This window comes from Fimbriimonadaceae bacterium, assembly GCA_019638795.1.
Classification (GTDB): Bacteria; Armatimonadota; Fimbriimonadia; order Fimbriimonadales; family Fimbriimonadaceae; genus JAHBTB01.
Genome location: JAHBTB010000008.1, coordinates 1 through 56,236 on the forward strand (window position 1 = coordinate 1; position 56,236 = coordinate 56,236).

Genomic DNA, 56,236 nt, shown 5'->3' on the forward strand with positions numbered 1-56,236 from the left:
AGCATATCTCGCAACACTCACGCGGCGCATCCGATGGTCGCTATGTCCAAGTCATATCATGTTTCCACTTTGGATGACTGACATTGGGAGTCTGAATGGACGAGGCTTCATTGTGTACCCACAGAGCATTGTGGACTCGAAGTACGTGGAGTTACCGCCAATTCTAATTGATAGTGCCAGACTGATCCTGAAGTATCTCCCGGTTCGTGATCTCGACCTTAAAGCAGTAATTGACAACTCAAACGGCTCCAAATGACTTGGTTCTGAGCTTGCCCTGAGGTTGTTACGCAAACAGGCGTAACCGTTGAGCAGTTACGCCCTTCAATAATCCTCTGGCATCAGCACAGTTTTGCCCGGCATCAGTTCGCAATGAGATCGTCGAGTCATGGACACCATGACCTGTGTGCAAGTGGGGGCGAGCTGTGCTCCGATCTGCTGACAAAGCGAACTTCGAAACTCTGCGACGTGCATTTGAGAACGGCGACGTAGCACTCCTGGAGGTACGGCGACTCTCGGCGTGAACTAGACTCGCTCTGCTTCGGCACCTGGGGTCTCAGCATTTCCGACCTGCCCGACGTGTGCTTCAGAGACGCCTACGATGACGGCACCTCAGCCGTGGAACTTTTCCATGGTGAACTTGGGACAGTCGAGGACTTGTCTCGGCTGATCCTTTCCTAACCTGGCTCCAGCTTCCCGCTGGAGCCATTCTCGTATTGATCCGTGTGACTGGGAGGGCTAGGATGAGAGCATGATCCGAAGCTTCATCTTCGCTTGCGCCAAGGCCGTCGCGTACGCATGGCTCACTGTTGCATTTCTCCGGTTCATGTCGTTGGCGACGGGCACTGACTGGCCGTTTCCGCTTGGCTAGCAGCCCAGAAAAGTTCTAAGTGCGTCCACTTCGGTGTACCATCTCAATTTGAACCTACATTTACCTTCACACCGGACGGGCCTTGAACTTTCAGGTTCAAACTACTCCGGTCTGACGAAGCGGTCGTCGCTGCGATCTGCGCCGTTAGCTTCATCGGGGGAGAATATGGTTTCACTCCCTTCGCCGTCATGGTGGAGGGCAACCCATTCGATCTCTTTGACCCGCCTCTCCCTGGCGGCGGATTCCATCATGAGGTTGACGCAGGATGAGTTTTCATGACTGGATGAAGGAGCTGGATCTGATTTGCTAGTCGAACTACGGCATGTCGATCCATGACCTACCGGACATGTTACGAGACGCCTAAGATTGCGGCAACTCACCGCTTGAGTTCTTTCACAGCGAACTCGGCACCCTCGACGACCTTGCGCGATGCATTGTCAGCTGACCGACCCTCGTGCGAACTGGGTTCGGTTCTCTTCGCCTTGGGAAAAATGTTCAGAGCGGAGCGTCCAAGATCCTTCCTGAATGCCCAATCTCGTGCAATGCAACTGAGTCAACCGTTTGAAGCTTGGTTGCTATCGCTGACCAAATGAGGATTTGCAGAGCCTCATTTGGATTCTGAGGATAGTAGGCTGCCCAATCATCCATGGGTTTCGACGCGTCTACCTCCTGCCGAGCAAGCTCGATTTGGTGGAGTTGATCTCCCACGGTGCAAGAGACGGTGAGGTCAACGAGGGCTCTCATCAGTTGGGCCTACCGGAATTTTGGGACAGAGCGATGGATTTCGAGTGAGTACATTCCAAGTTGAATCATTAGACGGGAAGAGAAATCTCATCACCAGCAAGTTCCATCCGCGTGAAGTAAGCAAGGTATGCAACCGCACGGAGAAGCTCAGTCACGGTCCAATGAAACTCGGCTTCAATCATAGGGAACCCAAGGGGATTTCCGCTCCAGAGTGCATACTGCTTCGCTTTTTCAGCGTTCGAATGAGCCAAGTGTCCATACAGAAACACCTCGAAGATTTCGCGATGTGAATATATTTTGCCGTCTATGTTGAGAATTGAGTTTCCATCCAAGAAGGCGTTGAGTTTTTGCCTAACCTCAGTGAATCTGGCTTTCCAACCATCACTTATGTCTGGATCATCAATCAACTTTGAAAGGCTGCCAAATGAGACCTTATCGTTGTTTTGGACAAACATTCGAGCGGTCAACATGAGTGCGTCAATGGCTTCTTCTTCAGGGAAGTTGTGGGAGAATCCGCCACCAACTCCCTTGGTCCAGCTAAATTTGATTTGCGTCCCTTCGTGTTCGACCACTTTCTTGAGGTACGCAGACCGTTCAACGCGATCCGCCTTCTGGACGAACAGCTCTAACTGCTCCTTGGATTCCACTTTCATACAAGCATTTTGGCAGGGAGAGCTAGACGGCTACTAGCTCGGCGAGTTTGGCGGCGACGTCTGCCATCGGCTCTTCGGCAGTGCTGAGGCCACTTCGCGAGCCGAGTAGAGGACTCACATCGCGGAGAGCTTCGTAAGTCGTCTCGTGCACGATGGGAACAAGACGGTCAAGTGCAAGGAGGGCAGAAAGTTCTTTGTCGGCAATGCCCTCCGCCGGAAGGCGGCGTAATAGTGCTGGGGTCACCAGCACGATCCCGATTCGCGAGTTCGCCAATCCCTTGTCGATGGCGCGCATCAACGGCACGCCCAGAGCAACGTCCTTCTCGCTAAACCAGACCGAGACGCCTCGCGATTCGAGTAGATCGTGAAGCTCCTTGGCGGCGCCTTGTCGGTCGTCCCACGCGTGGCAGAGGAAGACGTCCCGTAGTTCAGGCTTCGTCGCTAAGCTCTCGACACTATTGCGGACTGGTGTGAGCGACACCACTTCGGCAGGCGTGTACAACTGAGTCGAACCGCTTCGCGACCAGCGCGGCCTTGTGCTACGGCTCGACCCGCCACTACTTCTGGAGCTTCCACCAGTGCCTCCACCGCTCCCAACCGACGGGTAGGACGGGGATGAGTAAGAGCTGTAACCTCCATATCCGCCGTAACCGGGACCACTGCCGCCGCATGCAGGACAATTAGCTCTACCACTAGCTGTTCGGTGACCGTGTACCGGTGCTGTGCATCTAGCCATCTGTCTACATGATACCAGGGGTTATGCGCCCAGAACAGTTCTAAGCGCGTACACTTCGGTGCACCAGCCCGCTCTTCGCTGAAGGACTCTCGGCACGGTGACCGTCGCGCCCATAATGCTCGTTCGACAGTCACCCGTCGGATCCGAGGAAGCCGCGAAGGACGACCGCCTCGTTATGTTCCTCGTCCCGAGCGCCGAAGAGGAGGGTGACGGTCTGGCCTGACGCCAAATCGCGCAGGCGAGAGACCGCTTCATCATTCGCCTGCAACTCAAGCCGGTAACGCTCCTGAAACTCAGGCCATTTCGCGAGGTCGTGGGCAAACCACCGACGGAGGCCGTCGGACGGGGCGATGTCCTTCAGCCAGAGGTCCAGTGCGGCTCGTTCTTTGGAGACGCCACGTGGCCACAGCCGGTCGACAAGGACCCGAACCCCGTCGTCGGGGCCCGGCGGGTCATACACCCGCTTGAGCTTCAGCACGCTTTCCTCCGCCGTCCCGGAGCACCACCACAAAGAGGAGCACGATCTTCACCGTCTCCAGTAGGATATACGCGACGTGCCAGGGTGGGCCGCTGACGGGCGTCCCCGCCACGACCGCGTCGGTGCGGGCGTTGAGGAGGGGCATCACGCCGACCCACTGGACGGCAAGGACGGCGACGGCCAGCCAGAAGAACGGGCGGCGTTGCCGAAGCCACAGGACCAGGCCGGCGCCGACGACGACCAAGGCAATCTCGGCCATCACCATGGAGCGGAACGTGACCCGGCCCACCTCCAGCGCGGTCGGTAGCGACAACGACGCGGCCTGGAACTTGGCCGGAGTCGCGATGAAGGAACACCCGAGGACGACACCCGCCCAAAGGAGCGCCACACGCTGCACCCAGGGAGCGTTTCTCATGAGAACATCGCCTTGGAGAGCCGCTCTCCCATCACGTCGGCATAGCCCATGAAGTAGTCGACCACCTCTGGGTTAGGGGCGGTCTCTTCCAGGGTCTGGCGGAAGAGGTCGAGCCAGATCGGGAAGTGTCCGGGCTTGGCATTGGTCAGGGCGGTGTGGGCGACCATGGGGTTGCCCCGATAGGTGCCCGTGCGGAGGGCGATCGAGTTCCAGAACAGCTTCATCCGGACCAGGTGCTCCGGCCAGTGGTCCAGGATGACCTCGTCGAAGACGGGGCCAAGCTCGGGGTGCGCGCGCACTTTGTCGTAGAAGGCGTCCACCAAGACCGACACATACTCCTCCGAGATGCCGATGGAACGGGCCTGTTCCTGCAGTTGGGCCCGTGTCTCCAGGGCTTGGTGCGCCGCGACTTCGATCCTCATCGCGCCTCCACCAGCTTGAGGATCTGGGAGTTGCCGCGCATGAGGTCGTCCAGCGTGCTGCCGTCCAGGATGTGGAAGAAGGCGGCGGTCGCCCGGCGGAACAAGCTGGGCAACCGGCACCCGCCGACGAGCGGGCAACCCGAGACCGCTTCGCGCATGCACTCCACCAGGGCGGTCTCGCATTCCAGCGTCCGGACGGCGTCGCCGACGCGGATGTCGTGGGCTGGTTTGGCGAGCCGGAACCCGCCGGAGCGGCCGCGCACGGGCTCTAGGAGCCCGGCCTTGGCGAGGTTCTGGGCGACCTTCATCAGATGGTTTCTCGAGACATTCAACTGGGAGGCGACCGCACTGATCGAGACCGCCTCGGGGCTGGCGTCCGCGCTGAGCATGAGCAGGCGCAGGCCATAGTCGGTGTGGGTGGTCAAACGCATAAACTGGCATTTGATATACCACTTTATGCCACCGCCGGGTGGGCAGGGGTCACGTGCAGAATGGGGGCATGGACACGGAACGGCAGGTCGAGGCCCTTCTCGCCAGCCAAGGCGAGCCCAAACAAAGTGAACTGCGACGGTTGCACGCGCTGTTCCGGGCGGTGGCACCGTCGGCCAAACTCTGGTTTCACGACGGCCGGGACGAATCAGGCAAGGTGGTGGCGAACCCCAGTGTCGGCTATGGTTCCTACCTCATCCGGTACGCCGACGGGAAGACCAAGGAGTTTTATCGGGTGGGCCTGAGCCCCAACAAGACCGGCGTCTCCGTCTACGTCCTCGGTCTTGACGACAAGACGTACCTGGCCCGCACCTACGGCGCGTCGTTGGGCAAGGCGAGCGTCACGGGCTACTGCATCAAGTTCAAATCGACCGAGGATATCGACCTAGACGTCCTTGAGGCGGCCGTCCGGCACGGGCTCAGCCTGCCAAGTCAGCCGACGTAGACCTGTTGGTCGCCCCAGCATGTCTGGAGGTAGTCGATCTGCCCGGTGTGCAGGGTGGCGTGCCATCCCGGCAGTCTGATCAACTGACCCATGGTCATGGTCCAACCTTGACCCGAGTCCAACTCGATGGCGACGTCTTCCGGCGTCAAGTCGTCGAGGGCGGCGATGACTTCGGCGGTACCTGCACGGAACGCCGTCACGACCTGGTCCCGGCTGGTCATGGCGGTCTCCTCCGCCTCACACTGGGCCACCCACTCGTCCATGGTGTCCGGAGCCGGCAGCTTACGGTCACGGATCATTGCGGCAAAACGGCCGGAGAAGAGGGCTGTGTGGGCGGCTACCCTCAAGGGAGACTTCGATGTCGGTGTCGGTCGGTAGTCGAGCTTGTCGTCCGGCACATGAGAGAAGTTGCGGAGGAACATTTCCATGTTGGCCTGGGCTTGCTGTTTGGCCAGTACGATCGCGTCCATGCGGCATTATTGCCTTGGGGCCAAGGCCAATGTTCGGTCAGAATAGGGTGACGATGGCCACCGTAGCCAGTCCGATGCGTTTCAGTGGGCGTGTCCAGGACGCCGCCCCGGGCGAGCCGTTCCGGATACTGAGGCTCCCGCAGGGAGTCAGTGACGCTTTGTCGACCCGGAACCAGGTCGCCGTCAGGGTGCAGGTTGCGGGTGCCGACTTCCTGTCGGTCGCGTGGCCGGACGGCGAGGGAGGGCACTACTTGAAGGTGACCCCTGCCATGGCCGTCGCTGGTGACGCCGTAGACGTCGAGATTGTCCGGTCCAAGGACTGGCCCGAGCCGGACGTCCCCGCCGAGGTGGCCGCCGCCCTCGAAGACAATCCCAAGGCCCTGGAGTTGTGGAAAAGTATCTCAGCCGCGACGAGGACGGACTGGCTCTATTGGCTCGACACCGCCAAGAAGGCGGAGACGCGCCTCAAGCGGATCGAGAACATGTGCGACATGCTGGCCAAGGGGAAAAAGAAGGTGTGTTGCTTCGACCGTTCGGGCATCTACGGCAAGGTCATCACCTGCCCGGTCCGCGAGGAGTAGCCGCCGGACCCTGAGGTCAGGGTTTCTCCGCCAGGGTTGACACCTTGGAGAATGTCCGTATAATTGCGGGCGTTCGAGGAGGATTTCTTGACATATCGTTCTTTGTCCCGTCGTGTCTTCGTGCTTGCCGTCGCCATGTTCGCCGCCTCGTCGGCGCTGGCCCAGCACCCCGTCGCGCCCCAACTGAGCAGCAATCCAGGGGCCCGCTACACCGTCTTTCTTAACTTCACCGGGTTCAACTACAGCGGGACGTGGGCAAACCGGACGCCGGGCAACGTGCCGGCGTACACCCTTGACAGCGACGCCACGACCTTCAGCAATGCGGAGGTTTCGTCCATCAAGGAAGCTTGGGCGCGGGTGGCGACCGCTTACGTCGGGTTCAACATCAACGTCACGACGGTCGACCCGGCCGGGTCGGGCATGACCGACAGCCAGCGGAAGACGTTCTATGACGGGCACCAGTACATGACCCACACGATCTTGGGCGGTACGTACAACTGGTACGGCGCGGCGGGCGGGGTTTCCTACGTGGGCATCGCCCAGCAAGCGACGACGACCAACGGTCGCCGGACAAACTGGGTCTTTCCTGTCAACGGTTCGGGGACTGCGCCCAAGACCATGGCGGCCGCGGCGGTTCACGAGGACGGGCACCACTTGCGCCTTTCCCACCAGCACGACGAGCATAACGGCAACGAATACAGCACCAACAACAACGCCCAAGGCTACGGCAGTTACGCTCCGATCATGGGGGCGAGCTACTACTCCCAGCGTGGGACATGGCGCCGTGGTAAGCCGGGCACCAACGCGAACGACGTCGAAATGCTCCAGGGCAACCTGAACATCGGGCCGCTGCTGGACAGCGGTGTCGGCCACTCGTTTGGGACGGCCTCGGCCCTCGCCGTGCTGGACGACGGCACCGTCGACCCCACTGTCTCGAAGGGGTTCATCATGCCGACCGCCGAGTCCGGATACAGCCCTGACGTCTACACGACGGACTTCTTCAAGTTCAACGCGGCAGGCGGCACGGTGAACCTGACCGCTCACGACGGGTCGCAGTTCCTGGCCCCAGGGGTCGCCGACCCCGGCGCGACGATGCGGTCGGTGTTGAAGATCTACGACGCCAACGGGAACTACATCGGCACATCGACCGAGGACAACACCACCCTCGTCCACCACTGGAGCGGCCAACTCGCCATGGGCACCTACTACGCCCAGGTCCTCAGCTATGGCGCGTACGTTTCCGCATGGGAACCCTCCTCGAAGTACTTCAATATGGGGCCTTACTTCCTGACGGGTTCAGGGTTCGCCCCTGGTGCGGTGCCCGAGCCGGTCTCATTGGCGGTGCTGGCTTGCGGTGCCTTGGCCCTGGTGCGTCGGCGTCGCGTTTTGTGACGGCCCGGCGGGCTATGGGGCTAGACTGAGTCGGCCCCAAGGGCCTCCCACGGGCAAGACGCGATGAGGAGCAAGACCGACCCGACCCTGCCGCCCATGTCCGGCGTCCGGTGGACCGTCGCCGCGTTGCTCTTCTTCGCGACGACGGTCAACTACCTGGACCGCCAGATCTACGCCCTCCTCGTGCCCAAGTTTGAGGGCGACCTCAGGCTTGGCCCCTTGGACCTCGCCTTCATCAACGTCTGCTTCCTCTTGCCCTACGGCTTTGGCATGGTGTTCGTCGGCCGTTTCCTGGACCGCGTCGGGGTCAAGAAAGGTCTTGGCGTCACCTTCATGCTATGGAACCTGGCGTCGATGGCCCATGCTCTGATCGGCAACCTCGGTTCGTTCGCCTTTGTCCGGGCGTTGCTGGGGGTCGGGGAGGCGGGCAATTTTCCCGGGTGCACCAAGGCGGTCAGTGAGTGGTTCCCCAAGAAGGAACGGGCCACCGCCTTCGGCATCTTCAATTCGGGCTCGAACATCGGTTTTGTCCTCGCCTCGGTGGCGACGCCGTTCCTCACCGAGGCCCTGCACTGGGGGTGGCAGGCGTGTTTTGCCGTCCTCGGCGGCATCGGCGTGGTGTGGATCTTCTTTTGGTCAAGGCTCTACCACCGTCCCGCGGAACACAGCAAGGTGTCGGCGGCCGAACTGGCCCATATCGAGAGTGACGACGACCCGCCGGCCGAGACGTTCACCTACGCGCAGGTGTTGGGAATGCGCCCGTTGTGGGGGGTGGCTGTCACCAAGGCGTTGACCGAAGCGCCGTGGTGGCTGTACATCACGTGGCTGCCCAAGTTTCTCACCGACCAGTACCACCTTCCGCCCGCCTTCATGGCCCTGGCGATCCCGCCCGTCTTCTTGCTCGCCGATGTCGGCGCGGTAGGAGGCGGCTGGCTGTCCTCCACCCTCATCAAGCGGGGCTGGTCTGTCGGCCGGGCGCGCAAGACGGCGATGACGGTCTGCGGGGTCTGCGCCCTGCCGATCATGTTCGTCGGGCTCATGCCCGCGAGCATGGTGGGGGTCGCCGTCGCCCTCATCGCGCTGGGGGCTTCGGCCCACCAGGGATGGAGCAGCAATGTGTACACACTGCTCTCCGACACCCTGCCGAAAGGGGCCGTGGGCATGGCGGTCGGCGTCATCACCGCCGTCGGCGTCACCGGGGCGGCCGCCTTCCAGTTCTTCATCGGCGCCTCCGTCCAGGCCGGCTCCTATGCGCCGCCGTTCATCCTCGCGGGCACCCTCTATCTGGTGGGCGTCCTCGTCTTCCATCTGATCGTGCCGAAGGTGGAGCCGGTACGACCCGGCAAGCCGGTGAACATGGCGTGGATCGGCGTCTTGGCCGCGTGTCTTCTCGGCGGGCTGCTCACGATCCAATACGTGACCAGCAAGCCGCCCTACGCGGACATGGCGGCTTACGAGGCGCACCGGGCCGCCGAGATCAAGGTCGACGGAGGCGTCGCCACCCTCGGCCCGAAAGCCAAGGTCGGCTGGATGGACGCCCGCTGGGTTGGTTGGTCCGTGCCGGGTCAGTCAACGCTCGCCAAGGTCGAATTGGTGAAGTTCGACGCCCACGGCCATCCGTTTGTCGAGGGGAAGGGCGACAAGGCGGACAAGTATGTCGGACCCTCCCTCGACGTGGTGCGCCAAGAGCTCGGTCCGCGTCCACCTGACAAGAATTGATCAGAAACCACCACCTACCTGGGAACCTGACGGGGGCGATGTCGGTCGGAAAACTAGCGACACTACGAGGTCGTTGGCCCTATACTAACGAGTCATCTGGAGTTTTTCACCTATGAAGCTTAGGTTCCTGTCTCTTACTCTCGCGGTGGCGACAGCCGCCGTTTCCTGCGCCTTCTTCAAGAACCGCCCCAGCGTCCCCGTCGGGGCCAAGAACGAGATCGTCAGGGGGCAACTCCGGGTCAAGCTCCGGCAGGGGCAAAGCCAGGCCCGGCTGACCGGACTCCCCCGCGGGTCGCACTTCATGAACTGGGTCGGACCGGGCGGATGGAGTGTTTGGCTGATCCCGAAGTCGGTCGATCCCCGCCAGGCCGCGCGCGAGGCGATGCAGGACCCGATGGTCGTCTGCGCCGAACCGGTCAACAAGGTGTACACGCTGATCAACGAGCCGAACGACGCCGACTGGCCGGTCGAGGAGACCGACCCGGAGGTCGTCCTCGACCTAGGCGACGTCAGTCCGTCGTTCCGCCGGATGTGGAACTTGGTGGACACCGACGCCCTGAATGCGTGGGACATTTACCCCGGTACCTACTACACGTCGTTGACGAAGCCGAACGGGCCGATCATCGCGATCATCGACTCCGGCTGCGACCAGAACCACCCCGACTTCATCAACGCCGGCGGGTCGACCACCGACACGGCCGGAGGCGGACAGCTGAACTGGTCGCTGAGCCGCCACTTCAGCTTCGGCGCTCCCGACGGCCTATCCTGGAACGACGACAACGGCCACGGGACCCACGTGGCCGGCTTGGCCTTGGCCGCCGCCAACAACGGTGCGTTCAGCGGCCACGGTGTGCCGGGCCTGGGCTACAACGCCCAGGGGATGATCCTGAAGATCATCGACCAAAGCGGCGGTGGCACCGACACCGACGCGGCCGGCGCGATCTACTACGCCGCCGACAACGGCGCGGACATCATCAACCTGAGCTTGGGAACGGAGAACTTCTCCCAGGCCTTCCAAGACGCCGTCACCTACGCCTGGCAGAAGGGAAGCCTCGTCATCGCGGCAGGCAATGAGAACGGTAACGGGGGCGGCGACCTCGGCCCGATCTATCCGGCCGCCTGCAGCGGAGCCTTGGCGGTCGAGGCGAACGGCCCCGACTATTTCCCCGCGACATCGACCTATGCGGGCTTTGGCCACTATGTCGACATCGCGGCCCCCGGCGGCGACATTGTCCAAGACCCAGACTTCTTCCTGATCCAATTCGTCTGGTCGACGGCGATGCGTGTGCCGGGCGGCCCGGGGAGCCTGTACGACCTGAGCTCCCAAGGCGTTCTCTACCCGCCGTACAACCTGAACTACGCTTACCTTGCGGGGACCTCGATGGCGTGCCCGCAGGTGGCCGGTGCCGCCGCCCTCTACTACGGGCGGTTTGGCCTGCGCCAGAACCAGGGCCACGTCAACATCCGCGCCTATCGCGCCCTCGAAAGGACAGCGTTTGGGGCGATGGGCGCGCCGTTCGGCGCATGGGAGCCCTATCAAGGATACGGGAGTCTGGACGCCTACAGCCTGATGTTCGACGGGAACCCGCGTGGCGCGACCGTCGGGTCGATCGAGGGCATCGTCTACTTTGGCGGGACGCCGGTCTCCAATGTCCAGGTACGGGCCCAGAAGACGACCGGCGGCACGATCTTCTCCACGACGACCCAGGCCGACGGCACGTATCGGTTCGACAGTATGCCGACCGGCACCTACAACGTCACCGCCGCCCCGTTTGGGAACAGCAAGACAAAGAAGGCGTTGGTCAGTGCAGGCAGCGACGCGACGGGACTCGACATTTGGTCGGGTGGTGACCCGTGGGATTCGAACCCGCCGGTCGTCCCGGTCTTCACCGTCAATTCGGTCACGTCGTCTACCGTCGCCCTTTCCCAGTGGGGCTACGACACCGAGAGCAGCATCGACAGCCTTACCTTCCGGATCGGCACGACGCTGGGTGGCCAGGACGTCTATCCCGACACCGAGATGGTCACGGAATCGACCGACGTCAGCCTCACCGGACTCTCGTTGGCCTCGGGGACGACGTACTACCTCCGCGCGACCTACACGAACGGGGCGGGCATGGCGACATCGGTCGACCGCCAGATCTCCTTCGGGTCGCTGACGTCGGTGCCGCCTTCGTCGTACCAGCTGTTCCGCGGGACCCTTGTCTCCGGCGGGCTGAGCGAGTTGCTGAACAGCGACGACCAAAGGCTCGTCGCCAAGCAGGGCCTCGTGCTCACGAAGGCCGAGCCTCCCGTCCAGTTGATTGTCACCGGCACGTCGCCGACCTCGAACCCGACCACGTTCAAGGTGCGGGTGGAGGCCCAGGCGTCGGTGTCAGGGTTGGTCCAGACCATCGAACTGTGGGACTACGTCGCCGGTGCCTATGTCCAGGTCGACTCGCGGAGCCAACCCAAGACGGACACCGTCGTCGAGGTCAGCCCGACCAACCCGGCCCGGTTCATCAAGGCGTCGAACAAGGAAGTGAAGGCAAAGTTCACCTACAAGGCGTCCGGGCCGGTGTCCGAGTTCCCGTGGAAGGTCAGCTTCGACCAGACCACCTGGCTCGTGCAGTGACATAGTGACGGGGCCGGGCGGCCTGCGCCGCCCGGCCCCGCGCAACCGGCGCCTGAACCTGGCCGTGTTACAATGCGGGGCGTAGGGGTGCCCGAGGAATGTTCCTTCTATACGTCACGTCCGCATTAGTGGCCGGCGTCTTGGTCTTGCTCAGCTTTCTGGGCGCAGACCATGGCGCTGACCACGAGGTCGGGGTCGATCATGAGGTCACGGCCGACCATGACTCCGGCACTGACGTCCACGGCGCTTGGTTGCCCTTTTTCAGCCTCCGGTTCTACATCTACTTCTTTGCCGGACTCGGCACGACCGGGCTTCTCTTGACCCTCCTCGCCAAGACCCCTGAACCTTGGGCGGGCATCATCTCCGGCTGCGTGGGACTTGGGACGGGGCTCGCCGTCTCGATGCTCATCCGCGCCCTTCGTGTCTCCGAGTCGACGAGCGGGGCCCGCCAGACCGATATGCTGGGCAAGGAGGCCGAAGTCATGGTCACGATCCGTGGCGGTACGCCGGGGCGGATCCGCTTGTCGGTGAAGGGTGACATCCTCGATGTCCTCGCCGTCACCCAGGACGGCGAGACGATCGACCCGGGAGCCTCCGTCGTGGTGCTGGAGATGGCCGACGACAAGGCCGTGGTGGCACGAAGAGAGAACATACTGGGAGACGACCACGTCGAGGTGACAACAAGCTGATGGGACTTGACCAATTGCAAACACCCAACCTGATGCCGGCGCTGTTTACGGCCGGCGGGATTCTGATCGCCCTGTTGGCGTTCGTCGCCTTGTTCCGCAACATCCTCTACATTTGCCCGCCGAACGAGGTGCTCATATTCTCGGGACGCAAGCGTAAGCTTGCCGACGGCAGCACCCGCGGTTTCCGCGCGATCTTCGGCGGTCGGGGGATCAAGGTCCCCGTGCTGGAGACGGTCTCCCGGATGAGCCTCAACATCATGGAAGTCCCCATCGCCATCCGTGGGGCGTATTCCAAGGGTGGCGTCGCCCTCAACGTCGACGCGATAGCCAACGTCAAGATCAGCAGCGACCCCGTGGTCGTCGGCAACGCGATCGAGCGATTTTTGGGCCGTAACCCCAATGAGATCAGGCGGGTCGCCAAGGAGACGCTGGAAGGGCACCTCCGCGGCGTCCTTGCCAAATTGACTCCGGAAGAGTGCAACGAAGACCGGCTCAAGTTCGCCGAAGAGCTGAGCCAGGAGAGCGAGCAAGACCTCAAGAAGCTCGGCATCCACCTAGACACTTTTAAGATCCAGCACATCAGCGACGACAAGCACTACTTGGACTCTCGGAGTAGGGAAGCGATCGCCAACGTGATCCGTGACGCCGAGATCGCGGAGAGCGACGCCCAGCGGTCGGCCGAGCAAGCCGAGGCGGAGAACCGTGGCCGGGCTAACGTCATCCAGGCCAACGTCGAGGCAAGCATCTCGGCGATGGAGAACGAGCTGCGGCGTGTCAAGGCAGACCTGGAGGCCCAGGTCAAGTCCGAGGAAGAACGGACCCTCGCCGCCGCCCGTGAGGCTCGGGCGATCGCCGAGCAAGAACTCCAGCAGATCCGTACCGAACTTGAGTCCCTACGCCTGCAGGCCGAACAGGTGTTGCCGGCCTCCGCGGCCCAGAGGGCTCAAGAGTACAAGGCGAAGGGTGACGCCGCGATCCTGCGCGAGCGTGGTATCGCCGCGTCCCAGGCCCTAGAGGTGCTGAGCGCGGCTTGGCGCGAGGCGGGGAACAGCGCCCTGACGATCTACTTGATCGAAGACTTTGAGAAGATCCTTGCCAGCGCGTCGGCCGGCGTCGCCAAGGTCAAGGTGGACGGACTTTCGATGATCGACGGCGGTGACGGCAAGACTCTTTCGGGATACGTCAGCAGCTATCCCGCCATGCTCGGTTCGATCTTCGAGGCGGTCAACGTCTCGACCGGTATCAACATCCCGGCCGCGATCTCGGGCCGAGGACAGGCCCAGCAGGAGAAGCAATCGTGAACGTGGCCATCATCGCCCTTGGCGTCCTTGTATTTTTTGTTTTCATCGGCTTCATGGCCATCAAGGGCCTGATCTACATCTGTGCGCCGAACGAGGTGCTGATCTTCTCGGGCGGCAGGCAGCAGGAGGGCGCCCGTAGCTTTGGTTACCGCCTGATCAAGGGGGGCCGGGGCATCCGTGTGCCCTTGCTCGAACGGGTCGACCGCATGGACCTGACCAACATGGGCATTGACATCCAAGCGGTCAACGCCTATGCGAAAGGGGGCATCCCCTTGACCGTCCAGGGCGTGGCCAACGTCAAGATCGCCGGCCACGAGCCGCTCATCCACAATGCCATCGAACGGTTCCTTGGCAAGACGCGCGAAGAGATCATGGCGATCGCCAAGGCGACTCTGGAAGGCTCCTTGCGCGGCATCTTGGCCACGATGACCCCGGAGCAGGTGAACGAAGACAAGCTGCTCTTTGCCGAAAGGCTGGTGCAAGAGGTCGAACAGGACATGACCGCCCTCGGGCTCGTCGTCGACACGATGAAAATCCAGAACGTCCAGGACGAGGTCAAGTACCTGGACAGTCTCGGTCGCAAGCGGAATGCCGAAGTCATTGCCACCGCGCGAATCGCCGAGGCCATCGCCCGGGCCGACTCGGACATCCAGACGGCCGAGAACCTGGAGCGACAGCGCAAGGCCCAGATCGAGGCGGACACGAACATCGCCAAAGCCGACGCCCAACGACGCCTGACCGAGACGCTGACCCGTCGCGAAGCGCTGGTCGCCGAAGAGAAAGCCCAGGTCATGGCCGCTGTCGCGCAGTCAAAGGCCGACCTCGACGTCCAGAAGGCGCGGATCGAACAGGTCCGGCGTAAGTTGGAGGCCGACGTGGTCGTTCCGGCCAAGGCCAGCCAAGAGGCGTCGGAGGCCAGCGCCCGCGCCCAGACCGCCGCGATCATTGAGAACGGCCGGGCCCGCGCCGAAGCCCTGCGCCAACTGGTCGACACCTACGAAAAGGCCGGGCCAAGCGCACGGGAGGTCCTGCTGACCCAAAAGCTCACGTCGGTGATCAACGCCTTGACGGCGACGATCCCCGAGACCACGGTGGACAAGGTGACGATGATCGACCCTCGGGCAGGAGGCGGCGGAGTGACCGCGGCCCTGCCTCTCTTGGAGCAGGTGAAGCAGCTCTTTGGGATCGACGTCGTGCAGAAGTTGAACGATTTCGGCCGAGCCCCCGAACCGGCCAGCCAGCCCGTGACAGTGGTTCCGGTGGAGCCGGTGGAGCCCATACCGCCGCCTAAGTCCAGACCCTGACGCGGGGGGAACTTCTGGCTGAATCGTTGAGGCTGTCTAAGGCGGAGTTGAGGCGTGCGCTCGCCCACCATCACTTTGCCTTGGCTGACTCGGTGGAGGAGGTGTTCGACCGGGTTCGCAGCGTCCAGATCGACCCACTGGCCCCGTGCGGGTGCAACCACGACCTGGCTATCCAGGCGCGCCTGCCGGGCTACAAGGTCGGGGACTGGCAAAAGTACGCCTACGACGACCACTACCTCCACGACGGCTGGGACAAGATGGCGTCGCTCGTCCCCTGGTCCGGTTGGGGTTGGCGGCGCGCCTTTTATCGGTGGAACGCCCGCTACTACGACCGGGTCGCCGCCCAGCACCCCCAAGCCCTGCGCGAGGTGATGGCCGAACTGAAAGACCGGGGGCCCCTGGCCAGTAAGGACTTTGTCTACCAGGAACGGCGCCCCGAGTGGAACGGCAGTTGGGACGGTTCGAGCGTCACCAGGGCGGCGATCAAGGCCCTGTGGTCGACCGGGCAGGTCATGACGTGCCGCCGGAACGGTGGGCAGCATGTCTACGACCTGGCCGAGAGAGTCGTGCCACCGGGTTTCGGGAACGAGCCGGTGCCCGACGACGAGACCGCCGTCCGGGAGTTGGTGATGGAGCGCCACCGGGCCGCCGGACTCTTGCGGCCCCAGGCACCTCCCGAGGTCTGGTCGTACCGCGTGAACGCCAAGCAACGGAAGCAGGTCGTCTTGGAACTCGTCGAAGACGGTCTCCTGACTCCGGTCGACTTGGCCGGGACGACCGGGTACGCCACGGACGAGTTTCTCGCCCTTCTGGACGCCCCCCCTCCCGAACCCCGCGTCGTCTTCGTCGCCCCCCTCGACCCATTTATGTGGGACCGGAAGCTCGTCCACCAACTGTTTGATTTCGAGTACGCCTGGGAAGTGTTTGTGCCCGAAGCCAAGCGACGCTGGGGCTACTATGTCTTGCCTGTCGCCTACGGCGACCGCTTGGTGGCAAGGGTGGAGTTCTGGTCCCGGCATGGCGTCCTTGAAGTGCGCCGTTGGCATTGGGAACCGGGCGACCTTGGGCCTCGTTTCTGGCGCGCGTTCGAAGCCGCCTTGGTCGAGTTCATGGCCTACTGCTCGGCCGGTCGCGCCGTCGCGTCCGACGGCGTGGACGACGAGGTCCGGCGTGTCGTCGCCTCGGTGCGAAGAACCTGACCAGTGCTAGCATCAGGGGATGGATGTCCGATCTGCGCTCAAGGGCCAGTACCACGCCGCATTCAGAATGCTACGCGAGTGCGTCGAGAAGTGTCCCGACGACCTTTGGCTCACTGGGGTGTTTCCTCGGACGTTCTGGCGTATTTCCTACCACGCAGCATTCTACGGTCACTTGTACCTGGGGCAAGGCGAGGCGTCATTCGAGCCTTGGCCCAAACAACGTGACCAGGCCGCCAATTTGTGGGTCGAGGACGCAGAAGAGATCAAGCCATATATGAGGGCCGACGTGGTGGAGTACATCGACCACGTCCGTGGCTTGGTAGACCCCACCGTTGACGCCTTGGATCTCGACACTGACGACAGCGGGTTCCCGTGGTACAAGGAGATCACCAAGCTTGAGCACGAGATCCTCAGCGTCGGCATGTCCAAGGGCATGTCGGCCAGTTGTCCGAGTTGCTGATGGCCCGTGGCATCGAAACCGATTGGATCTCTAGGCGGGTGTGACCGGCCGATGGGTTCTGAGCCGCTTCACCATGCTGAGGACGGTCGGGCCACGGACGAAGCCAAGCCGTCCGTTGACCGTCAACATCGGCTCGTTCAGGGTGTCGTTGTCGGTTAGGACGCGAGAAAAGCCGAGTCTCTGGAGGGCGGTGATGCTCGCCACCTTGAGGGCCAGGGCGATCCCGTGGCGACGGTGGCTCCTCTTGACGCCGGTGAGCCACTGGTGCGCCTCTCCCGCCGTCTCGGTGCGGAAGCACCCGGTGAACCCGACCAGTCCACCATGGTCTATGGCGAAGCACGTCGCCTCGCGGACGAGGTCAGCGTGACCGGCCACCTGTCGGTCGAAGAAGGGAAAGTCGATCGGCGACGGGGGCTGGGCCCGGGGGACGTCCATCCTGACCTCGGAAAACGTCGCGTGCCACGCCCGCCGGAGGTCCGGTGTGTCGACTTGGTCGAAGGGGACGACGGTCACGGGGACCCTTTGGGTGAACTGCACAGGGTCGAACCTAGTCACGTCGAGAGCCGACACAAAGTCCTTCTTGGTTGTCTCAAAGCCCCTTGCCCGGGCAAAGGCCACCGCACCGGCCCTGCTTTCCCTGACTTGGACTCTCAGGCTTTCGAACTGGGACCGGGCCGCGTCGGCGAGTACACGGTCGAACAGCAGGCCCCCGGTCCCTTGGCGGCGTCGGTCGGGGCGGACAAAGAGTTCCACGACGACGTGCCTGGGGTGGTAGCTACCGGCGTCGGCCTGGAGGCCCGACCAACCGACGACCTCACCGGCGTCGTCCGCGACCACGATGTGGGGGACCAGGTGGGGAGGGAGCGTCTGGAGGTCGTCACGGAGTTCCGCCTCGTCAAGCCGGTAGGTGACCGGGTCCAAGTTCTGGACCGCCACGACGGAGCCGATGTCTTCGACCGTGAACGGACGCAAGACGACCATGGCGACGATTCTGGCAGTTAGCCGGGGGAGTTGCGGCAAACTGGCGGGGTGGACCACGAATACCCGACCTACCGGCGTCCGGTGTATGCGCGTAACGTCGTCGCGACGTCTCAGCCCTTGGCGGCCCAGGCCGGGCTGCGTATGCTGGCGCGGGGCGGGAACGCGGCCGACGCAGCGGTGGCGACGGCCATCGCCCTCACCGTGGTCGAACCGACGTCCAACGGCATCGGCAGCGACGCCTTCGCGGTCCTGTGGGACGGCAAGGCGGTGCACGGCCTGAACGCCTCGGGACGGTCACCCGCCGGTTGGACGGCGGACCGGTTCGCCGGTCGCGAGACCATGCCGGTGCGGGGTTGGGACGCCGTCACCGTCCCGGGCGCGGTCTCCGCTTGGGTCGAGGTCTCCAAGCGGTTCGGCAAGCTACCTTTCGAGCAGCTCTTCGAGCCGGCGGTGGGCTACGCCCGGGACGGCTTTGCCGTCTCGCCGGTCATCGGGGCCAGTTGGGCCCGCGGGGCCGAGGTCTTGTCAGGCGAACCAGGCTTTGCCGAAGCGTTCATGCCCGGCGGGGCCGCACCGGCGGTCGGCTCGGTCTTCTGCCTTCCTGCCATGGCCGAGACTCTGGAACAGATCGCGGTGACGGGCGGGGCGGCCTTCTATGAAGGCAGCCTCGCTGAGAAGATCGTCGCGTTCTCCGACCGGTGCGGCGGCGTCATGTCGCGTGACGACCTGGCTTCGCACCGGGCGGACTGGGTCGGGACGGTCACGGGCCGTTTCTGCGGGCACGACATCCACGAGATCCCTCCGAACGGGCAGGGTGTGTCCGCCCTGGTCGCCCTTGGCATACTGGACACCTTCGCCGACCTAAAGGACCTCGACCCCGACAGCCCCGAGGGCACGCACCTCCAGGTCGAGGCGATGAAGCTGGCCTTCGCCGACCTGCACCACCACGTCGCTGACCGCGACCACATGACCGTGGCGACAGAGGACCTCCTGGACAAGGCGTATCTCCGTGACCGGGCCAGACTCGTGGACCGTTCTCGGGCGGGGAGGTTCGAGCACGGCACCCCCGGCCCCGGGGGCACCGTGCTTCTCGCCGCCGCGGACGCCTCGGGCATGATGGTGAGCTTCATCCAGTCGAACTACATGGGCTTCGGCTCCGGGGTCGTCGTGCCGGGGACAGGCATCAGTCTCCAGAACCGGGGCCATGGGTTCCGGGCGGTGCCGGGCCACCCGAACTCGGTGGGGCCCCGCAAGCGTCCGTTCCACACCATCATCCCCGCGTTCGCCACCCGTGGCGGGGAGCCCGTGATGGCCTTCGGCATGATGGGCGGGCCGATGCAGGCGCAAGGGCATGTCCAATTGGCCCTCCGCATCTTGGCCCACGGACAGGCACCGCAGTCGGCGAGCGACGCCCCTCGGTGGCAGGTCATGGACGACGGCACTTTGGCGGTTGAGGAAGCGATGGCTCCGACGACCGTCGCGGGACTGCGCGGGTTGGGCCATGACGTGGTCGTGCATCCCGGAAACGCCAACCAGGCGTTCGGTGGGGCCCAGGTCGTCTTGCGGCGGGACGGTTTCTACGAGGCGGGGTCCGACCATCGGAAGGACGGTGGGGCGGCCGGCTTCTAAGGGATACTTTCCGACGTGAGCGCGGCATTCAAGCGGTTCCGTGACAGCATGGTCATGGACTACGAAAAGTGGCACGACGGGACCGGCTACGACCTGGACGCGATCGCCGAGTTTGACGACCAAGACCGCCGAGACTGCGAGGCGGTGCTCGTCCCGCGGGCCGGCCAGGATTGGCGTGACCTAGAGGCCCTGGAAAGGCTGGGGACGCCGAAGGCGGTCGAAGCGATCCTGAGGGTGCGGCAGTCTCCGGACCCCGAGACTCGCCTTCGGGCCCACGACTACGGCCCGGCCCCGACCCAGGCGGAGTGGGACGCTGTGCTCGCCTACGCCTGGCCTCATGTCGAACCGTTCTCGGGATTGACTGTGGCCCAACGGTGTAGCATCGACCACCCGAGCAAGGCGGTGGTCCAAGCCATTTGGAAACAGGTGCGCCAACCCAGTAAGAACGCCTACCACGCCGCCGAGACCCTCTGCCTCATTGCGGGAGTGATCGCCCACGAGTTTGACTTTACGTACCGCGACACCTTTTTGGCCCTGGAGCACGCCAAGGGGCCGGAGCGAGAGGCGGCCGTGGCCCAGACCGAGGCCTTGTGCCGTGAAGGGCTCCGCGCCTATGAATGAAGGGTCGGGGGCCGACTACAGGGAGGTCAGGTGCATGTCGCGGAACTCGACGGTCATATCCATTCCGCCGTGCAGTTGTAGGGCGACCCGGCCCTCTTTCCGCCCCTGAGGGTCGCGGATGTCGACCGTCGTCACGCCGTTCAGCTTGACCGTGTAGTGGTCGCCCACGGCGCTGACGTCCATCCGCGTCCATTCGCCAGGCTTGAACTTGGTCTTGGCGTGGAGGGTGGCGTCGGGCTTGCTCACCCAGCCCCGCCCCGCGGTCTCCCAGATGCCGCCGACGTCTTCGATGGCGTCGATCTCGGCCTGCATGCCCTTGACCAGCGGTTGCCCTTCGATACGCTCGGTCCGGAAGTAGAACCCACTGTTGCCCCCCGAGATCTTGAACTCCAGGTGGGCTTTGAAGTCCTTGACCGGCTTCTCGTAGACGAGCACGCCCTGTTCGTCGGCCGCGGCACAGGTGCCGCGCAGGACACCCTTTTCAACCGTCCACTTTCCGCCGCCCACGACTTCCCAGCCTTTGAGGGTCTTGCCGTCGAAGATGGCGTCGGAGAGGGCGAGGGCGGCGACGAATGTGAGCACGCCCCCATTGTGGCCGTCTGGCCCCCGGTCTGGCAAACGCGGTGGGCCCCGACCGATCTGACACAATCTTGACCGACCAAATGCCCACCTGTCCAGAAATCTGCAATATCGTTATGGTTTAATCCGCCTATCGCAGGCGATTCTGCCGGATATGCGGGGAACAGGTACCAAACACGACAGTTTTTCATCAAAAATGACGAGCGCCTACAGGCGACGCAAGAGCAAGTGAGCAATCCCCTCTCCCCCGGCGGCCGCAAACCGCCGGGTCTTTTTATCAGTCTTCCCAGCTTGCCTTGGAGCCAAGCTAGCTGCCCCGGCGGTAGCATCGGTCAATCAATCCGGACCAACCGCCCCTGATACCGGCACCTGCCGACCCCGCCATGTGGCCGCAGTGGCGGCAAGACCTGCACCGCTGGCGCGACGAAGCCCGTCGAGCCCAAGGCTATGACGGGAAGCCCTATGACGACCCCGCCTACGAATGGGTGCAACGGGCGTTCTGCGTCGCGAAGGTGATGCTCTTCGACCGGGAGTGGGTCGATCCGGCCCGAAGCGAGTTCAAGGTAGAAGCATGGCTCGACCGGATGGACCGGGACTTTGGCGGCATCGACGCCCTGGTCTTGTGGCAGGCCTACCCGCGCATTGGGGTGGACCAGCGCAACCAGTTCGACCACTACCGCGGCGTGCCGGGTCTGGCCCAGGTGGTCGACCGGATCCACCGACGCGGGATCAAGACGGTCCTGGCCTACAACCCGTGGGACACGGGCACCAGACGCGAAGGTAAGCCCGACGAGGCCGTGCTTGTCGACATGGTCGAAGAGTTCGGGTTCGACGGGGTGTTCCTCGACACGCTCCGCGACGGAGGCCGGACCCTGAGACCGGCGCTGGACCGGGCCAAGCCGGGCGTCGTGCTGGAGAGCGAACTCGACCTGCCTGTCACCGCCATCAAAGACCACCACGCGAGCTGGGCGCAGTGGTTCGGCGACAGCGAGGCCCCCGGAGTCATGCGAAACAAGTGGTTCGAGCCGAGGCACATGATGCACACGGTCCGCCGGTGGGACCGCGACCATACGGGCGAGACCCAGATGGCTTGGATGAACGGGACCGGCCAACTGGTTTGGGAGAACGTCTTCGGCACCTGGAACGGGTGGAGCGAACGCGACAAATCTGTCCTCCGGTCCGTGCGGGAGATTCAAAAGCGCTATTGGAAGCACCTGAGCCGGGGCAAATGGACGCCGCTGGTGGAGACCCACGGCGAAGGCTTTTATGCGTCCCGCTGGGAACTGGACGGTATCAGCCTGTGGACGGCGGTCAACCGTAGTGACAAGCCGGTGGACGGCATTGTCGAGCACGTCGCCAGCGACGGGGCCCGCCGACTGTTCGACCTGGTCCGTGGTGAAGAGGTCGACCATGGACACCTCGCCTTGGCACCGCGCTGGGTCGGCTGCCTGGCGTCGGTCCCGTCGCGCCTGGTCGACGAGGATTTCCGACGGTTCTTGGCGTCACAGGCCGAACGCCACGCCCGGGCGACGTTCGTGCCCCGCCGGGTGGAGCGGTTGCCTTCGCGTGTCCCGGCCCCCGAGTCGCGGCCGGTCCCCCAAGCGCCGCCAGGGTTTGTCCTTGTCGCGGGCGGCGGTCGTGACCTCGAGTCGGTCGTCCGTGTTCGCGAATGCGGCGACTATGAGCCGGGGAGGTTTGCCGACGTCGCTTATCCTGGCCTGCACTCGGACAAGCCGGTGGTGCGGCATGTGCGGCTCCGCCGGTTCGCCCTAGCGGAGCGGGAAGTCACCAACCGCGAATACGACGCCTTTTGTGCCGCCACCGGCCGACCGAATCCGGCTCCGGGGGCCGACCCTTCCGGCGCCATTGTGGGCGTCAGCCTCGCCGACGCCCGGGCCTATGCGGCCTGGAAGGGTTGGCGGTTGCCGACCGAAGACGAATGGCAAGTCGGGGTCCTGGAGCATCGGTTGCCCCATGGCCAGGTGTGGAACTGGACGGAGAGCGAGCACGAGGACGGCCGCACCACTTTCTCGTTCCTGAAAGGCGGGTGTGCTTGGCGGGCGGTCGGTTCGGACTGGTACGTGGAGACGGGGCCGATGGCGCCGCAACGGAGCGTGAAGCTCATCCACTTCTGGCCTGAGATGGACCGGAGCGCGACAATCGGGTTCCGGTGCGCCGTCGACGTGGACTAGTACCGCTCAGCCGGCGAGACTTGTGGACGATTCCGCGTCACCCGGGCCGCACGCTGGGTCGTTGATCGTCGGGTGCAACTGCCGGAGAAGGTCGCATAGACAAGTGGTGGCTTCAGGGTCCAGGGCCGACATGGCCGCTTCGATCCGGGCGATGTGGGCCGGGTAGACGCGGTCAAAGGTGTCGCGACCCGACGGGGTGAGGTCGACGTCCACGACGCGGCGGTCGTCGGTCTGGCGCTTGCGTGTGATCAGTCCGCGCTTTTCCAGATTGTCAAGGACCAGGGTGACGTTTCCGGCCGTCTTCAGCAGGTACGAGGCAATGGCCTTTTGAGGCATGACGCCGTTGAACCTCAGCGCCTTGAGTGCGCTAAATTGGCTCGCCGTCAGGTTCTCGGCGACAAGGCCTCGGCTGACTTGGGCGTGCAACGCCTCGGCCGTACGGACCAACTTGACGTAGGCCTCGACCTGGGGGCTGGGGGAAGACATAAGGGGGACAGTCGGGCCGTCGGGCCGCTCCTCAAACATCTGAATATACCATGTTGAACGGACTCACTCCCGATGACCGGTGCAGTCGGCGGTGGTCAGGACATTGGCGTCAAGACGAGAACACAGGCCACGGCCAGGTTGTATGCTCAACAGCGTATGGAACAGATCATCGAGTTCTTGAAATCGAAGGGGATGAGCGAGGAGCAGGTGCAGGGTGCCCTCGACATGGTGAAACAGCATGTCCCTAATGTCGAAAACCTGGTGGGCGAGCACGGTCCGGAGGGGATCATGAACATGATCCCTGGCGGGCTGGAGGGCGTGACCAACATGCTCGAAGGCTTCGCCGACAAGATCCCCGGACCGGTCGGTGAAATGTTAGGTGGTCTCTTGGGTGGCCACCAAGATCAGCCCACGGAAGAAAGCAGCGACTAGACCGGTCTAGAATCAGGACGATGTTTTCGACACGGACGGGCGGCTTTCCCATTGGGTTCCGACGTGGCTGGAGCCCTTGGCAACAGGATTTGGCCGCGCTGACCGGCTGGGCGACCAGTCATGGCATGGCCTGTGTCGACCTGGGGGCGGACGCCGGCCAAGTCGCTGCCGTCGTGGCGGCCGGGCTGAAGGTCGGCTCTGCCGACCTCAAGGCGTGGCAAGCCCTCCTGAGCGAGGACCAAGGCAAGCAAGCCGCCGCCGTCGAGGAGAACGCCGCCCACGTCGCCGCGTGCGCGGCCCATGGGGTCAAGTGCTTCTTTATTGTCATGCTGCCCGAAGACCCCGACAAACCTCGTCCCGAGAACTTCGCCCACATGGTGAGGGGCATGCAGATGCTCGCCCCTCACCTGGAGCGACATGGCGCGGCTGTTGTGGTGGAAGGCTGGCCGGGGCCAGGCGCCCTGGCGTGCACTCCCGAAGGGTACCGGCGCTTGTTCCAGGAAGTCCCCAGCCCGGCGATGGCGGTGAACTTCGACCCCTCGCACCTGATCCGGATGGGGATTGACGCGACGCGGTTCCTGGAAGAGTTTGCCCCCCGGGTCAAACACGTCCACGGCAAAGACACGGAGTTGATCGCGGAAGGACTGTATGAGTACGGCCACGAGCAACCCCCCACCTTTGGCCGGCCGCACGGCTTCGGCAACATGTCGTGGCGCTACACCATCCCGGGTCACGGATGCTTCCGGTGGGTGCGTGGCTTTGAGATCCTGCGCGACGCCGGATACGGCGGCTTTGTCAGCATCGAACTTGAGGACGAGAACTTCAACACCGACGAGGCGGGCGAGATGGCCGGGCTCCTCGCCGGGGCCCAGTTCCTGTCGACTTGCTGAGGGCCGTCCCGGGCTCGCCGGGCCCGCCATAATGGGCGGATGGCGAGACCGGTCAGTGTCCTGTTTGTCTGCACGGGAAACATTTGCCGGAGCCCGATGGCCGAGGCGGTCTGTCGCCACCTGGCTGCCGCCCGCGGGATGGACGTTGTGGTGGACGGGGCCGGGGTTGCCGCGTACCACATCGGCGAACGCCCCCACCGTCTGACCCTCAAGACCCTTGCCGACCATGGGGTGACGCCCCCGGGGGTGGCGCGACAAGTCCGGTCTCAAGACTTCGAGGACTTCGACCACATCGTCGCGATGGACCGTGGCCACCGGGCGGAGCTCCTCGCTTGGCCAGGAGCCGACCCCGAAAAGGTCACCCTCCTCCATGACTGGTCGCCGGCCGAGGTGCCGGCCGACGTCCCTGACCCCTACTACGGGCCTCCGTCCGAATACGAGACGGTTTACCGGCTGGTCACAGCCGGGAGCAAGGCGATTCTGGATCGGATCGAGTCGGGCGAGTTGCCCGGGCGGAGCCGCTGAGACTGGCCCTCAGACGAGGGTCGAATCCCGTTCGACAAAGCTCATGGGGAACATGTGCAGGCGGTTCTCGTCGGGAGCCTTGCCTTCGATCCGCTCGATCAAGAACTGCCACGCGTGCTGGATGATCGGTGTGATCGGTGCGGAGATCGTGGAGATCGGCACATTGAAGTCCATGGCGGTGGGGTAGTCGCCGACCCCCCAGACAGCGATGTCCTCGGGGATACGGAGCCCTGCTTTCAGGGTCGCCTTGGCCGCGCCGACGGCGCAGGTGTCGGTGAACCCGAAGAATCCGTCCGCCGTGTTGCCCTCGGCAAGCCACCGGGCGACCGCTTCATGGGCACCGGGGCTCGCTTCGTCGTCGCACGGGATGAAGCGAGGTTCAAGTCCGGCCTCCTCCATCGCGGTCGTATAGGCCAGGCGTCGTTGTTCACGGGGGAACCCGTCCATGATCCAGCGGGGCGTGACGTGCACGACACGCGTCCTGCCTCGCTCGATCATCGTCTTGACCGACTGTTCGACGGACGAGCGCAGGTCCCAGCACACGCGGTCGCCGTTCGCGACCTGCTCAAGGCCCAGCACACAGATCGGTGTGGAGAGCGTCGACCCGTCGGAGCGGTAGCGTTCGGCGGCTTTGCCGGAGTCGATGGTCATGATGCCGTCGACGGGCCAGTCGGCGGGAATGGAGCCGTTGGGACGGACCGCCTCCGAACGGTCGAGCCCGACGATCATGAGCTCGTAGCCGGAACTGTTCGCGCACTCGCTGACCGCTTGTAGCATGCGCAGGTAGGTGATGATGGGACGGTTGATCGGCATCCAGATGCCGATGACGTCGGTCTTTCCGCGGCGGATCGCCACGGCGTGGCGGTTGGGACGGTAGTGGAGGGTCGCCGCCGCCGCCCTCACCCGCTCCCTGGTGGACTCCGGAAGGCGGACGGTCATGTTGCCGGCCATGACGTGGCTGGCGGTTTGGACAGACACCCCGGCCAAGGCGGCGACGTCGCGCAATGTCACGCGGCCAGGCTTGTCGTTCCGAGCGTTCATCCCTGTTGATCCGTCCGTTTGGCCAAACTAGGCAGGGCCACCCGTCGTCGGACGGACAAGCCACTTAGGCGATTGTCGTGGCATGGCCGCTCGATAATATGTCTCATCCTACCATGGCGACGATGCGTTTTTGAACAGGTTTGCCGGACACAGTTCCACTTCCTTATTGATTCTCTCTATTCAATGGATAGCATGAAGTTGAACCCTAGAGGCCAGCCTGGGCCGACTCGATGGCACGCAGGCATGCTTTGGCCTTGTTGTGGCATTCCCGCCATTCGTAGTCGGGCTTGGAGTCCCAGACGATCCCCGCCCCCGCCTGGACATAGGCAGTCCCGTCCTTGACCAGCACCGTCCTGAGCGCGATGGCCGTGTCTAGGTCACCGTTCTGGCTGAAGTAGCCGACGGCCCCCCCGTAGAGTCCGCGGCGGGTCCGCTCCAGCTCTTCGATAATCTGCATGGCCCGCACCTTAGGTGCGCCGGTCACGGTGCCTGCAGGGAACGCCGAGCGTAACAAATCCACGGCGTCAAGCCCGTCACGCAAACGACCGTGGACTTGGCTGACAATGTGCATGACGTGGCTATACCGTTCGACGACCATCATGTCGTCGACGACGACCGTACCAAAGTCGCAGACCCTGCCGAGATCGTTACGGCCAAGGTCGATGAGCATGACGTGTTCCGCCCGTTCCTTCTCGTCGGACAGGAGTTCTTCGGCCAGCTTGTTGTCTTCCTCTTGGCTGGCACCGCGCCACCGTGTCCCCGCGATCGGTCGGACCCGGGCGGTCCGGCCTTCCAGACCGACGAGGAGTTCGGGCGAGGCGCCGACGATGTCGAAGTCCCCCATGCGGAACGTGAACATGTAGGGGGAAGGGTTGAGCGACCGCAAGGCCCGGTACAGGGTCAGGGGGTGGGCGTCAAGTTGGGTCTTGAACCGGACGCTCGGCAACATCTGCAGGCCGTCACCGGCCCCGATGTAAGCGATGATCCGCGTGACGTTGGCCTCGAACTCTTCTTGGGTGACATTGGCTTCGACGGTGTGCACGGGGAACTGCCCGCTCGGCAGCTTGGGCAACGGGCCGAGGAGGCGGCTACGAAGTCGCTCCACTTCGGCCACGGCACGGTCATAGCCGTCTGGAGTGCCGTCGGCCAGGGCGATGATCCGATAGAGGTTTTTGGCGTGGTCGAAGGCGACCACCGTGTCGGTGACGAGCATCGCCACGTCGGGCACGTGGAGGTCGTCTTCGGTGGAGCGGTCGAGCTTCTCGATGGTGCGGACGTAGTCGTACGCCACCATGCCGACGGCTCCGCCCAAGAACTTGGGTAGCCCGGCGGTGAGCTCGTCGGCGACCCGGGGCAGGAGGTCGCGGAGCAGGGCCAGGGGGTCTTGGACGTCGTCACGGTTGACGGCGACATGGCCGTCGGCGGTGACGACCGTCGCATGGCCGTCTTTGGCGCGCAGCACCGAACGCGGTCTCGCGCCCATGAAGGAGTAGCGGGCGATCTGTTCGCCACCGGTGACGCTTTCCAGGAAGAAGGAGTACTTCTCGTCGTGCGAAATCTTCCAGTAGGCGCCGAGGGGCGTGGTCGTGTCCGCCAGGACGTCCAGCGTGACTGGGACGGGGCCGCCGAGTCCGGCCCATTTCGCGTATTCGTCACGCGACGGTGAGACCATAGGCGGCAGTTTAGCCGTTGGCGACATGCACAATCCGGGCATGGACGGATTGGCGGGCCGCCTCAAGGCCGTCAAGGACAGGATCGCGCGGGCATGCGACGTGTGCGGCCGCGACCCGGCGTCCGTCACCCTTGTCGCGGTCAGCAAGACAGTGGGCGTCGAGGCGGTCCTCGCCGCCTACGATTTGGGGGTCCGTGACTTTGGCGAGAGCAGGTGGCAGGAAGCGCAGACAAAGGTCCACGTCGTGCCGACGGACGCCAGGTGGCACTTCATTGGGCGTCTGCAATCAAACAAGACCCAGGCTGTCGCGGGGTCCTTTGATGTGCTCCATACGCTCGAAAACGATCGCCAGCTGGAACAATTGGACCACGCAAGCCGCGTTGTGGACGGATTGGTCCAGGTCAATCTGGGACGAGAACCACAAAAGTCCGGTGTTTTTTCGGAAGACCTTGACGATATGGTCCGTCGTGTGTCAAAACATCGTCAGGTTCGCTTCCGTGGGTTGATGACTATCGGCCCGGCGGAGGCAAGTCCGGAAGAGACGAGGCGCTTGTTTCGCGACTTGGCTGAGATGAACCACCGGTTGGGTGGCGAGTGGCTGAGTATGGGAATGAGCCACGATCTGGAGTCGGCGGTCCAAGAGGGATCGACCCACGTGAGGATCGGCACGGCGCTCTTCGGGGGCAGGGCCTGAGTCTAAGGAAGGACGACGCGACGCATCATGGAAGAGACGATCGAGAAACCGGGGATTTTCACCCGCTTGGCCAACTGGATGGGCCGTCACCACGACGACGAGCTGACCGACGAGGCCGAACCCACCACCCCCAACGGTAACTCACCGTTCCGCGTGCACACGATGCACCGTTATGTGGTCACGGTGCGGAGGCAGATCGAACAGTTCCAAGACGCCGTCGCCGCGGCCGACGGTCTGAAGAGGGGCGAGCAACAAGTGCTCAACCTTTCAAAAGCTTCGCCGGAGTTACGCGAGAAGATCAAGGATTTTATGTGTGGTGTCAACTACACTGCTGAGGGCACCTGGGAGGAACTGGGTGAACACGTTTTCCTTCTCGCCCCCGCGAGCGCCTTTGTCGAGGTCGCTCCGTCTTCGCCACGGTCTGACGCCGCCCGGAATTGATCCGGACATAGCAATTATCTCCATACAGGAATAGGACAAGCGAAGACAACGAGGGAACACCATTGGCCCCGCAGACGGCAGTCGCGGGGCCCTTTTTGTTGGCGGACCCTCGGCTTGGATAAGGTCAAAATGTGGTGTGCCAACGACGTTCACCCACGGCCGGGCAGGCCGACCCGACGCCATCGTCATCCTCCAGTTCGCCGATTCCCGTCCTTCCATCGGCTTTGAGCCCGAAGTCGTCGAAGCCCTGCGACGCCTCGAATGGGACGGTGACCCAGGCCAGGTCGTCGAGGCCTTTCCCGCCAACGGGCCGCGGGTGTTCGTCTTGGGGCTCGGGAAGTCCGCTGCGTTCACGCTCAAGTCCGCCCATAAGGCGTTCGCCGCCCTTGGACGGCGGCTCGCCAAGGCCAAGCTAGAGGCTGTCCACATCGAATCTGACGCCGTCGAGTCGGCCGATATGGCGGGCCGCGTGTGCGGCGAGGCGCTGGGCCTGCTCAGCTGGACCCCCGCCGAGCACAAGGGGACGGGCACACCGGCGGACCCCGCCGTCGAAACCAAGGTCTGCGGCCTGCAGGAGGCCTTTGACCGTGCGCTCACGACTGGGTTCGCCCTGGCGGCCTCAGCCAACTACGCCCGCAGCCTGGCTAACACCCCGCCCAATGTGGCCACGCCACTCTGGATGGCTGAGCAGGCGACAAAACTGGCCGGCCAATTCGGCTTGGACGTTAAGGTCGTCGCCGGTGACGCGTTGGCCAAGGAGGGGCTTGTCGGCCTGGAGACGGTCGGCCGAGCCAGCGTCAACCCACCCTGCCTGGTGCAAGTCACCTACACTCCGCAAGGCGGCAGTGGGGCGCCCGTCGTCCTCCTTGGCAAGACGATCACCTTCGACACCGGGGGCCTCTCCATCAAAGACCGGATGGGCATGCGGGGAATGAAGGGCGACAAGGCGGGCGGTTGCGCCGTGCTGGGGGCGATGCACGCCGTGGCGACCGTCGTCAAACCGTCGTTTCCTGTCGTCGGGCTTCTTGTTTGCGCCGAGAACTCGGTCGGGTCCGACGCGGTCAGGCCCGACGATGTCGTGACCTACCGTGACGGGACCACCGTCGAGGTCACCAACACGGACGCCGAGGGCCGGCTCGTCCTGGCCGACGGCCTCTGCTGGGCGCAAGACCTCTTGGCTCCGGCATGTGTCGTCGACATCGCCACGCTGACCGGCGGCGTCGTGGTTGCCTTGGGAAATGTCCGCGGCGGAGTCTTTGCCAACGACGACGCTTTGGCCCGACAGTTGGAGGACGCCGGCGAAGCGACCGGAGAACGGTTGTGGAGGTTGCCTCTTGACCCCGAGTACAAGGACCAAATGAAGTCGGAGGTGGCCGACCTCGTCAACTCAAACCTCGGCAAGGGTGCCCACGCTCCTTGCGCGGCGGCGTTCCTCGGCGCGTTTGTCAAGCCCGAGACCCGCTGGGGCCACATCGACATGGCGGGCATGGGCAAGGTCGACAAGCCGACCGGCGCGATCGCCCCCGGCCCGACCGGCTACGGCGCGAGGCTTCTCGCCCAGTTTGTCAAGGAGTGGAAAGCGTGATGAAGCGGGCCGTCATCGTCGGGGCGGGGAGCATGGGCCGCACGTGGGGCCACAACCTCAACCGGTGCCCGGACGTCCAAGTCGTGGGCTGGGTCGACCTGGACGTCGCCCGCGCCGGAGACGCGGCCAAGGAAGTCGGGTTTGAGCACCTCAACATCGGCGGCGACCTGGGCAAAGTCCTTGCCGAAACCAGACCAGACTTCGTCGTCGACGTGACCGTCCCGGAAGCGCACCGAGACGTCACTGTCCAAGCTTTGGAGGCAGGATGCCCGGTACTCGGTGAAAAGCCGATGGCCCTGACGATGGCCCACGCCAAAGACATGGTCGCCGCGAGCGAGAAGACCGGCCTTCTCTACATGGTCAGCCAAAGCCGTCGGTACAACCCGGACATGGTCACCTACCGTGAGCTTGTCCGGCAGGTCGGCCCGCTCGGTGTCTTGAACGTTGACTTCTATCTGGGCCCCCACTTTGGCGGCTTCCGCGACGAGATGGGCAGCCCTCTTGTCGCCGACATGGCGATCCATACCTTCGACCAGGCCCGGTTCCTGTCGGGGTCGGACGCCGTCAGCGTGTACGCGGAGGAGTACAACCCGGCGTGGAGTTGGATGAAGGGCGACGCCAACGCGACTTGTCTCTTTGAGATGGAGGGTGGTCTGCGGTTCACTTACCGGGGCAGTTGGGTGGCGGAAGGTTGCAACACCAGCTGGGAAGGCGATTGGCGCGCCGTCGGCGCGAAGGGGTCGGCGACTTGGGACGGTGCCCAGGGATTCGCGGGAGAGGTGGCCGAGGGCGACGAGGGGTTCATGCGGCCCCAGCGAAAGCTCTCTCCTTCGTCCCAGCCGGCCGGGTTCAAGCAAGCGATCGAAGGGTCGCTGGCCGAGTTCTTGGCCGCACTGGACGGTGGCCCCACGCCGCAGGGGGAATGCCACGACAACATCCAAAGCGTGGCGATGGTCTGCGCGGCGATCGAGTCGGCCCGTCGGCGGGAACGGGTCATGGTCGGCGAGATGCTTGCTTGACCCGGTAGTTCAACCAGACTTGCCAGTCATTGCCCGGACATGGCACGAGTTTTGTCGGTTGGTGTGTCGCATGGACCGCATCGACCGCACGCAGATGGAATGGGCCGCGACGCAAGGCCCGGATGCACCTCGCCGGGTGACGCCGGTGTCAAGGACGTCTGCTGCGATCCTGCGGGCCCGCGACAAGTTTCGCAACTCCTACCCCAACCCAACCCCAACACCAACCCATCGCCAAAGGCTCCTCGCCCCCAAGCGATTGGACATTCTCGCCTAAGCGATCGGCCACCCGACCCCGGGTGGCCATTTTTATGTCGGGACAACCCCTAGGGCGAAGTCAAGTGCCGTTTGAGAAAGGCCACGCCGTCCTTCACCGCCTGGACGCAGGAGGGGTTCTTTAAGTCGATCGTGTGTCCGAGTTTAGGCACCAGAAACGTCACGCACTCGACTCCGACCTTGCTGTACGCCTCGGTCAAACGGTCGGCCTGGCGGACCGGCACAAGGGGGTCGACCATGCCGTGGAGCGTGAAGACGGGGGCCGACGTCGCGCTGACGTAGGTGATCGGACTGAACTCCTTGGCCTCTTCGACCGCCTCGGAGAATGCCTTGCCGATCACCTGCTTGGACAGCATGTCGGCGATGGCCTTGTTGAAATCCTGACTGACGTCGACGGGCCCGAAGATGTTGAAGACGGCCTGGACACGGCTCGACTGGTCGGCGTTCTCGGCCCCTTTCTCCAGCGTGTCGCGCATGCCGAGGAGCAAGCTCAGGTGCCCGCCGGCGCTGGCCCCAGCCGCACCGGCCTTCTCCGTCGACAGGTTGTATTTGGCGGCGTTGGCCCGCAGGAAGCGGACGGCCGCCTGGCAGTCCTCGAAATGGGCGGGCCATCGGAACGCAGGAGACAAGCGGTAGGTGAGGGTGGCGGCGGCCAAGCCTTCGTTGGCCATCATCTCACACAGGGGGGCCATCTCCTCGCGCTTGCCGCCCGTCCATCCGCCGCCGTGGACCACCAGCACGACAGGGACCTTGGCGTCCCCGGCGGGGCGGTAGAGGTCGAGGGCGAGCTCGACGCCGGCGACCTTCCGGTATACGATGTTCTTGGTGACGGTCGGGGCCCGGGCCGAGGTGAGAGCCAGCGCCGCGACAAGACTGACCAGTGCCATGCCCCGATGATACTTGGGACGGGCCGCCGACGTCAGATGTCCGGCTTGCGGACGGCCCTCACCTTGGGAACAGGGAAGAGGGTGTGGTCGGGACGGACAGGGGCGTTGCTGCTCGCCATATGGGCCTGCATCCTGACCTCCACGTCGCGGACAAACTCCTGGAACTGGTCCTCAAACTCGGTGCGCATGGCGTCCATGTCGTCGAGAAGACGGAGGATGATCTCGACTCCGGCCAGGTTGACGCCAAGTTCTTGGGTCAGGCGCTGGATCCGGCGCACCCGGTCGATGTCGTCCATGCTGTAGAGCCGGTTCTTGGCCCCGACCCGGGCCGGGATGACAAGGCCGAGGCGCTCGTACTGGCGCAATGTCTGGGGGTGGACACCACACAATTCGGCAGCGACGCCGATCATGTACACCGGACGGCGTTTCTCGCTCATCGTCCCGCCACCTTGGTGCGGATCTGCTCCAACAGTTTTCGTTCCGCCGGGTCGAGTCGCTTGGGCACGGTCACCTTGGCCCGGGCCATAAGGTCGCCGCGGCCCGCGCCGCCCATTTTGGCCAGTCCCCTGCCTTTCAGTCGGAACAGTTGGCCTGCTTGGGTGCCTTCGGGAACCCGGATCGTGCCCGAACCGGTCAAGGTCGGCACCCTCACCTCACCGCCAAGCGCGGCGGTCACGTAGTCCACTTCAACATCGACTTCCAGGTCGTCGTCACGGCGGCGGAACCGAGGGTGGGCGAGGACGCGGACAGCCACATAAAGGTCGCCGCTCTTGCCGTTGCTACCCGTCACACCCCGCCCGGACAGGCGCAGCTTTTTGCCGTCGGCGATCCCGGCGGGCACCTTGACCTCGACTCTCCGGTCGTTACGCACCGTGCCCGAACCCCGGCACGTGGGGCAGTCGCCCGGTTGGCCGTTCGTCAGCTTGACGGTGCCGGACCCCCGGCACTGGCCGCAGGCGTCCCTGGTCTCGTAATGCAGTTTGCGCGTCGTGCCCGTGTCCACCTCTTCCAGGGTCACGTCGAGATGAGTCTCGACGTCCGACGGGGCAACTTGGCGCGGTCGATGGCTGGAAAACGGCGTCTCGACGCCCATGCCGCCGAAGAACTGCTCGAAGATCGACTCGAACCCGTCGCCGGCCCGGTATTGGGTGCCTCCCCCCGGGCCGCCGCCCCCGAAGCCGCCGTGCTCCCAGTTGGCGCCGAACATGTCGTACTTTTTGCGCTTTTCGGGGTCGCTCAAGACTTCGTACGCCTCGCCGACTTCCTTGAACTTGGCCTCGGCAGCCGGGTCGTTGGGATTCAAGTCGGGGTGGTACTTGCGGGCCAAGCGTCGGTAGGCCGACTTGATCTCCTTGTCGTCGGCCCCCTTCTTCAGTCCAAGTGTGGCGTAGTAGTCCTGCGGCATCGCGTCGTGAGGCTCAAGTCTATGAGTCTCCTGCTATCAAGTGACGTCAATGATCCGAAGAAGGTTGCTTGACCCGACCGTGAGGCCCTATCGGGTGACGGCCCTTGAACCGAGAATCCCGATGAGATGGACTTGGCGAGCCTGGAGATTCGGATGACTCGGGGTGAAAACCTGCCGATGTTGCCCCAGGCGGTCAGCGCGACCTTACGGCTTGTCGACGACCCGAACAGCTCGCAACGCGACCTTGAGAAGGCGCTGGAGACTGACGTCGCCATCACCGCCAAGATCATCCGCGCGGCAAACTCGGCGTACTACGGCGGAAACGACGTCAGCAGCGTGGGCCGAGCGATCAGCTTCCTTGGTATGACGGCAGTCCGCTCCATCGTCGTCGGCATCGCCATGCAGCAGATGATGTCGGGCAAATCACAAGTCCGCAACTTCGACAAGCTGGCCTTTTGGCGGCATTCCCTTGCGACGGCGGTCGGCGGGCGGATTCTCGGAAAGCTGAGGATGCCGGCCAAGTCAGAGGAGTTGTACTGCGCGGGGATGATCCACGACATCGGCCTGATCGTCTTTGAACGGTATCTGCCGTCCGATTTGGACGAGTGTCTCGCGCGGTCGAAGACGACGGGAGTGCCCTTGCACCTGACCGAGATGGAGGTCCTTGGATACAACCACGCCGAGGTCGGTGGCCTGCTCGCCAAGAAGTGGCAGATGACCGAGGCGATCCAGAACGCGGTCCGCTGGCACCACGAGCCGTCGTCGGACACGAAGAACTACAAGACGTCCATCCTCGTCGCCGCGGCCAACGCCTTGGCCCACGAGTGCGGGTTCGCCAACAGCCAACGCGAGAACTGCCAGGAGCTTGACTACGAGATGGCCAGCGGCATCGACATGCCGATGGAACAGGTGGACGTGATACGCCAAGTGATGATGACTGAGGTCGGCAAGGCTCAGGAAAGCTTCCAGATCGCCGCCTGATGGTGGGCCCTGGGCGGTGAAGCCCAGGGCCACAGGCTTCAGTCTTCTTCTGCCGCCCGGCTGGCCTGGTACGCCTTGACCAAAGCGTCGGCCTCGTGGGCGGGAAGTTCCTCGTAGTGGGAGAACGTCGCCCCAAACCTGCCCCGTCCCTTGGTGATCGACCTGAGGTCGAGGGCATAGCGCAACATCGTCGCCTGCGGGACGGTCGCGTTGACCCTTGTCTTGCCGCTGGTCGTCTGTTCCAGCCCCGACATCTGTCCCCGACGCGTGTTCAAGTCGCCGACCACGTCGCCGACCGCTTCCTCGGGGACCTCGACCCAGAGCTTGACGATCGGCTCAAGGATGACGGGGTTCGCCTGCGCGGCCGCAGCCTTGAACCCGATGGCCGCCGCGGTCTTGAACGCCTGTTCCGAGGAGTCGACGTCATGATAGGAGCCGTCGTAGACGGTGGCCTTGACATCGACGACCGGATATCCGGCGAGAAAGCCCTTCGCCATCGTCTCCACGACGCCCTTTTCGACGGCGGGGATGAAGTTCTTCGGGATCGCCCCGCCGACGACCTTGTTCTCGAAGGTGAACCCTTCGCCCCGCGCAAGGGGTCCGACCTCGAGCCAGCAGTCACCGAACTGGCCCTTGCCGCCGGTCTGACGCTTGAAGCGCCCCTGGGCCTTGGCCGACTTGCGGACGGTCTCGCGGTAGGGCACCCGGGCGTCTTCGGTGGTCACGTTCACTCCGAAGCGGGCCTTGAGCTTCTCGATCGCGGTCTCGATGTGGATGTCACCCATGCCCTCTAGCACCTCTTGGTGGACCTCGGCGTCGCGGGTGTAGTGGAGGGTCGGGTCTTCCTCAAGGAGCTTTTCGAGTGCAGCGCCCAGTTTGTCCTCGTCCGATTTCGCGACCGGCTTGATCGCCACGCGGTAGATCGGCGCAGGGAACTCCACTGGATCGAGTTGAAGCTTGTCCTTGGCGGTGGAAAGGGTGTCCCCGGTGTGGGTGTCGGCCAGTTTGGCGACGGCGCAGATGTCACCGGCACCCACCACGGTGGCCGGTTCCTGTTGTTTGCCGTGCGGCCAAAACAGGTTGTGGAGCCTCTCGTCGCGTCCCCGGGTCGTGTTGAGGACGTGGTCGTCGGCCTTGAGCGTGCCGCTGAAGACCCGGACATAGTTAATCTTGCCGACGTAGGGGTCGGCAGTGGACTTGAAGACGAAGCCGGCAAGAGGCCCGTTCGGATCCTCAGGCATCTTCTTGCCGCCCACGGTGAACGGGTGGTACACCGGCGAAGGCATCTCGCCGACGATCCGGTCGAGGAGGGTGGCGACACCGATCCCGCTGGCGGCGGAACCCAGGAGGACCGGGACGACCTTGCCGTTCTTGGTGCCTTCCAACAGCCCATGCTCGATCTCGGCCTCGGTCAGTTCTTGGCCGTCGAGGTACTTCATCGCGAGCTCGTCGTCGCCCTCGGCGGCGGCGTCCATCATCTTCTCGCGCCGCTCTGCCGCCTCTTCGGCATACCCGGCGGGGACTTCCTCGATCTCGACGCCGCGGTCCTTACCCTTGTAGACCTTCATGTTGACGAGGTCCAGCACACCGCTGAAGGCGGCCTGGTGCCCGATCGGAATCTGGACAAGGACGATGCGTCGGCCGTACCGCTTGTCCAGGCTTTCGATCAGCCCCTCGTAGTCAGCGTTGTCGCGCTCCAGTTTGTTGACGAACACGCACCGGGCAAGTCCTTCCTGCTCGGCCACGTCCCAGGCGAGGTCGAACCCCACGTCGAGGTCGTGCTTGGCCTCGCAGACGATGACCATGGCGTCGACGACTCGGGCGATCGCGTGGAGGTCGCCGATGAAGTCCGGGTAACCGGGGACGTCGATCAGGTTGATCTTGTGGCCGTGCCACTCGACCGCCATCACGCTGGCGCTCACGCTGATCTTGCGGCGGACTTCCAGCGGGTCGAAGTCGCTTTGGGTGTTCCCGGCTTCCACCGTGCCGACGCGCTCGACGGCGCCGGCGGTGTAAAGGAGGTGCTCGACAAGCATGGTCTTGCCTGAGCCACCGTGACCGACGATAGCGACGTTGCGGATCTGGTCAGGGGTGTACTGTTTCACGAGAGCCTTCTTGGGTTCTTCCCGGGCCGGTGCGGCCCGTAGACTTTCAGCATATCCGAACCGCAAACCATTCGGCGTGGTGCCCGTCGATATACAATGAGGCAGAACATGTCAAGAGCCGCGAAAAAGAGTTGGTGGGACGACCAGACCCTGTGGGGTTGCTTTGCCGCTGTGGCAGGGCTCGCCGTCGTCTACGGCATCGAGCGAGGGATCGACCGGTTCATCGGGCGAGACTCGGGACTCGACTATCTGTACCTCCTGCCCGTGTGGGTCGCGGTCAGCATCGGGGGGCGCAAGGCGGGTTGGTTTGCCGCCGCGGTGTGCGCCGTCACAGTGGCCGGTCTGCACGACCGGGGCCCCTTCGCCGAGCCCCGCCACCTTGCCGCCGTCGCGGTGAACCTGATCGCCCTGACTCTGGTGGCGTCGTTGTTCGACACCTTCGGCCGCACTTTGGCGCGGGCGCGGACGGCGGCGGTGACTGACCCCTTGACGGGCATCGCCAACCGCCGGAGCGGCTTTGCCGTCGGCCGGGCGATGGTCCGGTCGGCGAACGTCTCGGGAGGGCGGGTCGCCGTCGTGACGATGGACTGTGACAATTTCAAGCGGATCAACGACGAACGCGGCCACAGTGCCGGTGACGAAGCCCTGAAGGCGGTCGCCAAGGCGCTGGCCCAGTCCGTGCGGGCCTCCGACAAGGTCTTCCGCCTCGGCGGCGACGAGTTCGTGATGGTTTTGGCCGACGCGGGCCAACTTGAGGCAGAGGTGTGCCTGGGCCGGGTGCGGTCCAAGTTGGAGAAGTCTTCCGCGACCCTGGGCTATGAGGTCATGGTCTCCTCGGGGTCGGCGGTCGCCTCCCGCGACGGCGCGACGTTTGACGAACTCCTCGACAAGGCCGACGCGAGGCTCTACCGTCAGCGGCGGCTGACCCGCGATTTCCCCCTGGGGACCGAGGGCGAGGCGGCGGCTTCGTCATAAAGCCGATAGCGATTTCCCATAAAATGGTTGGGCAGAGTCTGACCTGTGAGCATAATAGGTCGGGAGCGGTGGGGACCGGCCCGCGCGGGCGTCCGTGAGCGGACTGCCCGTGAAGTACATACATGTCTAAGCGACTCTACGTTGGCAATCTGCCTTATTCAACAAACGAAGCCGAATTGATGGACGCCTTCAAGGCGTTCCAGCCGATCTCGGCGATGATCATCGAGGGTAGGGGCTTCGGCTTTGTCGAAGTGCCGGACGAACAAATGGACGCCGCGATCGAGGCGATGCACGAAAGCCCGGTCGGAGGACGCCGGATCGTTGTGAACGAGGCAAAGCCACGGACAGAACGTCCGCCACGCGAGGGAGGAGGCGGCTTTAGCCGTGGACCCCGAGAGGGCGGTGGCGGCGGCTACGGCGGTGACCGGGGCGGCGGTGGTGGGTTCCGCGACCGCGGCGGCGACCGTGGCGGTGACCGCGGAGGCTGGCGCGACGACCGTCGCGGCGGCGGAAAGGGCGGCGGACGCTGGTGACCGCCTAAGGTCGGGCCAAGCCGGCCATGTGACCGAAGAGCGCCTCGTAGAAGGGGCCCCATCGGTAGTAGACGGCAGGTAGCCCGCCGATCTCGACGGCCCTCCGGCCTTGGGAGTCAGTCCCGGTCGGGGGGCCCTCTTCGTTTGCCTTGGTGGTGACGAACGCCTCAGCCCAACTGTCGATGCCACCTGCCCTTGTCCGAAACGACCCCACCGGCCTCAGGGCCAGCGGACGGTAGCCGGTCTCTTCGACGGTCTCACGTTCGGCGGCGTCCAAGGGGGTCTCGCCGGCTTCGACCCGGCCGCTGGGCACGCACCAGCCCCGTCCCCGGATGTCGGCAAGGAGGAACCCCTCGGCGAGGAGCACGAAGACGACGACAAACTGTACCGGGGCGTCCGGAGGAGGAGGTCCGGGAAAGTATTCGAGGGAAACCCCGTCGCGCACGTCAGCGGGAAATGGGCTCACTGCACGGCGGCGGCGGGGAAGCCGAACCTGACGACGACGACCTTGCCCAACACGTCCTTGGTGTCGACGGGGCCAAAGAGACGGCTGTCGTCGCTGACGGGGCGGTTGTCGCCGAGGATGTAGAGGTGGCCGGCGGGCACGACATAAGCCCCCTTGCTGAAATCATACGACTCGGGGACGTTGAAGAAATCGACGGTCTGGCCGGGCAAGGCATAGACCCGCTTGATGATCGTGTCGCCCCCCTCGATGTTCTTGACCACCACGATGTCGTTCTTCTTGATGTCGCCGACAAGCCAGTAGGCCTTGCTGATCAGGAGGCGCTGGCCGTTGTGGAAGGTCGGCTCCATGGAGTCGCCCTTGACCTCGATCGTGTTGAAGTTCCAGTAGAAAAAGACGACGAAACCGAGCACGAACAGGAGGAAGACACCGAACCCGGTGAAGACCACTTTGCGTGTCCTGCTTTTGCCGCCTCCGCCCATCGTCGTCCAACCACCCAGCCGGCCAGGATGGTTATACTTGGGATTGTCGGTCGAGTGGGCCGCATTTTTACCTATGCCTCGTCTCTTCGATGTGCTCGGGCCCGTCGGCGTCGGCCTCCTTTCTGTCCTGTTCCTGCTGGTCCTCGTGCTTGCCGTCTGGGTCGCCGTGCTGTCGCGCCGCATGCGTCAACTCCGGCAGGGTTGGTCGGGGCTGTTGGAGGGGGCGGACGGCGCGAACGTCGAGAAGCTCCTCCGTGACCATCATCACCGCGCCGACACCACCGACAAACGGTTGGCGACCCTCGAGGGGCGGATGGACACGTCGGAGGCCAAGATGAAGACGGCCAAGCGGTACGTCGGGCTCGTGCGCTTTGACGCGTTCAACGACGTCGGAGGGCAACAAAGCTTCTCTCTGGCCGTCTATGACGAAGACGGCAACGGCGCGGTGCTCACGAGTCAGATCGGCAGGGAACAGGGCAGGGTCTTTGGCAAGCAGCTCTTCGGAGGAAAGTCCGAGGTTAGCCTGTCGGCCGAGGAACAGCAGGCCATCGAGGCGGCCGCGTCGGCAAAGAGCCGGCCCCGGATCGGGACATGACGCAAGCCGCCGAGGACCAGGTCCTCGTCACCCAGGCGCAAAAGGGTGACCGTACCGCCTTCGACGCGCTGGTGCGGCGGTACGAGGCCCGCGCCTACCAGTTCGCGTTCCGCTTGACCCACGACCAAGACCAGGCCAGCGACATCGTCGCCGACGCCTTTGTCCGGGTCTACTCCGCCATTAACAACTTCCGCGGCCAGAGCGCCTTCGGCACCTGGCTCTACCGCATCGTCACCAACTGCTATCTCGACGCCCGGAAGAAGGAGAAGAACAAGCAGACGGTGAGTTTGGATATGTCGATCGGGGACGAGGGGGCCGAGACCGAGCGTCAGATCGTCGACGAGTCCGACGGCCCGTCCGAGATCGTCGAGCGGAACGCCAAAGAGGAGGCCGTCCAGACCGCCCTGGCCGTCCTTCCCGAACACCAGCAGGCCATGCTCGTGATGTATCACGTGCAAATGCTGTCGTACGAGGAGATCGCCGAAGCCCTTGACTTGCCGATCGGGACAGTCAAGAGCCGCCTGAACCGGGCGAGGCTGGCATTGCGCGAGGCCCTCAAGGACCAGACGGAACTTTTTTCCACCGCATGAAGTCACATGACGAGAAAGCCATGAACGCGAACCGAGCACGCGAGGTGTTCTCTCAAATCTATGAGGGGGTGGCCGACGACCACACCCGTAGAGTGTTTGAGCGGGCCCTGGAACAAGACCCGGCTCTCCGCGAGGAGTACGCCGAGTTTGTCCGTGCCTGTGCAGTCCTCTCCGAAATGGCCCATGAGCCCGTGGAAGTCCCCGCCGACCTGCACGAGACGATCTCGGCACGGCTGGACAAACACATTTGGGAGACACGCGACGCAAAGAAGAAGTTTTTCGGCCTCCCCAGTTGGTCTCTCGGCGGTCTGGCGGCTGTCGCCGTCGCCGCGACTGTCTTCGCCGCCGTGAACCGGCCCCAAGACGGCCGTAGCATCGCCCCCATGATCCCCGTGCCGGCGGCAAAGGTTTTGCCCGCCAAGGCTGGTTTCACATACGTCGGTGGCCGGGTGCACCTGACCGCGACGTCGGAGCGTCCTGTCCGTTTGACGGTCAAGCGCACCGACGACGACGTGGTGCAACAGACGTACGACGTCCGTGACGCCAAGTCGGAGGTCGACGCGCCCCTCATCAACAACGGTGCGGAGCCCGTCGGCCTGACCGTCAAAGTCAGTGACGGCCAGACCCCGCTGTACATCATGTTGCCCGGCACCCAGCGCGACACGTCCCTGACCGGCGAGGGAGACCTCACCGCCGTCGCCAAAGCCGTCGCCGCCCACTATGGCACCCCGATCGTCCTGGTCGACCCTTACACGGTCGCCAAGACCTATCGGTGGACGTTCCAGGAAGGCGACACGGCCCAAGACGTCCAGGCGCGGTTGGTCGCCGCCGGGGTCAGCGTGGAGATCATGCCGACGGGAATCCTGCGGATCAGCCCTTAGGGGCCAGCTTCCGCAGGAGTTCCGCCCGGCTGGCGCCGAGCTCATTGGTCGCCGCATAGGAAGCGTCTGCCAGGCTGACGATGGTCAGTTCGTCCGTCGTCATGTCGGGCGTCACGGGCAGCTTTGACCCCGCCTTCAGCGAGACCGGCGACATTTCCGTGGAGGCGTAACGCTTCAGCGATTTGGCGGTCGCCTCGACCTCGCGCGTCGCCTCAAGGAGGTTGTCGGCGCATGTCATGACGACATCCGGACGGGCGGTGACCTTGCCCAAGGCAAGGTTCAATTCGGCCAGCGACTTGTCGTCCAGGTCGCCCAGGCCCTTTCCAATGGTCCGGATGACTTCCCGTTGGACGTCGGTGGCGGTCCCAATGCTGTTCAAGGACGAGTACTTGGCGACCTCGGCGACCTGGAGGGCCAACGAAGCGAAGTGGGCCGCTTTGGCGCCGTCACCGTCGTCCGCGCTGCGGCAGGCCACACGCAAAAGGTTCATGCAGACCAACTGCCGGGCCCGTTGGACGTCGTAGAAGGGGCCCTCAAGACCCGAGGCGGGCGTCATCCCCGTGGAGAGAGGGGGCAAGTCGGCGTCCAGCCAGGCCCCGGTGACGGCTTCGAGCTTGTCGGCGTCAGGGTGCATGGAGGCGGGGACGTCGTGAAGGGTCCGCTTGACCAAGGGCGCGTAGGCCAGCAACGCCTTGTTGGTCTTGTCGCCGAACTCGGGCGTCGTCCAGTCCATTGGCGTGAGCCGCGTCCCGACGGCGATAGCCGCCGTGAACATCACGGGGAGCGTCGCCAGCAGGGTGTAAATGAGCCTCCGTGCCCACATATGGAGATGTATCGGTAGGAACGCGGGGCTTCCTCTGCGGTTCTGGTAGAACCACGAGGGGACCCAATTTTCGTGGGCATTTTAGGGAAACTGACCTAGGCAGCCAGAAATCCTTCATAAAATGAATGCGTGGAACGCAATAGTTCACAAATCTTGAAGAAGATCCCTGGGTGGGAGGAACACCTGGTGGCCCGCGCCCAAGCGGGCGAGGCCGTGGCCTTCGAGCTGTTGGTCGACATGCACCGTCCCTCGGTGTTCGCCAACGCCCTCCGCATGCTTCGTGACGTGGAGGACGCCCACGACGCGACGCAGGACACCTTCTTAAAGGCTTGCAAGGCTTTGCATTCGTTCGAGTCGGGCCGCCCCATGCTGCCTTGGCTGCTTCGGATCTGCACCAACTGCTGCGTGGACATCATCCGGTCCCGGCGTACCCACCTCGAGAACATCGACGACCATGAGTACAGCCTGGCCGACAACCGGGCCGACGTGGGCGAAGGGGTCGAGAGTTCGATCGGTATGGACTCGCTGTTCGAGGCGATCGGCCGCCTGCCCGCCCGGTACCGCGAGATCGTCATGATGCGCCACTGCCGCCACATGGACGTCAACCAGATCGCCGCCGAACTGGGCAAGCCCGAAGGGACGATCAAGAGCTGGTTGTTCCGGGCCAGGGCCATGCTTCGCAAAGACCTGGGCATGGCCATGGGCTAGCAAGGCGCACCGGGGGGTCTAGGGGCGAGTCGCTGGGCAGCGACTCGCTTTTTTTGGTTCAAACAGTTGCTGTGGCATACTTCCAGTGTGAAGTTCGGCCCGACGTTGGCGGTGGTGGCAGGGTTGACGCCTTGGTGTGTGACCGCGTTCGGAGGCACCCAACAGGCAAAGAAGGCCCCGACGTTCGCCGACGATGTGAGGCCGATTTTCAAGACCCATTGCTTCACCTGCCATGGGCCCGAGAAGCAAGAGGCGGGCCTCCGCCTTGACACCAAAGAGGGCGTCGAGAAGGGGGGCTTCTCGGGACCCTTGTTCAAGCCGGGCGACCCCAAGGCGAGCCTCCTTTACCGCCGCGTCACGAGCGACGAGGACGGCACCCGGATGCCCATGGGCTTTGCGCCCCTGAGCAATGAGAAGACGGACACCATCGCGGCATGGATCGCCGCCGGGGCCAAGGTGACCGGCGCGACGCCGTCAGCTCCGCATTGGTCTTACGTCAAACCCGTCAAGCCGACCCCTCCGGTGGTGCCCGACCACGAATGGGGACGGCAACCCCTTGACGCCTTTGCCGAGGAGACGATGGCCAAGCACGGCGTGCGGCACGCCGGCGAGGCTGACCGGGCGACCCTGGTGCGCCGGGTCACGTTTGACCTGACCGGGCTGCCGCCGACCTATGAGGAGGCGCAGGCCTTCATCGACGACCGGAGCCCCGACGCCTATGAGAAGGTCGTCGACCGGCTCCTGGCCTCACCGGCCTACGGGGAGAGGATGGCGTCGCTGTGGCTCGACCTGGCCCGGTACGCCGACAGCAACGGTTACGAAAAGGACGCCAACCGGACGATGTGGCCCTTCCGCGACTGGGTCATCAAGGCGTTCAACGCGGACATGCCGTTCACCGAGTTCACCATCGAGCAGGTCGCCGGCGACCTCCTGCCCAACGCGACCAAGGACCAGATCGTCGCGACCGGGTTCCACCGGAACACGATGCTCAACGAAGAAGGTGGGGTGGACCAGGGCGAGCAGCGTTGGTTGACCCTTGTCGACCGGGTCGCGACCACCGGGACGGTGTGGCTGGCGACCACGATCGGATGCGCCCAGTGCCATGACCACAAGTACGACCCGGTTACTAACGACGACTTCTACCGGATGCTCGCCTTTTGGGAAAGCACCAGCGAACCGACCCTCGACCTGGCCCCTAAGCCGGTGCAAGAACTCCGGGCCAAGCTGGCCGCGGCGCAAACGAAGGTCGACGGGACGAAGGACAAGACCCCTGAGCGGGAAGCCGCGGTCAAAGAACGCGACACCCTTGCCGCTCTCTCGGCCAAATACCCCGACTACGGCACCGCCCTGGTGATGAAGGAGCAACTGTGGAAGAGGCCCCAGACCAACGTGCGGGTCAAGGGCACCTATCTGGCCCTCGGCAAGTTGGTCACCGCCGAGACCCCCGCCTTCCTGCCGCCTCGGCCCAACCCGAGCCCCGACAACCGGATGGGCCTGGCCAAGTGGCTGGTGAGCCGTGACAACCCGCTCACCGCCCGGGTCACCGTCAACCGGATTTGGGAACAGGCCTTTGGCATCGGCTTGGTCAAGACGAGCGACGACTTCGGCACCCAAGGCGAGAAGCCTGAGAACCAGAAGTTGTTGGACTGGCTGGCCGTGGAGTTCATGGACCAGGGTTGGAGCTTCAAGAAGCTCTGGAAGACGATCGTCATGAGCAACACGTACCGCCAGTCGTCCCTCTGTTCCGCCGATCTCCGCGACAAGGACCCCGAGAACCGGTGGCTGGCCCGCGGCCCGCGGTTCCGGTTGAGCGCCGAGGCGATCCGCGACAACGCCTTGGCGGTCAGCGGGCTGCTCAGCCGGAAGGTCGGCGGGCCCAGCGTCATGCCCGACCAACCGGCCGGTGTGTGGCGGACACCTTACAACGGTGAGACGTGGACGACGAGCAAGGGAGCCGACCGGTACCGGCGCAGTGTCTACACCTGGTGGAAGCGGTCGAGCACCTACCCGGCGTTCGTCACCTTTGACGCGACGAGCCGGGAGACCTGCACCGCCAAGCGGATCCGCACCAACACGCCGCTCCAGGCCCTGGTCCTCCTGAACGACGACCAGATGCTCGCCGCCGCCCGACATTTGGGCCGGCTGATGGAGGAGAAGGGTGTCGAACGCGGATTCGCCCAGGTGCTGGTCCGACAGCCGACGGCGGCAGAGACCAAGACCCTGGTCCAGATATATGAGGAGGCCCTCGTCCGCTACATGGCGAGGCCGGGAGACGCCGCCAAGTTGCTCGGCGAAGCCCAACCGACCGCTCACAGCCCGGTCGAGGCCGCGTGGGCCGTCACCGCCCAGGTGCTGCTGAACCTGGATGAAACGATCACCAAGGAATGAACGCCATGAACGAAGAACGCCTGAAGGACATCACCCGCCGCCACCTGCTGAAGATGGCGGGCTACGGGGTGGGGAACCTGGCTTTGGCCTCCATGCTGGCAGAGACGGGGATGGCGGCCGGAGGCCCTGACGGCCAGCTTCGGCCGGTCGGCCCCGACTTTGCCCCGAAGGCCAAGCGCATCGTGTTCCTGTTCATGGCCGGGGCTCCGTCACAGCTTGACCTCTACGACCCTAAGCCGATGCTGAACAAGCACGACGGCGAGCCGTGCCCCGAGGAACTGATCAAGGGCGAGCGGTTCGCGTTTATCAAGGGGCGCCCGAAGCTGCTGGGTTCGCCCCACACCTTTGAGAAGGTCGGCCAGAGCGGCATCGAACTAGGCGACAACCTTGTCCACATCAAGAAGATCGCCGACGAAATGTGCCTCGTGCGGTCGATGCACACCGACCAGTTCAACCATGCCCCGGCGCAAATCTTTGCCAACACCGGCTTCCAGATTCCGGGCCGGCCCTCGATGGGCTCGTGGTTGACTTACGGCCTCGGCACCGAGAGCAAGGACCTGCCCGGGTTTGTCGTGCTCATCAGTGGACAGAACAACCCTGACGGCGGCAAGTCGTGCTGGGGCAGCGGTTTCTTGCCCACCCAGTACCAGGGCGTGGAGTTCCGGTCGAAGGGCGACCCGGTGCTTTTCGTCACCGACCCGCCCGGCCTGGCCCGTGAGCTGCGCCGCAAGCAACTTGACGCCATCGGTACCCTGAACCGTGCCCACAACAAGGTGGTGAACGACCCTGAGATCGACACGCGCATCGCGAGCTACGAGTTGGCGTACCGGATGCAATCAAGCGTCCCTGAACTGATGGACGTCAGCAAGGAGTCGCCGGAGACCCACGCCCTCTACGGCACGACCCCCGGCCAACCGAGCTTCGCCAACAACTGCCTGCTGGCACGCCGCCTGCTGGAGCGGGGCGTGCGGTTTGTCCAGCTGTACCACTGGGGCTGGGACCAGCATGGCGACTCGGAAAGCAACGACCTTACCCATGGACTGGGGCGCCAGACCTTGGCGACCGACCAGGCGAGCGCCGCCCTGGTCATGGACCTGAAGCGGCTTGGCATGCTGGAGGACACGTTGGTCGTGTGGGGCGGCGAGTTCGGTCGGACGCCGATGAACGAGGGACGCAACGGGGTCCCGTTCAAGGGCCGCGACCACCACCCCCGGGCATACTCGGTGTGGCTTGCCGGCGGTGGCGTCAAGCCCGGCACCATCGTGGGACAAACGGACGACTTTGGTTACAACATCGTCGAAGACCCCGTGCATGTCAACGACCTGAACGCCACGATCTTGCACCTGATGGGCATCGACCACACGCGGCTGACGTACAAGTCGCAGGGCCGCGACTTCCGGCTGACCGACGTCAGCGGTGAGATCATCGACAAAATGCTGAAATGACCGTCATTGGTGACGGCGAGCTTATGCCCACCATGCCGACCCAACTTGAGTAGTTGTGACCATGTTCTTTTGGGACAACAGCGTCAGCCACTGGTCGTGCTTAGCCTCTCTAGAAGATCAGCCAAAGGCAGCTTCTTGGCGGTACCCGAGAAAGTGTCTAATTTTACGAGTGTATCAAATCCCAACTCCTTCAGCCTCTTCGCGTCAGCACTTATCCCTTCTATTTGGGCCCTCACCCCGACTTTGCCTGAGTAAGGCTCGTCATGCTTGGACATATAGTCCACTAACCACGCGCCAATGAGTTGCTCGCTCAACGTAAGTTTTGCCTTACCTGAGAGACTGTAGCAGGTGACCATGAACATGTAACTATGCCCGCTCCTGGTGTGAAGGTCATACCCACAGACACCCTGGTCTGTATTCAGTCGACACCATGTAGGCTGACTGCTGACTCCGGCCGCAACTAGTCTGGGACGTATCAGGGATTCCACTATCTCCTTGACACCCTTGGCCGATAGATTTGGGTTTGCCTGAAGCTCATCTGGCCATGTCATGTCGTAAAGGGCCGCGGCGTTTCCATTCAAGCACAGATCGTACGCATTTGCTGCACTGACGTCAAGTGGTTCGACTCTCTTGAAGAACATAACAGAGGCCACGAAAGCTACGACGCAGAGCAGAGTTCCCCATAGAAGTCTCTTGTCCATTGGGCTTCTACACACATTCGATGTAGTCGATTGATTTGTTGGGATCATCACTTTGAGCTAGGGAGGATCATCTGGGACACACTTGCTCGAAGACCCGCAAGACGCGGCCTGTTGGGTTGTCTTAATTTGCTTTAACTCGTCTGACACAGGCATGATGGTCGAGCCCGCACTCATAGGTGTTGTCTTGATACTCGCACTGGCAACAGCCCGATCCATTTTGATAGCAGGACCACTTTGTAATGCCAATTCCAGTAAGACCACAGTCTATGCCGCAATTGCCGTCGGATTGACAACCTCCGATCGACGTGAAACCGCCACCGGGGCCACCTCCGAAATTGCAAACTTCACTGTGAATGGTACAGGTAACCCCTATAACACTAAAGACCATAAGTAGCTTGAATTTCGTATACATATATCCCTCATCCAGTGAGCTGCATTAGTACACTTACTCCCAAAATTCATACCCGGCGACGCTTGACCTGCCCGTCCGCTCAGTGGCATGTCCGTCATAATATACGCCAATGCCTCGCTTTAGCCGAAAAAACACACTCGTGGAGTCTGCGAGCATGTCATGCGTGATGTCTATGAGAAGAATCGGATTCCCGGAGGTACCCGATATATGATCTTGCCATCTGGCAAATGATGACACGTCGTCTCCCGCATTAGGCGGCGCATAGACGTAGACATCTGAGTTAGGATCATCGTCGTACACTGGTCGACCGCCAGTATGGAAGAGTGCATTGGGAAGTTTGTAGACTCGCTTTATATCGACCAGATTGGATGCGACTCCGACGATGAGTCGAGGGTCATGTCCATAGTCGTCCGAGTAAAGGATCGAAGCTTGATGGAGTTGCCGCATTTGCGCCACTGACTTCGTGATCGTCGACTTCTCATGAACTTTGCTCATCAGCGGTTGGAGTAGAGCAACAAGGAGGCTCACAATCGCAATCACACAAAGAACTTCTACTAACGTGATTCCTCGCTTACGGTCCATGTGGCTTCTCGGCGTCGTCTCTTGAGTAGTCCTTAAGCAACCCATCAACGAAGATGTACCAGCGCCCTGTCCATTGGGGTGCCAGAGGCTCAAGTGCCTTGGGAGTCTTGCTCAATACCGGTACGTCTGGCGGGCAGTGGGTTGCACTCCATGTTTCGGGAATGTCTGCGTGAGTGAATACGACAAGTCTTTCATTGTATGGACCATTCACTAGGTTATTGGGAACAGTGCTATGCAGCTCACAAATGGCGCAACTACCACCATAAACAACCAATACGGTGCCGCTCCACGAGATTATCCGCCCATTCCTATCCGAATTCTCCGTAAAGACGCTCATGGCGTTCGTTACCGTTGGTCTGGTCGTTTGGATTTGGTCACGCCGCTGCTGTTGCCTTGGAGGCATCCATACGATTCCGAAGAGGGCTGTGATAACCATCAACACACCTCAAATGATGAAGTCTTGATGTCTCACATGTGACAAATACATCTGGACGAGGCCACATGGTGCCCACGAGAACCTGTCGAGTCGGAATCGTCCAGCAATGTGACGGAATTGTTTTCGTCCCGCTTCCTGCCGGACACCCGTGCAACTCTAGAGGATCACTTTGCTTTTGACGGTGCCGTCCTGTTCGATGTCGTAGACCAGGGGCACACCGGTGGCGAGTTCCAGACCGACCACTTCGTCGGGGGTCAGGTCTTCCAACCTCATGGCGATGGAGCGGTTGGAGTTACCGTGGGCGACGACGAGGACGTTCTTTCCCTGGCGCAGGTCGCCCATGATGCAACGCTCGAAGAAGGGGACGGTGCGGGCGGCGGTGTCCTTCAGGCTCTCACCGCCGGGCGGGGCGATGTCGTAGCTCCGACGCCAAATGTGGACCTGCTCGTCACCATACTTGGCCCGGGTCTCGTCCTTGTTGAGGCCGGCGAGGTCGCCGTAGTCCCGTTCGTTCAGGGCCTGGTCGCGGATCGTCGGGACGGCCAAGGGGATCGTTTCCAGGATGAGGCGGAGGGTGTTCTGGGCCCGGGTCAGGGCACTGGTGTAAGCGACGTCGATGTCCTGGCCGGTGAGCTTGGCCCCGGCAGCCCTGGCCTCCTGTTCACCCTGGGCGGTCAGGGGGACGTCCACCCATCCGGTGAAGCGGTTCTCAAGGTTCCAAAGTGACTGTCCGTGCCGGACGAGGATGAGCTTGGCCATGCCTGGCTAGGTTACCTTTCGGCTTGAGAACGATATGAAACCGGCCCGGGCTCCAGGGAGCACGGGCCGGTCTGTAGACAGGACGAATCTGCGGCGCTCAGGCGTCGGCTTTCTTGGCCTTGGGGGCGGCCTTCGGCTTTGCTTCGGCCTTGGGTTTCGCCTCAGCCTTGGGCTTGGCGGCCGCCTTGGCCTTCGGCTTGGCTTCCGCCGGTTTGGCCTGGGCAAGCAGACTGGCGGCCTTGCCGATGATCCGGCTCTTGCGGCGGGCGGCCTGGTTCTTGTGGATGATGCCGCGCTGCACGGCCTTGTCAAAGTTCTTCTGCGCCAAGGTGACCGCTGCGGCGGTCGCCTCCGGGTCGCCTGAGGCGACGGCTTCGCGGACCTTCTTGGCGTAGGTCTTCAGCGAGGTCTTGACAGATTTGTTGACCGCCGCCTTTTCGCTGGAGCGGCGGATGTCTTTCTTGGACGATTTCAGGTTTGCCATGCGTGCGTTGTCCTGTCGGGCCCCCTATGATGGCAGAATCCGGCCATCGCGGCAGGGCCCTCTTGGTCAGTCTTTCTTAATGAATTTCTTTTTGGTCTTGTCGAACCCTTGCTCCACCTTTTTGTGGTCGTAGTGCCAGACCGGCGAGCCGGAGCGCTGGTAGAAGCAGAGGTAGCTGCTCAGCAAGGAGGCGAGGAGCCGGCGGCTGGTGCGTCGGACGACGTTGATCTCCCAGAGGACGGTGAGGAAGTCCGCGCCCTTGGGCCAGTGGGTCATCACCTCGCGCAACAGGTCGAACGTCGACAGGTCGTCGGCGCGGGAGGCGAGCTCGCGGAGCTCTTCCATGCGCTGGTTGGAGATATAGACGACCGGGTCGGTCTGCTCCTCCCAGCTGAACTCAAAGACGTTGGGCTTGTGCGTCCGGGCCAGGTTGAAGACCGCGCCCGACTCGATGGGTTGGTCAAGCCACCAGTCGAAGAGGTTGAACAACAGGCGGACCTTGTTGTTCATCCACACTTGGAGTTCGTGGCCGTCGGGGGCGACAAAGATGAGCTCCTGGATGGCAGGCTCGTCTTCGAACCAGCCGGTGGGGAACTGGGACATCGGGAACGTGCCGAGCTCACGGTGGATCGGCTTGAGCACTAGGCGCAACCGCTCGGGCAACTGCTTGAGCGCGGGGATGGACTCTTCGTCTTGGACGTCAGTCGCCAACGGGTGGACGATGAGCTTGCGCAGGCTGCTGCTCAGGCCGTCGTCGGTGAGTTCGACGTCGACGGGGTCGCCGTCCTCCTGCAATTGGTCGCTCTTGACGAACTGCAACGCGTCGGGCAGGGTGTAGATGAAGTCGGGGGCGTCGTTGGGCTTCCGGAACCGGTCGCCGCCGACCCACCACACCCGCTCGTCCTTCTTGAGGGCGGCCATCACGTTGCGGAGGTCGTCGGGGAAGGTCTTGACTGTCGGGGTGATCTCGAACTGGTTTTCCAAGATCGTCGTGGCGGTCTTGGTGCCGTCGGCGGCGAGGATCCGCTTGATCGCGGCCTCGGTGTCCTCTGGCTTGAGCTCAAGCGGCGCGGCGTCTTCGATCTCGACGGTCGGGGCCAGCTTTTCCGCGACCTTGACGGCGGTCGAGATCCACTTCTTGGCATCGGCCTCGGGCGACAGGACGCCGTCCGACGAGAGGACGAACCCGGGAATGCTGAGGAGCTCGGCATTGAACGCCCGCCAGTCGTAGAGCAGCACGCTGTGGCCGTCTTGCGGCGACAGGACGGACCAGGCGACCGCGCCAAGGGTCTTCACGTGGACCGGCGCAGTCTTCTCCAGGGCCTTGATCGTCGCGTCGGGGTCGCGCCAGTCAAACCCCTTGAGCTTGGCGGCCAAGGCTTGGACGTCGTCGGCGTCGACACCGTTCAGGGCGTGGGCGCGGGCGACCGGCTCGTCGTGGGCCTTGAAAACCCACGCGGAAAGGGCGAGCTCCTCACGGCGGGTGAGGAGGAAGCGGCCGTCGGACTGGACGAGGCGAGGGATCGCCGTCTCCAGGGCCTCCGGCGACATACCGTGGGCACCGGTGAGTTCCAGGGTGAGGAGGGAAAGGGGCATCGGGCCGCCGAAGCGGTCCAAGGTGAGCAGCACGATCTCGCTGAAGGGCCTCCCCATGCCTTCGATGCGCGACGACGGCACCCACCGGCGCTCGGAGTAGGCGAACTTTTCGGGGTTCGAGGCAAGCAGGGAACGGACGGCGGCGAGGCCGACACCGGCGGGTTGCAGTTTCTCCGCGACCTCGCTGGGCTTGACGACTTCGCGAAGCTCCGTCAGCTTCTCCAGGATCAGCCGGTCGACGTACGCGCGCGCGGCGGCTTCTTCGGGCTTGAGTGGGGTGGGTTTGGCCAAGGCTGGTCACCAAGGCGCAAGGTGCGCCAGAACCCACAGTATGGCACGGAGCAGGCGTCGACCGGACCTTTCGGGCCGAATCCGACCTGACTCAGGGGGACTCGGTTCGAAGCTCGGTGCGGAACCGGGGGGCTGGCCCGGGGACGTCGATTTGGTCGGGTCGGGGCACTGACTCGAACCGGAGGGCCAAATGACCGGCCTTGTCACGGACTTCGGCGAAGTCTTTGCGGCTGTAGCGGTAGACCACGGCGCGCCAAAAGGCTCGGGCGACCTCGTTGTTCTCGTTGTACGGCACGCTCCACGCACCGGGATGCTCGGAGAAGATGAGGCGGGCGACCTCTTCGCCGACCCCAAGGCGGCGGAACGGCCAGAGGACAAAGAAGTCGGTCATGTGGCGTTGGTCGCCAAGGTCTTTGACGACGGCAAAACCCGCCAAGCGCCCGGCAAGGTGGAACAGGTAGGCACGACAGGGGCCGTCGCCGACGAGTGACCGGGCGTCTAGGCCGGAGAACAGGCCGTTGTCGTCCACGGTTTGGTGGGAGTACTTGCTACTGTCGTGCAGATACAGTTGGACGAGACGTCCAAGGACGTTTTCGTCTTCCTCTGTCGCCTGCCGCAGCTTCAAGGGCATGGTTCAATCTCCCAACGGGCATGGCCCCTAAGGACTTTAGACTGTCAAGGGACGCCTAAAGTTCTCTTGGACACACCTATTTCTTCCATATTTCGAGGCCCGTTGTCACGACCTCTGGCAGAAACACGTGGTGTCAGCCCTTGTTCTGCTGGCCAGCGTAGCGGCGCATGAACTTCTCGACACGTCCGGCGGTGTCGACGATGCGCTTTTGACCGGTGTAGAAGGGGTGGGAGAAGGCGCTGATATCGACGTGGACCACGTAGTGCTCCACACCGTCGATCTTCCGCGTCTCGTTCGTCTTGATGGTTGAAACGCCCTGCCACTCGTGCTCACCGTCGATGAAGAGCACGGGGTAGTTCACGGGATGGGTGTCAGCTTTCATGGGCGTCTCCAAGAGGCGGATTCGGATTATGGCCGGTCGGGGCCCCGGACTGGAAGCCCGGGTGGGACCGTGCCGCGGACTTCGCGCCGAGAACGTCCGCTGCGGAACAGACGCCCGGACCCTCGTCTGCGGACCGGATAGACTCGGTCACGTTTGATTTCACGGCGCGCGTCGTGCCACCGACGCCACGCACACCCGCCGCCGAAACGCCGGTACCACCATGAGTGACAAACGAGTCTATTTGTTCCGCGAAGGCAACGCCACCATGCGCGACCTTCTGGGCGGCAAGGGAGCCAACCTCGCCGAAATGTCCAACATCGGCCTTCCCGTCCCCCCTGGTTTCACCGTCACGACCCAGGTCTGCACCGAGTACTACGCGTCGGGTAAGGCGCTGCCGACCGGGCTGATGGACGACATGCGCAAGGCGGTCGCCGACGTCGAGGCGAACACGGGCCGCAAGTTTGGCGGCACCGACAAGCCGCTCCTCTTCTCCGTCCGCTCGGGCGCCAAGTTCTCGATGCCCGGCATGATGGACACGGTCTTGAACCTGGGTCTGAACCCCGAGACCCTGGAGGCGATGATCAAGGAGACAGGCGACGCGCGGTTTGTCTACGACAGCTACCGGCGCTTCATCATGATGTTCTCCGACGTCGCGTTCGGCCTCAGCAAGCACGACTTCGACAATAAGATCTTCCAGAGCTACAAGGAGAAGGTCGGGGCCAAAAACGACCTGGACCTCAGCGCAGACCACTTGAAAGAGATCAGCGCACTCTTCCTGAAACATGTCGAGGAAAACGCCGGCCGCCCGTTCCCGACCGACGTCTATGAGCAGTTGGCCCTCGGCGTCGAAGCGGTGTTCAAGAGCTGGAACACCGACCGCGCCATCTTCTACCGCCGGACGGAAAAGATCCCCGACGAGATCGGCACCGCCGTCAACGTCCAGGCGATGGTCTTTGGCAACGCGGGCGACGACTGCGGCACGGGTGTCGCCTTCACCCGCGACCCGTCGACGGGCGAGAAGGCCCTCTTTGGCGAGTACCTGATGAACGCCCAGGGCGAGGACGTCGTCGCCGGCGTCCGCACACCGGTGCCCATCAGCGAGTTGGAGAAGCAGAACCCCGCGGTCTACAGCGAGTTCGTCCGCGTGGTCAACGTCTTGGAGAGCCATTACAAGGACATGCAGGACGTCGAGTTCACGATCGAACACGGCAAGCTGTACATGCTCCAGTGTCGTAGTGGCAAGCGCACCGGGCCGGCCGCCGTGCACATCGCCGTCGACATGGTCCACGAGGGGCTGATCGACAAGGAGACGGCGGTGCAGCGCGTCACCGGTTCGCACCTTGACCAACTTCTTCACCCCCGCATCGACCCGTCGGCCCTAGATTCGGCCGTCCTGCTGGCCCAGGGTCTGGCCGCATCCCCGGGCGCGGCGGTGGGCGAAGTCGTCTTCGACGCCGACAAGGCCGCCGAACTCGGCAAGGGTGGCCTTAACCACAAGGTCCTCCTCGTCCGCGACGAAACGAACCCGGACGACGTCCACGGCATGATGGCCAGCCAAGGCGTCTTGACCGCCCGTGGCGGCAAGACGTCGCACGCCGCCGTCGTCGCACGGGGCTTTGGTATCCCGTGTGTCGCGGGCGCCGAGGCGCTGGAGATCGACGAGCACGCCCACACGATGAAAGTCGCCGGCCACATTGTCAAGCAGGGCGAGACGATCACGATGGACGGTTCGACCGGGAAGGTCTACTTGGGCGCGTTGAAGCTTATCGCCCCCGAGGTCAGCGGTGCGTTCGGCGAACTGATGGGTTGGTGCGACGAGTTCCGGACCCTCAAGGTGCGGGCGAACGCCGACAACCCCCGTGACAGCCACCAAGCCCTAGAGTTCGGTGCGGAAGGCATCGGCCTCTGCCGCACCGAGCACATGTTCTTTGAGACCGAGCGGTTGCCGATCGTCCAGGAAATGATCCTGACCAAGGACGAGGCCGTCCGCCAGAGTTGCCTCGACCGGCTGGAGAAGGTCCAGCAGGCCGATTTCGAGGGCATCTTCGAGGCGATGGAAGGCAAGCCCGTGACGGTGCGGTTGATCGACCCGCCGTTGCACGAGTTCCTGCCCAACATGGCGGGTCTGATCAGGGAGGTCGCCATTCTGGAGACCCAGATCGCCGAACGCGGGCCTAAGGAGACGACCGTCCAGACGATGAAGCTGGAAGAGCGTCGAGCCATGCTCGCCGCCGTCGAGGCGATGCACGAGCAGAACCCCATGATGGGCCTGCGCGGCGTCCGGCTCTCGATCATCCTGCCCGGCCTCGTCGTCATGCAGACTCGGGCGATCCTCCAGGCCGCCGCGAAGTTGATCAAGGCGGGCAAGAAGGTGCTCCCCGAGATCATGATCCCGCTGGTCTCCACGATCAACGAACTGCGGTTGGTGCAGGGTCAACTGGAAGCCGAGGCCAAGGAGATCGTCAAGCGCGAGGGCATCGAGATCCCGTACACCTTTGGCACGATGATCGAGATCCCCCGCGCGGCCCTGACGGCGGGCGAGATCGCGGAGTACGCCCAGTTCTTCAGCTTCGGCACCAACGACCTGACCCAGATGACGTTCGGCTACTCGCGGGACGACGCCGAAGGGAAGTTCCTGCAGAAGTACGTCGAGAACAAGGTC

General features: G+C 63.6%; 56 protein-coding genes (1 of these 56 cut by a window edge). 30 read left to right on the forward strand and 26 right to left on the reverse strand.

Going from position 1 to position 56,236, the window contains the following annotated elements; all coding sequences use genetic code 11:
* Window positions 1–1,680 precede the first annotated feature (1,680 nt).
* From KF857_10025 to KF857_10050, 6 genes are all read right to left on the reverse strand, one after another.
* Window positions 1,681–2,265: a hypothetical protein gene (locus KF857_10025; protein MBX3112332.1), complete on the reverse strand. Its 585-nt coding sequence runs from the start codon at window positions 2,263–2,265 to the stop codon at window positions 1,681–1,683.
* Window positions 2,266–2,287: 22 nt separating this feature from the next.
* On the reverse strand, window positions 2,288–3,001 hold the full coding sequence (locus KF857_10030; GenBank protein MBX3112333.1) for a toll/interleukin-1 receptor domain-containing protein: 714 nt from the start codon (window positions 2,999–3,001) through the stop codon (window positions 2,288–2,290).
* A gap of 130 nt (window positions 3,002–3,131) precedes the next feature.
* Complete coding sequence (locus KF857_10035) at window positions 3,132–3,479, reverse strand: DUF488 domain-containing protein (protein MBX3112334.1); 348 nt, start codon at window positions 3,477–3,479, stop codon at window positions 3,132–3,134.
* Complete coding sequence (locus KF857_10040; GenBank protein ID MBX3112335.1) at window positions 3,454–3,894, reverse strand: hypothetical protein; 441 nt, start codon at window positions 3,892–3,894, stop codon at window positions 3,454–3,456. The genes KF857_10035 and KF857_10040 overlap by 26 nt, the downstream gene beginning before the upstream one ends.
* The gene (locus KF857_10045) at window positions 3,891–4,316 is read right to left on the reverse strand and encodes a group III truncated hemoglobin (GenBank protein ID MBX3112336.1); all 426 of its coding nucleotides are present in this window, start codon (window positions 4,314–4,316) and stop codon (window positions 3,891–3,893) included. The genes KF857_10040 and KF857_10045 overlap by 4 nt, the downstream gene beginning before the upstream one ends.
* Window positions 4,313–4,747, reverse strand: coding sequence for an Rrf2 family transcriptional regulator (locus KF857_10050; protein ID MBX3112337.1), 435 nt, complete (start codon window positions 4,745–4,747; stop codon window positions 4,313–4,315). Before KF857_10050 ends, KF857_10045 begins: the two co-directional genes overlap by 4 nt.
* Before the next feature lie 68 nt (window positions 4,748–4,815).
* Here KF857_10050 and KF857_10055 point away from each other — a divergent pair, with 68 nt between their 5' ends.
* The gene (locus tag KF857_10055; GenBank protein MBX3112338.1) at window positions 4,816–5,250 is read left to right on the forward strand and encodes a DUF1801 domain-containing protein; all 435 of its coding nucleotides are present in this window, start codon (window positions 4,816–4,818) and stop codon (window positions 5,248–5,250) included.
* Here the strand turns inward: KF857_10055 and KF857_10060 are convergent.
* Window positions 5,238–5,720: a DinB family protein gene (locus KF857_10060; protein ID MBX3112339.1), complete on the reverse strand. Its 483-nt coding sequence runs from the start codon at window positions 5,718–5,720 to the stop codon at window positions 5,238–5,240. The two genes, KF857_10055 and KF857_10060, sit on opposite strands and share 13 nt — an antisense overlap.
* A gap of 53 nt (window positions 5,721–5,773) precedes the next feature.
* Here KF857_10060 and KF857_10065 point away from each other — a divergent pair, with 53 nt between their 5' ends.
* From KF857_10065 to KF857_10105, 9 genes are all read left to right on the forward strand, one after another.
* Window positions 5,774–6,301, forward strand: coding sequence for a DUF1905 domain-containing protein (locus KF857_10065; protein ID MBX3112340.1), 528 nt, complete (start codon window positions 5,774–5,776; stop codon window positions 6,299–6,301).
* Between the two features lie 102 nt (window positions 6,302–6,403).
* Complete coding sequence (locus KF857_10070; GenBank protein ID MBX3112341.1) at window positions 6,404–7,693, forward strand: PEP-CTERM sorting domain-containing protein; 1,290 nt, start codon at window positions 6,404–6,406, stop codon at window positions 7,691–7,693.
* A gap of 63 nt (window positions 7,694–7,756) precedes the next feature.
* Entirely contained in the window at window positions 7,757–9,412 is a 1,656-nt protein-coding gene (locus tag KF857_10075) for an MFS transporter (GenBank protein ID MBX3112342.1), read from the forward strand.
* Between the two features lie 112 nt (window positions 9,413–9,524).
* Complete coding sequence (locus tag KF857_10080; GenBank protein ID MBX3112343.1) at window positions 9,525–12,026, forward strand: S8 family serine peptidase; 2,502 nt, start codon at window positions 9,525–9,527, stop codon at window positions 12,024–12,026.
* A 98-nt stretch (window positions 12,027–12,124) separates the two neighbouring features.
* On the forward strand, window positions 12,125–12,715 hold the full coding sequence (locus KF857_10085; protein ID MBX3112344.1) for an NfeD family protein: 591 nt from the start codon (window positions 12,125–12,127) through the stop codon (window positions 12,713–12,715).
* 32 nt (window positions 12,716–12,747) lie between these two features.
* Window positions 12,748–14,016 (forward strand): hypothetical protein, encoded by a 1,269-nt coding sequence (locus KF857_10090; protein ID MBX3112345.1) that lies wholly within the window; start codon window positions 12,748–12,750, stop codon window positions 14,014–14,016.
* Window positions 14,013–15,320: a hypothetical protein gene (locus tag KF857_10095; protein MBX3112346.1), complete on the forward strand. Its 1,308-nt coding sequence runs from the start codon at window positions 14,013–14,015 to the stop codon at window positions 15,318–15,320. The genes KF857_10090 and KF857_10095 overlap by 4 nt, the downstream gene beginning before the upstream one ends.
* A 47-nt stretch (window positions 15,321–15,367) precedes the next feature.
* A complete protein-coding gene (locus KF857_10100) occupies window positions 15,368–16,519 on the forward strand; it encodes a YcaQ family DNA glycosylase (protein ID MBX3112347.1) in 1,152 nt (383 codons plus the stop codon).
* Window positions 16,520–16,538: 19 nt separating this feature from the next.
* A complete protein-coding gene (locus tag KF857_10105; GenBank protein ID MBX3112348.1) occupies window positions 16,539–16,979 on the forward strand; it encodes a hypothetical protein in 441 nt (146 codons plus the stop codon).
* A gap of 30 nt (window positions 16,980–17,009) precedes the next feature.
* Here KF857_10105 and KF857_10110 read toward each other — a convergent pair whose 3' ends face one another.
* Window positions 17,010–17,960: a GNAT family N-acetyltransferase gene (locus tag KF857_10110; protein ID MBX3112349.1), complete on the reverse strand. Its 951-nt coding sequence runs from the start codon at window positions 17,958–17,960 to the stop codon at window positions 17,010–17,012.
* 141 nt (window positions 17,961–18,101) lie between these two features.
* Between KF857_10110 and KF857_10115 the strand changes: the two genes are divergently transcribed.
* Window positions 18,102–19,589 carry a gamma-glutamyltransferase family protein gene (locus KF857_10115; GenBank protein MBX3112350.1) on the forward strand — a complete coding sequence of 496 codons (1,488 nt, stop codon included), beginning with the start codon at window positions 18,102–18,104 and terminating at the stop codon, window positions 19,587–19,589.
* Window positions 19,590–19,604: 15 nt separating this feature from the next.
* On the forward strand, window positions 19,605–20,210 hold the full coding sequence (locus tag KF857_10120) for a hypothetical protein (protein ID MBX3112351.1): 606 nt from the start codon (window positions 19,605–19,607) through the stop codon (window positions 20,208–20,210).
* Window positions 20,211–20,225: 15 nt separating this feature from the next.
* On the opposite strand, the gene KF857_10125 is transcribed toward KF857_10120, so the two are convergent.
* Window positions 20,226–20,792 carry a DUF1080 domain-containing protein gene (locus KF857_10125; GenBank protein ID MBX3112352.1) on the reverse strand — a complete coding sequence of 189 codons (567 nt, stop codon included), beginning with the start codon at window positions 20,790–20,792 and terminating at the stop codon, window positions 20,226–20,228.
* A 380-nt stretch (window positions 20,793–21,172) separates the two neighbouring features.
* On the opposite strand from KF857_10125, the gene KF857_10130 reads away from it, so the two are divergent.
* The gene (locus tag KF857_10130; GenBank protein MBX3112353.1) at window positions 21,173–22,981 is read left to right on the forward strand and encodes an SUMF1/EgtB/PvdO family nonheme iron enzyme; all 1,809 of its coding nucleotides are present in this window, start codon (window positions 21,173–21,175) and stop codon (window positions 22,979–22,981) included.
* Window positions 22,982–22,987: 6 nt separating this feature from the next.
* On the opposite strand, the gene KF857_10135 is transcribed toward KF857_10130, so the two are convergent.
* Complete coding sequence (locus KF857_10135; GenBank protein ID MBX3112354.1) at window positions 22,988–23,506, reverse strand: MarR family transcriptional regulator; 519 nt, start codon at window positions 23,504–23,506, stop codon at window positions 22,988–22,990.
* Window positions 23,507–23,623: 117 nt separating this feature from the next.
* On the opposite strand from KF857_10135, the gene KF857_10140 reads away from it, so the two are divergent.
* The 3 genes from KF857_10140 to KF857_10150 are packed head-to-tail and all read left to right on the forward strand — an operon-like array spanning window position 23,624 to window position 25,314.
* Window positions 23,624–23,899 carry a hypothetical protein gene (locus KF857_10140; GenBank protein MBX3112355.1) on the forward strand — a complete coding sequence of 92 codons (276 nt, stop codon included), beginning with the start codon at window positions 23,624–23,626 and terminating at the stop codon, window positions 23,897–23,899.
* 20 nt (window positions 23,900–23,919) lie between these two features.
* Complete coding sequence (locus tag KF857_10145; GenBank protein ID MBX3112356.1) at window positions 23,920–24,789, forward strand: sugar phosphate isomerase/epimerase; 870 nt, start codon at window positions 23,920–23,922, stop codon at window positions 24,787–24,789.
* A 39-nt stretch (window positions 24,790–24,828) separates the two neighbouring features.
* Window positions 24,829–25,314: a low molecular weight phosphotyrosine protein phosphatase gene (locus KF857_10150; GenBank protein MBX3112357.1), complete on the forward strand. Its 486-nt coding sequence runs from the start codon at window positions 24,829–24,831 to the stop codon at window positions 25,312–25,314.
* A 9-nt stretch (window positions 25,315–25,323) separates the two neighbouring features.
* Here the strand turns inward: KF857_10150 and KF857_10155 are convergent, their stop codons facing one another.
* Window positions 25,324–26,355 carry a LacI family DNA-binding transcriptional regulator gene (locus tag KF857_10155; GenBank protein MBX3112358.1) on the reverse strand — a complete coding sequence of 344 codons (1,032 nt, stop codon included), beginning with the start codon at window positions 26,353–26,355 and terminating at the stop codon, window positions 25,324–25,326.
* A 205-nt stretch (window positions 26,356–26,560) separates the two neighbouring features.
* Entirely contained in the window at window positions 26,561–28,027 is a 1,467-nt protein-coding gene (trpE, locus tag KF857_10160; protein ID MBX3112359.1) for an anthranilate synthase component I, read from the reverse strand.
* A 40-nt stretch (window positions 28,028–28,067) separates the two neighbouring features.
* On the opposite strand from trpE, the gene KF857_10165 reads away from it, so the two are divergent.
* The 4 genes from KF857_10165 (at window position 28,068) to KF857_10180 (ending at window position 31,766) form a co-directional block, all read left to right on the forward strand.
* On the forward strand, window positions 28,068–28,721 hold the full coding sequence (locus KF857_10165; protein ID MBX3112360.1) for a YggS family pyridoxal phosphate-dependent enzyme: 654 nt from the start codon (window positions 28,068–28,070) through the stop codon (window positions 28,719–28,721).
* 27 nt (window positions 28,722–28,748) lie between these two features.
* Entirely contained in the window at window positions 28,749–29,162 is a 414-nt protein-coding gene (locus KF857_10170) for a cell division protein SepF (GenBank protein MBX3112361.1), read from the forward strand.
* A 136-nt stretch (window positions 29,163–29,298) separates the two neighbouring features.
* Window positions 29,299–30,747: a leucyl aminopeptidase family protein gene (locus tag KF857_10175; protein MBX3112362.1), complete on the forward strand. Its 1,449-nt coding sequence runs from the start codon at window positions 29,299–29,301 to the stop codon at window positions 30,745–30,747.
* Window positions 30,747–31,766, forward strand: a complete 1,020-nt coding sequence (locus KF857_10180; GenBank protein ID MBX3112363.1) for a Gfo/Idh/MocA family oxidoreductase — start codon at window positions 30,747–30,749, stop codon at window positions 31,764–31,766. The genes KF857_10175 and KF857_10180 overlap by 1 nt, the downstream gene beginning before the upstream one ends.
* Before the next feature lie 323 nt (window positions 31,767–32,089).
* Here KF857_10180 and KF857_10185 read toward each other — a convergent pair whose 3' ends face one another.
* The 3 genes from KF857_10185 to KF857_10195 are packed head-to-tail and all read right to left on the reverse strand — an operon-like array spanning window position 32,090 to window position 34,331.
* A complete protein-coding gene (locus KF857_10185) occupies window positions 32,090–32,926 on the reverse strand; it encodes an alpha/beta hydrolase (protein ID MBX3112364.1) in 837 nt (278 codons plus the stop codon).
* A gap of 32 nt (window positions 32,927–32,958) precedes the next feature.
* A complete protein-coding gene (locus KF857_10190; protein MBX3112365.1) occupies window positions 32,959–33,363 on the reverse strand; it encodes a helix-turn-helix transcriptional regulator in 405 nt (134 codons plus the stop codon).
* On the reverse strand, window positions 33,360–34,331 hold the full coding sequence (locus KF857_10195) for a J domain-containing protein (GenBank protein ID MBX3112366.1): 972 nt from the start codon (window positions 34,329–34,331) through the stop codon (window positions 33,360–33,362). The genes KF857_10190 and KF857_10195 overlap by 4 nt, the downstream gene beginning before the upstream one ends.
* Before the next feature lie 126 nt (window positions 34,332–34,457).
* Between KF857_10195 and KF857_10200 the strand changes: the two genes are divergently transcribed.
* Window positions 34,458–35,312, forward strand: a complete 855-nt coding sequence (locus KF857_10200; protein MBX3112367.1) for an HDOD domain-containing protein — start codon at window positions 34,458–34,460, stop codon at window positions 35,310–35,312.
* 38 nt (window positions 35,313–35,350) lie between these two features.
* Here KF857_10200 and KF857_10205 read toward each other — a convergent pair whose 3' ends face one another.
* On the reverse strand, window positions 35,351–37,417 hold the full coding sequence (locus tag KF857_10205) for an elongation factor G (protein ID MBX3112368.1): 2,067 nt from the start codon (window positions 37,415–37,417) through the stop codon (window positions 35,351–35,353).
* A gap of 108 nt (window positions 37,418–37,525) precedes the next feature.
* Between KF857_10205 and KF857_10210 the strand changes: the two genes are divergently transcribed.
* Together KF857_10210 and KF857_10215 are read left to right on the forward strand one after the other, a co-directional pair.
* Window positions 37,526–38,392: a GGDEF domain-containing protein gene (locus KF857_10210; protein MBX3112369.1), complete on the forward strand. Its 867-nt coding sequence runs from the start codon at window positions 37,526–37,528 to the stop codon at window positions 38,390–38,392.
* Window positions 38,393–38,514: 122 nt separating this feature from the next.
* On the forward strand, window positions 38,515–38,925 hold the full coding sequence (locus KF857_10215; GenBank protein MBX3112370.1) for a hypothetical protein: 411 nt from the start codon (window positions 38,515–38,517) through the stop codon (window positions 38,923–38,925).
* Between the two features lie 4 nt (window positions 38,926–38,929).
* On the opposite strand, the gene KF857_10220 is transcribed toward KF857_10215, so the two are convergent.
* Together KF857_10220 and lepB are read right to left on the reverse strand one after the other, a co-directional pair.
* Window positions 38,930–39,391, reverse strand: coding sequence for an NUDIX hydrolase (locus KF857_10220; GenBank protein MBX3112371.1), 462 nt, complete (start codon window positions 39,389–39,391; stop codon window positions 38,930–38,932).
* Window positions 39,388–39,837, reverse strand: a complete 450-nt coding sequence (gene lepB / locus KF857_10225; protein MBX3112372.1) for a signal peptidase I — start codon at window positions 39,835–39,837, stop codon at window positions 39,388–39,390. The genes KF857_10220 and lepB overlap by 4 nt, the downstream gene beginning before the upstream one ends.
* Before the next feature lie 106 nt (window positions 39,838–39,943).
* On the opposite strand from lepB, the gene KF857_10230 reads away from it, so the two are divergent.
* From KF857_10230 to KF857_10240, 3 genes are read left to right on the forward strand one after another with little or no spacing between them, the layout of a single operon-like run.
* Window positions 39,944–40,465, forward strand: coding sequence for a DUF4446 family protein (locus KF857_10230; GenBank protein MBX3112373.1), 522 nt, complete (start codon window positions 39,944–39,946; stop codon window positions 40,463–40,465).
* Entirely contained in the window at window positions 40,462–41,055 is a 594-nt protein-coding gene (locus KF857_10235; GenBank protein MBX3112374.1) for a sigma-70 family RNA polymerase sigma factor, read from the forward strand. Before KF857_10230 ends, KF857_10235 begins: the two co-directional genes overlap by 4 nt.
* Window positions 41,056–41,075: 20 nt before the next feature.
* Complete coding sequence (locus KF857_10240; protein ID MBX3112375.1) at window positions 41,076–41,936, forward strand: hypothetical protein; 861 nt, start codon at window positions 41,076–41,078, stop codon at window positions 41,934–41,936.
* Here KF857_10240 and KF857_10245 read toward each other — a convergent pair.
* Window positions 41,926–42,759, reverse strand: coding sequence for a hypothetical protein (locus KF857_10245; protein MBX3112376.1), 834 nt, complete (start codon window positions 42,757–42,759; stop codon window positions 41,926–41,928). The genes KF857_10240 and KF857_10245 overlap by 11 nt on opposite strands.
* A 129-nt stretch (window positions 42,760–42,888) precedes the next feature.
* On the opposite strand from KF857_10245, the gene KF857_10250 reads away from it, so the two are divergent.
* The 3 genes from KF857_10250 (at window position 42,889) to KF857_10260 (ending at window position 47,300) form a co-directional block, all read left to right on the forward strand.
* Window positions 42,889–43,467: a sigma-70 family RNA polymerase sigma factor gene (locus tag KF857_10250; GenBank protein ID MBX3112377.1), complete on the forward strand. Its 579-nt coding sequence runs from the start codon at window positions 42,889–42,891 to the stop codon at window positions 43,465–43,467.
* An 87-nt stretch (window positions 43,468–43,554) separates the two neighbouring features.
* On the forward strand, window positions 43,555–45,855 hold the full coding sequence (locus tag KF857_10255) for a DUF1553 domain-containing protein (protein ID MBX3112378.1): 2,301 nt from the start codon (window positions 43,555–43,557) through the stop codon (window positions 45,853–45,855).
* Between the two features lie 5 nt (window positions 45,856–45,860).
* Complete coding sequence (locus KF857_10260) at window positions 45,861–47,300, forward strand: DUF1501 domain-containing protein (GenBank protein ID MBX3112379.1); 1,440 nt, start codon at window positions 45,861–45,863, stop codon at window positions 47,298–47,300.
* Between the two features lie 83 nt (window positions 47,301–47,383).
* Here KF857_10260 and KF857_10265 read toward each other — a convergent pair whose 3' ends face one another.
* The 7 genes from KF857_10265 to rpmE form a co-directional block, all read right to left on the reverse strand.
* A complete protein-coding gene (locus KF857_10265) occupies window positions 47,384–48,001 on the reverse strand; it encodes a hypothetical protein (GenBank protein MBX3112380.1) in 618 nt (205 codons plus the stop codon).
* 445 nt (window positions 48,002–48,446) lie between these two features.
* On the reverse strand, window positions 48,447–48,995 hold the full coding sequence (locus KF857_10270) for a type II secretion system protein (protein ID MBX3112381.1): 549 nt from the start codon (window positions 48,993–48,995) through the stop codon (window positions 48,447–48,449).
* 592 nt (window positions 48,996–49,587) lie between these two features.
* Window positions 49,588–50,190, reverse strand: coding sequence for a 2,3-bisphosphoglycerate-dependent phosphoglycerate mutase (locus tag KF857_10275; protein MBX3112382.1), 603 nt, complete (start codon window positions 50,188–50,190; stop codon window positions 49,588–49,590).
* A 97-nt stretch (window positions 50,191–50,287) separates the two neighbouring features.
* The gene (rpsT, locus tag KF857_10280; GenBank protein MBX3112383.1) at window positions 50,288–50,674 is read right to left on the reverse strand and encodes a 30S ribosomal protein S20; all 387 of its coding nucleotides are present in this window, start codon (window positions 50,672–50,674) and stop codon (window positions 50,288–50,290) included.
* A gap of 66 nt (window positions 50,675–50,740) precedes the next feature.
* Window positions 50,741–52,561, reverse strand: a complete 1,821-nt coding sequence (locus KF857_10285) for a hypothetical protein (protein ID MBX3112384.1) — start codon at window positions 52,559–52,561, stop codon at window positions 50,741–50,743.
* Between the two features lie 91 nt (window positions 52,562–52,652).
* Entirely contained in the window at window positions 52,653–53,192 is a 540-nt protein-coding gene (locus tag KF857_10290) for a hypothetical protein (protein MBX3112385.1), read from the reverse strand.
* A 133-nt stretch (window positions 53,193–53,325) separates the two neighbouring features.
* Window positions 53,326–53,574, reverse strand: a complete 249-nt coding sequence (gene rpmE, locus KF857_10295; GenBank protein ID MBX3112386.1) for a 50S ribosomal protein L31 — start codon at window positions 53,572–53,574, stop codon at window positions 53,326–53,328.
* A 220-nt stretch (window positions 53,575–53,794) separates the two neighbouring features.
* Here rpmE and ppdK point away from each other — a divergent pair, with 220 nt between their 5' ends.
* Window positions 53,795–56,236, forward strand: the 5' portion of a protein-coding gene (ppdK, locus tag KF857_10300; GenBank protein ID MBX3112387.1) for a pyruvate, phosphate dikinase. 264 nt of this gene lie beyond the right edge of the window; 2,442 of the gene's 2,706 nt are visible here — the first part of the coding sequence; the start codon lies at window positions 53,795–53,797; its stop codon lies beyond the right edge, outside the window.

Excerpts from the sequence above, each read along its gene's own strand:
- KF857_10155 (MBX3112358.1), bottom strand. The coding sequence starts at position 26,355 with ATGAACGCTCGGAACGACAAGCCTGGCCGCGTGACATTGCGCGACGTC.
- KF857_10135 (MBX3112354.1), bottom strand. The coding sequence starts at position 23,506 with ATGTTTGAGGAGCGGCCCGACGGCCCGACTGTCCCCCTTATGTCTTCC.
- KF857_10165 (MBX3112360.1), top strand. The coding sequence starts at position 28,068 with ATGGACGGATTGGCGGGCCGCCTCAAGGCCGTCAAGGACAGGATCGCG.
- KF857_10040 (MBX3112335.1), bottom strand. The coding sequence starts at position 3,894 with ATGAGAAACGCTCCCTGGGTGCAGCGTGTGGCGCTCCTTTGGGCGGGT.
- KF857_10050 (MBX3112337.1), bottom strand. The coding sequence starts at position 4,747 with ATGCGTTTGACCACCCACACCGACTATGGCCTGCGCCTGCTCATGCTC.
- KF857_10270 (MBX3112381.1), bottom strand. The coding sequence starts at position 48,995 with ATGGACCGTAAGCGAGGAATCACGTTAGTAGAAGTTCTTTGTGTGATT.
- KF857_10105 (MBX3112348.1), top strand. The coding sequence starts at position 16,539 with ATGGATGTCCGATCTGCGCTCAAGGGCCAGTACCACGCCGCATTCAGA.
- KF857_10240 (MBX3112375.1), top strand. The coding sequence starts at position 41,076 with ATGAACGCGAACCGAGCACGCGAGGTGTTCTCTCAAATCTATGAGGGG.
- KF857_10055 (MBX3112338.1), top strand. The coding sequence starts at position 4,816 with ATGGACACGGAACGGCAGGTCGAGGCCCTTCTCGCCAGCCAAGGCGAG.
- KF857_10085 (MBX3112344.1), top strand. The coding sequence starts at position 12,125 with ATGTTCCTTCTATACGTCACGTCCGCATTAGTGGCCGGCGTCTTGGTC.
- KF857_10150 (MBX3112357.1), top strand. The coding sequence starts at position 24,829 with ATGGCGAGACCGGTCAGTGTCCTGTTTGTCTGCACGGGAAACATTTGC.
- KF857_10290 (MBX3112385.1), bottom strand. The coding sequence starts at position 53,192 with ATGCCCTTGAAGCTGCGGCAGGCGACAGAGGAAGACGAAAACGTCCTT.
- KF857_10190 (MBX3112365.1), bottom strand. The coding sequence starts at position 33,363 with ATGAGCGAGAAACGCCGTCCGGTGTACATGATCGGCGTCGCTGCCGAA.
- KF857_10065 (MBX3112340.1), top strand. The coding sequence starts at position 5,774 with ATGGCCACCGTAGCCAGTCCGATGCGTTTCAGTGGGCGTGTCCAGGAC.
- rpsT (MBX3112383.1), bottom strand. The coding sequence starts at position 50,674 with ATGGCAAACCTGAAATCGTCCAAGAAAGACATCCGCCGCTCCAGCGAA.
- KF857_10045 (MBX3112336.1), bottom strand. The coding sequence starts at position 4,316 with ATGAGGATCGAAGTCGCGGCGCACCAAGCCCTGGAGACACGGGCCCAA.
- KF857_10215 (MBX3112370.1), top strand. The coding sequence starts at position 38,515 with ATGTCTAAGCGACTCTACGTTGGCAATCTGCCTTATTCAACAAACGAA.
- KF857_10180 (MBX3112363.1), top strand. The coding sequence starts at position 30,747 with ATGAAGCGGGCCGTCATCGTCGGGGCGGGGAGCATGGGCCGCACGTGG.
- KF857_10265 (MBX3112380.1), bottom strand. The coding sequence starts at position 48,001 with ATGGACAAGAGACTTCTATGGGGAACTCTGCTCTGCGTCGTAGCTTTC.
- KF857_10025 (MBX3112332.1), bottom strand. The coding sequence starts at position 2,265 with ATGAAAGTGGAATCCAAGGAGCAGTTAGAGCTGTTCGTCCAGAAGGCG.
- KF857_10185 (MBX3112364.1), bottom strand. The coding sequence starts at position 32,926 with ATGGCACTGGTCAGTCTTGTCGCGGCGCTGGCTCTCACCTCGGCCCGG.
- KF857_10090 (MBX3112345.1), top strand. The coding sequence starts at position 12,748 with ATGCCGGCGCTGTTTACGGCCGGCGGGATTCTGATCGCCCTGTTGGCG.
- trpE (MBX3112359.1), bottom strand. The coding sequence starts at position 28,027 with ATGGTCTCACCGTCGCGTGACGAATACGCGAAATGGGCCGGACTCGGC.
- KF857_10245 (MBX3112376.1), bottom strand. The coding sequence starts at position 42,759 with ATGTGGGCACGGAGGCTCATTTACACCCTGCTGGCGACGCTCCCCGTG.
- KF857_10115 (MBX3112350.1), top strand. The coding sequence starts at position 18,102 with ATGCTGGCGCGGGGCGGGAACGCGGCCGACGCAGCGGTGGCGACGGCC.
- KF857_10235 (MBX3112374.1), top strand. The coding sequence starts at position 40,462 with ATGACGCAAGCCGCCGAGGACCAGGTCCTCGTCACCCAGGCGCAAAAG.
- KF857_10195 (MBX3112366.1), bottom strand. The coding sequence starts at position 34,331 with ATGCCGCAGGACTACTACGCCACACTTGGACTGAAGAAGGGGGCCGAC.
- rpmE (MBX3112386.1), bottom strand. The coding sequence starts at position 53,574 with ATGAAAGCTGACACCCATCCCGTGAACTACCCCGTGCTCTTCATCGAC.
- KF857_10230 (MBX3112373.1), top strand. The coding sequence starts at position 39,944 with ATGCCTCGTCTCTTCGATGTGCTCGGGCCCGTCGGCGTCGGCCTCCTT.
- KF857_10060 (MBX3112339.1), bottom strand. The coding sequence starts at position 5,720 with ATGGACGCGATCGTACTGGCCAAACAGCAAGCCCAGGCCAACATGGAA.
- KF857_10260 (MBX3112379.1), top strand. The coding sequence starts at position 45,861 with ATGAACGAAGAACGCCTGAAGGACATCACCCGCCGCCACCTGCTGAAG.
- KF857_10030 (MBX3112333.1), bottom strand. The coding sequence starts at position 3,001 with ATGGCTAGATGCACAGCACCGGTACACGGTCACCGAACAGCTAGTGGT.
- KF857_10075 (MBX3112342.1), top strand. The coding sequence starts at position 7,757 with ATGAGGAGCAAGACCGACCCGACCCTGCCGCCCATGTCCGGCGTCCGG.
- KF857_10130 (MBX3112353.1), top strand. The coding sequence starts at position 21,173 with ATGTGGCCGCAGTGGCGGCAAGACCTGCACCGCTGGCGCGACGAAGCC.
- KF857_10200 (MBX3112367.1), top strand. The coding sequence starts at position 34,458 with ATGGACTTGGCGAGCCTGGAGATTCGGATGACTCGGGGTGAAAACCTG.
- KF857_10210 (MBX3112369.1), top strand. The coding sequence starts at position 37,526 with ATGTCAAGAGCCGCGAAAAAGAGTTGGTGGGACGACCAGACCCTGTGG.
- KF857_10145 (MBX3112356.1), top strand. The coding sequence starts at position 23,920 with ATGTTTTCGACACGGACGGGCGGCTTTCCCATTGGGTTCCGACGTGGC.
- KF857_10170 (MBX3112361.1), top strand. The coding sequence starts at position 28,749 with ATGGAAGAGACGATCGAGAAACCGGGGATTTTCACCCGCTTGGCCAAC.
- KF857_10080 (MBX3112343.1), top strand. The coding sequence starts at position 9,525 with ATGAAGCTTAGGTTCCTGTCTCTTACTCTCGCGGTGGCGACAGCCGCC.
- KF857_10275 (MBX3112382.1), bottom strand. The coding sequence starts at position 50,190 with ATGGCCAAGCTCATCCTCGTCCGGCACGGACAGTCACTTTGGAACCTT.
- KF857_10140 (MBX3112355.1), top strand. The coding sequence starts at position 23,624 with ATGGAACAGATCATCGAGTTCTTGAAATCGAAGGGGATGAGCGAGGAG.
- KF857_10110 (MBX3112349.1), bottom strand. The coding sequence starts at position 17,960 with ATGGTCGTCTTGCGTCCGTTCACGGTCGAAGACATCGGCTCCGTCGTG.